Source organism: Streptomyces sp. NPDC048142, assembly GCF_043202835.1.
Classification (GTDB): Bacteria; Actinomycetota; Actinomycetes; order Streptomycetales; family Streptomycetaceae; genus Streptomyces.
In genome coordinates, this window is sequence record NZ_JBIDBC010000024.1 from 1 (window position 1) to 57,448 (window position 57,448).

Consider the following 57,448-nt stretch of genomic DNA (forward strand, 5'->3'; position numbering starts at 1 on the left):
CCGGCGCTCTGCCCGTCTTGTCCTTTGGAAGTGCCCCCTTTTGCCGGGCCTTCTCCGCCTCGGCGGCGGCCTTCTCCAGGGCGGTCAGGACCTCGTCTTCCAGGTGCATCCCGGCACCGTCGTGGTGGGCCCGGACGGCGGTGGAGTCCACGCTGACCAGCGACAGGTCCACCTCGCACCGCTTCGCGGCCTCGGCGATCAGTCCCTCCAGCAGGGCCTCGAAGACGCCCGCGTCCCGCCACTGGCGGAAACGGTTGTGGACTGTCGGCCAGGGCCCGAACTCGGCCGGCATCTCCCGCCACTGCCCACCCGTTCCGAACCGCCAGATCACGCCCTCGAACTGCTGCCGCAGCCGCTCGGGATACGGGCCGTACTCACCGATCGGCAGGTACGGCCCGATGAACTCCCACTCCGCATCCGTCAGTTGCACCCGTGTCATACAAGACGGTCTACCGGATCCACCCTCGACACGAGGGCGAATCCCGCAAGTTGATCACGACTGAATACACGCCCTAGGAGCAGGTGGCCAGGATGATGGAGATGACGGTGCAGTTCGCGCTTGCGGTGTCGTTGGCGGTGTTGGGGTCGGTGGGTGCGGAGGTGGTGCGGGTGGTGGTGGCCTGGATGTGGCCCAGGGAGAGCAGATGCAGCGGGATGCGGAAGGTCTTGCTGGGGGCGGCGCCGTTGGCGATCGTGTCGTAGGTGCAGGTGACGGTGGTGGCGGTGGCGGTGCAGCCCGGTGACAGGTTGGTCGCGGTTGCGCCGGGCGGCAGGGTGGTGGTGAGGGTTGCTGAGGTGACCGTTCCGGGGCCGGTGTTGTGGGCGGTGAGGGTGTAGGTGAGGTAGGGGACCAGGATGCCCAGGTGCGGCTGCGCGGTCAGGTCGACGTCGATGTCGGCGGGCGGGGCCAGGTAGGTGTACTGGCCGCCGGGTGAGGTGGCGCTGGTGCCGCCCGGGGTGGTGACGGTGACATCGACAGCGCCCGCGGTATGGGCGGGGACTGTCGCGGTGACGGTGAAGTCGTCGACGACGCTGACATCGGTGGCGGGGGTGGTGCCGAAGGAGACGGTGCTGGTGCCGGACAGGTGGGTGCCGGTGATGGTGACGGTGCTTCCGCCGGCGGGGGTTCCGGTGGCGGGGCTGATGGCGGTCACGGCCGGTGGCGCCTGGGCGGTGTCCAGGTTGTAGGTCGCGGCGCTGAGGGTGCCGGTGACGGTGACGGTGTTGGTCGCCGGGTCGATCACCGAGACGGACGGGGGGTAGAAGTTCGAGACGTATACGGCGTTGCCCGACGGGTCGGCCAGGACCTCCACCGGGTTGTCGCCGACGGGGATGGTGGTGCTGACGGTGTTGGTGGCGGTGTCGATCACCACGAGGGCGTCTTCTGTGGGCAGGGTGGTGTACGCCTTCGTGCCGTCCGGGGAGATGGACATGCCCCGCGGGCGGGAGCCGGTGTTGATCGTGGCGGTGACCGTGTTGGTGGCCGTCGAGATGACCTGAACGGTGTTGTTGTTGTACGCGGTGACGTACACGGCTGTGCCGTCGGGGGTGACCGCGAGGTTGCCAGGTCCGCTGTTGGGCAGCCCGATGACCGTGGTCACAACCTGGGTTGCGGTGTCGATGGCGGTGACCGAGTTGGTGCCGTAGCCGACCACGTAGGCTCGTTTGCCGTCAGGGGTGAAGGCGATGGCGTCCGCCCCGCTCACGCTGATGTCCGCGATGACGGTATTGGTCGCGGCAGAGATCACCGCGATCGCATAGGAGGACCCCGACGGGGCGAGGTGAGCGACGTAGATCTGCGCTCCGTCCGGGGACACCGCTACCGCCCACGGGAGGTAGATGCCGGCGATGGTGTCGGTGACCGTGCCCGTCTCGGTGGAGACCACCGAGACCGTGCCCTCGAGCCGGTGCGTGGCATACACCGTGGAGCCGTCGGGACTCACCGCCAGATCCCAGGGACGAACGCCGAGCGGGATCGTCGCGGTGCTCGCACCGGTGGCCGGGTCCACCACCTGAACCGCCTTGTTTCCAGGGGCGTACAGAGGCCGCACCGAGCCGGTCTCCGCAGAAGCGGCCGTGGCCGTCGTAGCCGTACCGAGCCCGGTCGCGGTCAGCAGACCGGCACACAACACCAACCCGGTCCGGCGCAGGAAGCGGCGGGTGACCCCTCTGCCGGGAAGAGAACGTAACAAGACAAACCCCCCTGGCACCGGTACGCCCGGCCCGGCGGTCGGCAGACCGCGCCACGTCAGCCCGGCCTGGCGATCCGCGAACGGCCCTGACAGCGCGATCCGATCCCGGTACCGGGTCGAACATTACCCAAAGCGAAACTCGATGTACACAGCGCAGTTGCCATCCGCGCCCACCTCCGTCGGCGACCCCTCGGAGATGGGGCGGCCCATCCCGGGCTGATCGCAGGTGCGGCCTCCTTCGTGCCGCCCCGGCCCCTCCCTGCCGGAAATGGGGATGCTGTCGAGACCGCATGGAAGCCGGATCCGTGAAAGCGCAAGGTTGTCACGCAGGGTGATTACGCTAGAGCGTTAGGCGACGCACTTTGATTGGTCTCATCAGATCCAGTGATCACAACCGGCTTCGGTCCGTCCCCCGGGAGTTGCCGTAGGCGACTCTGTTCCGTGCTTGCTACGACGAGCGAGCACCCGCGGTTCGGGGCGGCATTTGCGCAGCGGCCCTCCCTGAGCGGCACAGCAGGCCCGCGAGGACACGGCCGAACTGCGCCAGTACCTCGATGTCAGCAGCGAGTGTCAGCACCTTCCGAGGGTGCAGCGAATCCGAGGTTCAGGGAGCCGTGGGTTGGTGGCGGCTGGCGACATCGGCGGCGTAGGCGTTGTCCTGCCCGCCGATGCGCTTCCAGGAGTCGGCGGTGTTGTGGTGGATGCCGAGCAGTCGGCTGACCATGACGGCGGGCAGTTCGGAAGCCAACTCGACGAGGGCAGTGTTGCGGGCCATGCGTGGCCGGACGCCGAGCGGATGGAGGCGACGGACGAGCTGGCTGCGGCTGAGGTGCTGGGCCGGGAATCGGCCTGGGAGCAGCCAGCGCTCGCCCGCGGAGTCCGTGGTCATCGCCTGGGCGTGGAGCGTTCGGATGTGGTCGTCCAGGGGTGGGGGCATTTGGGCTGGGACCTGCCCGAGTCGGAGCAGTACCGCGCTTGGGGTGACCTCCACGTGTTCGGTGGTGAGGGCGACGATCCGGGACAGGTTCTGGGCGAAGAGGAGGGCGAGGAGCCCCGCCGCCTTGTCGGGCACCGGGATCCCAGCGTCGTGGAGGAGGCGGTTGACCAGTTGCCAACGGGTGTCCTGAGCGATGAGCTGGCCGGTGAAGGCGGGGGTGGGGAGTTCGACGGCCAGTTGGCGGGTGTGGCCGTTGCGGTTGGTCCAGGCGAGGAAGCCGTGTACCCGCGGGCCGCGGGCGGGGTAGTCGTCCAGCCACGTGTCCAGAAGATCCTGGGTGCATGCGCTGAGGGCGATGTTCTGGGTGTGGAGTCAGGTGAGCAGCCGGACGACCTGGGTGACGTAGGCGCGGACGCCATGCGCTTGGGCTTGGCTGACCGGGCGGCGTCGAGAGAAGCGACGAAGGCGGCGCAGCAGGTGCCAGGTGATGTACGCCTGGAGTACTTTGCGGCTCCGCGGGTCACGGACCTGCGTGGTCCGTGCCGCGAGCCAGCGTTCGAGCGTGGCGAGTTGCTCATCGCGCGCGGGCAGGGCGCCGCCGGCCACCAGGTGCATGCGGAGGTTGTCGACCACCTTGTCCGGCCGCAGGCCGTCCAAGGTGTCATGGGTGATCGGCCCGCTTCCGGCTGCCAGCGTGCGCAGCACGCTGAGTCGGGCGGGGCGGCGGTTTAGCCAGTACAGGACGTTGGTGCCGGGCTGCCTCAGCAGGGCGTTGAAGACCGGTTCGATGCCGGGGCGCATGCGTCCTCCGGCGCTGAGGATGTCTCGAAGCCGTGCGCGGGCAGCGCAGTCGGGGCAGAGGCCGTAATAGTGCAGGTGGGTGGCTGTGCCGCACTCGCTGCACGGCCGCTTGCGGGCCGGGTGGTGGCGCCAGCAGGTGGGGCACAGTTCGTCGCCGTTCGGCGTGATGCCGTGGATGCGCAGCGTCCGGCCGCACTGGGCGCAGGGGCGTGGTGTGGCGCCGCAGGAGGAGCACAGCGGTTCTCCGTCGACCGTGCGGTAGCTGACCTGGTTGTCGCGCTGGCAGCCGGCACAGATGGCACGGGGGCGCCGCTTCCGTGTGCACGGAACGCAGATGGGGGCGTCGGTGGAGATGTGCAGGCACGGGCGCTGTTCCCCACACTCGCTGCAGGTCGCGGTGGGGTATTGGTGGCAGCGCTGGCACAGCGGGCGGCCGTCTTTGCGAGCCCGGATGTAGCGGCGCTCGCCGCACTGACCGCAGACCTGGTGGACGACTGGGTTGTGGTGCCGGCAGGCGTGGCACAAGGGCAGGCCGTCATGGGTCCGACCCATCACCGGCCGGTCGCGTCCGCACCGGGCGCAAGGCTCGGAGCGTGCGGCGGAGCGGCACTCGGTGCAGCAGCGGAGCCCGTCACGTGTACGCGGCAGCGGCACGTCCCGGCCGCAGTAGGGGCATGGCGGGGCCACGACGTTCACCGCTCCTCGCTCCTGGAGCGCCGCGATGAGGTGCAGGACTTTGACCGAGCCGTGGACACCTTGGCCGGTCAGCAGGCCGGGCCGCTCCTCCAGAGCCCACAGCAGCTTGCGCTGCCGGGCCGTGACCGGCTCAACCGCTCGAACGGCCTCGGCAACCGTCTCAACGGGCAGATTCGGGCAGGTCCGCTGGATGATCCGGCACAGCCCTTCCATCGGGTCGGCGCCGTCGTCTGGAGGGTGAGCACGGCATCGGGGCTGCCCGTCGCGGTCCCGGGTCATGAACTCGTGGCGGCCGCAGACGGCGCAGGGATTCGCCTTGTGCCGGCGTCGTCCCTCACAGGTGTTGCAGATGCGGGACGTGCTGTCGGGAAGGACGCCGACAAGGCGTCGCGCTTGGCCGCAGCTCCCGCAGCGTGGCTGCTGTACGTGAACGGCGCCCTGTTCGCGCAGTGCCCGGATGAGCCGTTCGACGATGGTGGGCGACTCCGACCGCCCCTGCGTCAGCCACGTCAGGTCCCGCTGGAGGAGCTCGGCGAGCTTCCGCCGCTGAGTGCCGCGGGGAAAGGTGCCCTTCACCACGGACCGGATCAGCTCGGGAGGCATAGCCGGTTCGACGACGGCGACCGCCTCGGCGATCGCGCCTTCGGGGTCGATTGCGTAGCGGGGAAGGGCGGAGGCGTCCACGCGCTACTCCCCCGCGGGTGTGATACGGGCCCGCTTGGGCCGGTAATCGCCGACACCGGCTGCGGGGCCGGCAGCCGTGCCGTCGCCTCCTGCTGCTGCCGTCTTCCTGCCCGCCGCCCGTGCGGCCACTGGTTCGATCAGGTCCTCCATGCGGCACTGGAGGATGTCGAGGAGCGCCATCAGCGTGGTCAGGCTGAGCCGTTCCGGACGCTCGACGACCAGCCGGTAGACCTGGCTGGCCGACAGGTCAATGCCGCGCTCAGCCAGCAGGGGCCGCAGATCGGTGGTGGAGAACATGCCGCGGGTGGCCATGACCTCCCGCAGATGCCACCGGTAGTCCAGTTTCGTCGTCACGTCGTCTCCCTACTGTCCCTGGTGCAGGGCCTTGTCCAAGACCTTGCGCATCATCGTGTTCATGAAGTCCCCGCTCACCCCGGTGTAGAGCGCGGTCGTCGAGGCGTAGCGGTGGCCGACCTGCCGCTGGACGAACGCCGGGTCGGCGCCGTCCTCGATCTGGTGGGTGACATGGCTGTGCCGCAGACAGTGCGGCACGAGATCGGAGTCCAAACCCAGAGCCTCGCGGTACTCCGCGAAGCGCTCCTCGATCTCGCGGCTCTGGAGCCGGCCGCCGCGCTCGGTGGGCCACAAGGCGGCCCCGGCCGATGCACGGTAGCGGGGGCGGATGTTGGTGACGTAGTCATCGACCGCTTCCACGGCCCAGGGCATCACGCTCAGAACGGTCCGACGGCGAGGAGGGGAACCCTTGGACCGCTTGCCGTACCGGACGTGCAGCGTTCCGAACCGGCCCAGGTCCGCGGCCTTCGGATTGCGGTACCAGTCGTTGAGGTCCAGCTTCGACGCCTCCGTGCACCGCAGCCCCCAGCCGTAGAGGACTTTGAACACGGTGGCGTCCCGGTATGCGGCCAGGGCACCTTTGCGGCCGAGTCTGATGGCGCGCTCGACCTGGTCGTCGGCGTAGTCGAGGAGAAGCTGGATCTCCTCCCGGGTCATCGGCCGTCGGCCCGCCCTCCCCTCGTAGTCAACGAGGTGTGCGGCGGTGTTCCACTCGTGGCAGATCTGCACCGGGTGCGTACCGAAGCGCCGCTCGCATTCCTGGGGCCACTGATAGTGCGGCGAGGTGATGTAGTCGCAGAACAGGCGAACGGCCGTCTGGTAGCCGCGGATCGTCGACTCCGCGCGGTGCAGTTCCGCGATCAGGTACGTCGTCCACTCGTCCATCGCGGCGGCCGACCAGTTCCACGGGTAGGCCCCGGCGAAATCGTTGAACTGCCGCACCACGCGCAGACGGTCGCCGATCGTCTTCGCCTGCAGACGCCGGCCTCCACGCTGCTGCCGCGTCCAGCCTTCCAACATCGCCTCGAAAACGGCGTCTTCGGGATGTAGAAGCGTCACGCCGTTCAGCAGCACCAGCCGGGCAGAGCCTTCACTCAAGTCCGTCGTCGTCACGCAGCCCTCTTTCTCAGGGTGCGCGAATCATGCATCAGATGACTGATCCACGGCAAGAGCGCAGGTCAAAAGCCTGCCTCGCCCACCCTCAGGAGGCACAGTGATGCCGCAGATCCCCAGCTCAGACAGCCCAACCTCACGCATCAAATGCAATTCCCCGGAGTCCGAGGACTTCGCACCGTCGATGCTCGACGGCGTCGGGCGGCTGCATCTCTCCGGCTATCTCCTGTTCGCCGCGACGAGCCGGGCCACCGCCCTCCTCGCCCTGCGTTCTGCCGTGGAGCGGGGCGTTCCGGTGAGCGTGGATCCGGCGTCGGCCGGGTTCCTCGGCGAGCTGGGGCCGAAGCGGTTCCTGGAGTTCGCGGAGGGGGCGGAGCTGCTGCTGCCGAACGCGGACGAGGCCCGGCTCCTCACCGGGCGGCCCGGAGCGGAGTCGGCGGCGGCCGAGTTGAGCCGGTGGTTCCCGCGCGTCGTCGTCACCCTGGGTGCGCGGGGAGCCGTGGTGGCCGCCGCGGGCGAGGTCATCGGCCGCGTCCCCGCCCCGCCGGTGCGCGATCCGGTCGACTCGACGGGGGCGGGCGACGCGTTCACCGGCGGGTTCCTCGCGGCCCTGCTGGCCGGGGCGGACGGCATGGCCGCGGCGACCGAGGGCTGCCGGGCGGGAGCGACGGCCGTGGCCACGGTGGGCGGCCGGCCACCGCCTGCCCGGTGACGGCCGGGGTCGCACCGCCCGTCCGGTGTGACGGCCGGTGTCGCCCCCGTACGTCCGAAGACGATGGTGTCGCACCGCCGGCCCGGCGACGGCCGGGGCCACACCCGTACGGCGCCGCCCCGCCGCGCGTCCGGTGTGACGGCCGGTATCGCACCACCCGTACGCCCGAAGACGACGGTCTCACCCCGCCGCCCCCGTGACAGCGGCACCGCCCCGCCCGCCCCGTGACGGCCGGGGCCGCCGCACCCGTCCAGTGACAGCGGTGCCGCGCCGCGCGTGGTTCACCCGCTCCCGGGCAGCCCCGACCAGGCGGGGTGCGACGGGTCGTCCGCCCGGACCGCCACGTCCGCCCGTTCCGTGGGCGATACCTCGTTCTCGTACCGGACGAAAGCGGGCAGGGTCCAGCGTTCCGACTCCCGCGTACGCCGTCGCAACGCCCCCGGGGACAGCCGCAGATGGACGCTCAGCGCGAACGGGAACCAGTGCCCCAGCAGGAACGGGCCGTGCACGACGACGACCCCGCCCTCGGGCAGCGCGTGGTACGGGGTGCGGGTCGCCCGGTCGGTCGCCGGGTCCCACAGATCGGGCAGCACCCGGCCGGAGCCGCCCGCCTCCAGCGGCCCGAACACCTCGCGCCACAGCGCCCCGGTGTCGTACCAGCTGTCGATGTACGCGTCCGGGTCCCGCTTACCGTGCTCGAAGCGCAGACTCGCCGGGCGCAGGAACCCCTCGGTGGAGACGACGAGGACCGAGCGGCCGAGCAGCCTCAGCTCCTCGGCGAGGCGCTCGGCCCTCTCGCCGGTGCGGGCGGCCGGGGCGCCGTCGATGCCGAACGCGAGCCAGGGCCCGCCGTCGGCGGCGGACAGTCCGTCGCCGTACCGGGCCAGCTCGCCGGCCAGCCGTTCCCAGGTGATCGCTTCGAGTCGCACGGCTCCATCATCGCCCGGCCGGCAGAAGGACGCTTCCGTGAGGGGGAGTCAGGCGCCCCGCAGTTCCGCGGCGAGCGGGCCTTCGCCGGACACCTCGACGCGGCCGTCCTTCACCGCCTCCGCCAGGGTCGCCCCGCCCTGCGCGAGCTCCAGGCACACCCCGGCGTCGAGGACGATCCGGGCATCGGGACGGTCGGCCGGACCGTACCCGTACACCGGGCCGTACTCCTCTGCGCCCGGCAGCACGGCCCCCGCTCCCCCACCGACATGGAGGTGGAACTCACCCTCGTCGAGCCGGACTTCGAGGACACCCTCCTGGGTGAGCCCGGCGAGGGCGCCGAGCAGCGGCAGCGCGAACCAGTGGGCCCGCACCGCGTCGGTGGGGCGGCGCTCGGCGAGGGCGGGCGCTCCCCACTCGGCGAGGGCGGCGAGGACGGGCAGCAGGGCTTGGCCGCGCGCGGTCAGCTCGTAGACCGACGCGGCCGACGGGGGCGGCAGCTTACGGCGCAGGGCGAGTCCGGTCTGTTCCATGTCCTTGAGCCGGGAGGCCAGCACATCCGTGCTGACGCCGGGCAGATCGGCGTGCAGGTCCGTGTAGCGGCGGGGCCCGCCCAGCAGTTCACGGACGATCAGCAGCGTCCACCGGTCGCCGACGGAGTCGAGGGCGCGGGCGGTGGCGCAGAACTGGTCGTAGCTCCGGCGACGGACGGGACGTGCTGCTGGCTGCTGCTGACGTGGCATGCGACGCAGTCTAGACATGTTGTTGGACTTTCCAAGCTGAAGCTTGGTAAAACCAAGTATCGCAATTCGGCTCGGGAGGCAGCGCATGGAGTTCCGGCAGTCCAGCAAGCTCAACGAGGTCTGCTACGAGATCCGGGGCCCGGTCATCGAGCACGCCAACGCCCTGGAGGAGGCGGGCCACAGCGTGCTCCGGCTCAACACGGGCAACCCCGCGCTCTTCGGCTTCGAGGCCCCCGAGGAGATCGTCCAGGACATGATCCGGATGCTGCCGCAGGCGCACGGCTACACCGATTCGCGCGGCATCCTCTCGGCCCGGCGGGCGGTGGTCCAGCGCTACCAGGCCATGGGGCTGACCGAGGTCGGCGTGGACGACGTGTTCCTCGGCAACGGGGTCTCCGAGCTGATCTCCATGGCCGTGCAGGCGCTGCTGGAGGACGGCGACGAGGTGCTGATCCCGGCCCCGGACTTCCCGCTGTGGACGGCGGTGACCACGCTCGCGGGCGGCAAGGCCGTGCACTACGTCTGCGACGAGGAGTCCGACTGGAATCCGGATCTCGCCGACATGGCCGCGAAGATCACCGACCGGACCAGGGCCGTCGTGATCATCAACCCGAACAACCCCACCGGCGCGGTCTATCCGCGCGAGATCCTCGAAGGCATGCTCGATCTGGCGCGCCGGCACGGGCTGATGGTGTTCGCCGACGAGATCTACGACCAGATCCTGTACGACGGGGCCGAGCACCACAGCGCGGCGGTCCTCGCCCCTGACCTGGTCTGTCTCACCTTCAGCGGACTGTCGAAGACGTACCGGGTGGCCGGCTTCCGTTCGGGCTGGATGGTGGTGTCAGGTCCGCGCCAGCACGCCCGCAACTACCTGGAGGGCCTCACCATGCTGGCCTCCATGCGGCTGTGCCCCAACGCCCCGGCTCAGTACGCCATTCAGGCCGCGCTCGGCGGGCGGCAGTCCATCCGGGAGCTGGTCGCGCCGGGCGGGAGGCTGCACGAGCAGCGCGACCGGGCCTGGGAGCGGCTGAACGAGATCCCCGGCGTCTCGTGCGTGAAGCCGAAGGGCGCGCTGTACGCCTTCCCGCGCATCGATCCGAAGGTGCACAGAATCGTCGACGACGAGAAGTTCGTGCTGGACCTGCTGCTGCGGGAGAAGATCCAGGTGGTGCAGGGCACCGGCTTCAGCTGGCCGCGCCCGGACCACTTCCGCATCCTGACCCTCCCGTACGCCGACGACCTCGACGCGGCGATCAGCCGCATCGGCCGCTTCCTGAACGGATACCGCCAGTGACCTGTGCCCGCTGTCCCGTCCCCGTCCATACCCAGTTCGCCACGCCGGAGCTGGTGGGGGCGATCGTGGAGGGCGGTCTCGACCCGGCCGAGGACCCGGGCTGGGCGGAGTCGGGGGCGGGCTCGCCCGCCGAGTACGCGCGCTGGGCAGGTCATCTGTGCGGGATGACCTGCCTGCGCATGGCGCTCGGCGCCGACGCCCCGTCGCTGTTCGCGCTGCGTGACGGGGCGCTGAAGTACGGGGCCTACACGCAGGACGATGCGGACGGGACGATCCGGGGGCTGGTCTACGCCCCCTTCGCCGAGTACGTCGGTGAGGTGTACGGGCGCGAGGCCACGGTCCACCGGCACCTCGACGTGGAAGGGATTCCCCCACTGCTGGACGCGGGCCGTACCGTGCTGGCCTCCGTCCACTACGGGATCCGGTATCCGGAGCGGCCGGCTCCGGGGCGGGGCGGGCATCTGGTGCTGGTGACCGCGCGGACGGCGGACGGGTCCGGCGTCCACTTCCACAACCCGTCGGGGACGGACGCCGGTACGCGGGCGGCTGTGCTGCCGCTGACGGAGTTCGAGCGGTTCTTCGCGGGGCGGGGCGTCTCGCTGGTATGACGCGCCCGTGCGCAGGGGACCGGGAACGGGAGCGGGCCCGGAGGCGTAGCCGGCCTCCGGGCCCTGAGAGTGCCGCCCATCTGGCACGCCGGCACGTTTAAGGGTCCGGGTCAGTCATGATGTCGTCGCGTCCTGCCTTTGGACCACCGCAGATCGGAGCTCTGCGGGCCGGACTTGAACCGGCATTTCGACGTGCGTGGGCCCGAGCCCGTTCGATCCGGCGATCGGCGGCGAATGCTGAGTCTGGAGCAAGAGTCTGAGATTGACGGCGGCTGCCTCTGCCTGCTTGGGCTACTCCGGCCCGTGCCGGAGGGAGGAGTCGAACCTCCGCTGGTACCGCGCCTTCACGACAAGCTTCAGTTTCAGCTTGCGCTCCTCGCGCACCCCGGCCGCCGGAGACGGCGGCCGGGGAATCCATGGTCGGTCACCCGAAGAGGTAACCGAATACCGCATCACCCACCCGCTGGTCCGTGACGTCCACGCCGTTGGCCTCCTCGCGGGCGAACTTCACGGCCTGCTGGAGCTTCTCGATCCGGCCCAGCAGTTCGTTGACGCGCCGCGCGGCCAGTGCCCCGGAGAACTTGACGGTCGTCCAGTAACCGATCGGGATGTCCTCGTAGTACACCTCGACCTGCGCCGGGTGCTTGTCGGTGGCCTCCGCCTTGACGTGGTTGCGGGGCACCTTCTTCGTACGGAGCGTGCGGACCGGCTCGGTCTTCCAGGAGTCGGTCGACGGGTCCTGCACCCAGGCCTCGGCGGCGTCCAGCACGGGCAGCTTGCGGACGAAGGTGTTGAGGTCGGTGAGCTGCTTCTCCAGGAAGAGCAGATACGACACCGGCACCTCGCTCACCAGCACCCGGCCGTCGACCGACACATCGGCCCTGGCCGAGCAGTTCGCCCAGTCCTTCGTGGCGGTCACGTCGAAGAGCCGGGTCAGCGTGGCCGCGGTGTCCCGCAGCACGTCCTCGGCCTTGACCTGGACCAGCGTCGACTCGGGCGGAAGCTGCTCGCCCTCCTCGTCCTTGGGCTGGTAGGTCCGGGAGATGCCGGCCAGCAGACCGGTCTTCTGGAGGCCGTGATGTGCCGCCGTCAGGTCCTGGTGTGCCTTGGACTTGACGCCCTTCTCCACTGCGATGATCTGATTGAGTTTCGCCACGTCGAGGACGCCAACAGGGACAACTCACCGGTGGCCAAGGGTTTTACCGCGCGTAGGGGCCGACGCTGGTAGGGCCGGACGCATGCGGGGCCTTACGCACATGGGGCCTTGCCCCTCGTAGGCCTTCACCTCTCGTAGGGCCTTACCGCACGTATCGGGCTTCGTCTCCGGGTGCGTCCGGGGTGAAGTCGCCGGCCAGCAGCGCTTCGAGGACGGAGACCGGGTCGGGGCCGGGGGCGGCGCGCGGCCACCAGTCGTCGGCGCCGGGGTCGGATTCGTAGCCGTACCAGCGGTGGTCGCGGCCGAAGCGGAGCTGGAGCGAACCGGCCGGGTGGGTGAGGTGGTTGCGCCAGGGTGTGAAGCGCGGGAAGCCTGCGGCGGCGAGCGCGGGCCTGGCCCGGTCGAAGGGGCCGGCCGGCGGGTCCCAGGGCGTCTCCAGGACCGCGAGGCCCTCGGCATCGCCCTGACGCCAGGCGGCGACGGCGCGGGCGAGGTCGGTGGTGGTGCGGCCGGTGGCGTACGCCAGCTCCCGGTAGAGCGCGCGGGTGGTGGCGGTGAGCCCGGCGGTCGGCCGCGAGGCGGCGAGGCGGACGGCGTCCTGCCACGGGGTGAGCCCGGCCAGCGGGTCGCGGCCCGTGGTCAGCAGGGCATGGGCGCGGGCGGCGGCGTCGGCGGCGAGGTGGTCCAGGCCCAGCGGGTCGCGGGCGCCGGGCAGATCCGGGTACGACGGTGGCCGGCCGGGGTGCGACGGGACGGGGAGGGGCGCCGGGAGCGGCGGCAGGAAGCGTCGGGCGAAGGCCTCCTGAGCCCCGACCGACGGGGCGGCGGGAGCGGCGGGGCGCTCGCGGGCGGAGTGTTCGGCGTTGCGCCGGCCCAGCTCGTCCAGCAGCTCGCGCTCGCCCCGGCCCCGCATCAGCAGCAGGACGAACGGGTCGCTGTCGAGCAGCAGGGCCGTCTGGAAGCAGAGGGCGGCCACGTGTTTGCAGGGCCGCCCGTGGTCGGGGCAGGTGCAGCTGGGGTCGAGGTCGTCGGCGGCGGGCAGCAGCCGGACACCGGCCTCCTCGGCGGTGTGGGCCAGGGAGTGCGGCATCTCCTTGGCCAGCAGCGCGGACAGGTGGCCGGGGTGGGCGGCGACCGCGTCGAGCAGGGTGTCCCAGCCGGGGTCGGTGAAGGTCCGCAGCCGCAGTTCGGCGCGGTAGGGGCGGGCCCGGGTGCCCTGGACATAGGCGACGACGCGGCCGGGGGTGACGGTGATCGCCGCGACCTGGCCGTCGTCGGCGTACGTACGGCCGCGGGCGAGCCGGGCCTCGTCCATCGACAGCGACTCCAGCGCGTCCACCCAGGCCCGGCCCCACCAGCTGTCCGCGAAGGGCGCGCCCTCGGCGGAGGTGCGGGCGGGCACCGCCTCGAAGCTGCGCCGCAGATCGTCCGGTCCTGGCCGGACGCGGGGGGCCGGTCTCCGGGCGGCCGGGCCGGTGGCCGGGCGCGGGCTCATGCGGGCCTCCGCAGCGATACGAGGTCGGCGAGGTCACGGTCGCTGAGCTCGGTCAGGGCGCTCTCCCCGGTGCCGAGCACCGCGTCCGCCAGGGCCCGCTTGGACTCCAGCAGCTCACCGATCCGGTCCTCCACCGTGCCCTCCGCGATGATCCGGTGGACCTGCACGGGCTGGGTCTGGCCGATCCGGTACGCCCGGTCGGTGGCCTGTTCCTCCACGGCCGGGTTCCACCAGCGGTCGAAGTGGACGACATGGGCGGCGCGGGTCAGATTCAGCCCGGTGCCGGCCGCCTTGAGGGAGAGCAGGAAGACGGGGACCTCGGCGGACTGGAAGCGGTCCACCATCCGCTCCCGCTCGGGCACCGGCGTACCGCCGTGCAGGAGCTGGGAGGGGATCGCGCGGGAGGCGAGGTGTGCGGAGAGGAGCTTCGCCATCGACACGTACTGGGTGAAGATCAGGACCGAGCCGTCCTCGGACAGGATGGTGTCGAGCAGTTCGTCGAGGAGGGCGAGCTTGCCGGAGCGGCCCGTGAGCCGGGTGGGCTCCTCCTTCAGATACTGGGCGGGGTGGTTGCAGATCTGCTTGAGCGAGGTCAGCAGCTTCATGACCAGTCCCCGGCGGGCGATGCCTTCCGCCGCCTCGATCTGCGCCATCGTCTCGCGGACGGCCGCCTCGTAGAGCGTGGCCTGCTCACGGGTGAGGGAGACGGGGTGGTCGGTCTCCGTCTTGGGCGGCAGCTCGGGGGCGATGCCGGGGTCGGACTTCTTGCGCCGCAGGAGGAAGGGCCGGACCAGCCGGGACAGCCGCTCCACCGCTTCCTCGTTGCCCAGGCCCGCGGCGGTGCCGGTGTTCTCCACGATCCGGGCGTGCCGGGCCCGGAACGCCTTGAGCGGGCCGAGCAGTCCGGGTGTGGTCCAGTCGAGCAGCGCCCAGAGTTCGGAGAGGTTGTTCTCGACGGGGGTGCCGGTGAGGGCGACCCGGGCCGGGGCGGGGATGGTGCGCAGCGCCCGGGCCGTGGACGAATGCGGATTCTTGACGTGCTGCGCCTCGTCGGCGACGACCAGGCCCCAGCTCTGCCCGGCGAGCTGCGCGGCGTTGGAGCGCATCGTGCCGTAGGTGGTCAGGACGAAGCCGCCGTCCGGATCGCTCAGGGTGCGGTCGGTGCCGTGGAAGCGGCGCACGGGAACGCCGGGGGCGAAGCGGCTGATCTCGCGGTGCCAGTTGCCGAGGAGGGAGGCGGGGCAGACCACCAGGGTGGGCGAGGGGTGCGCGCGGTGCAGGTGGAGGGCGATGAGGGTGATCGTCTTCCCGAGGCCCATGTCGTCGGCGAGGCAGCCGCCGAGCCCGAGCGAGGTCATCCGGTCCAGCCAGGCCAGGCCGCGCAGTTGGTAGTCGCGCAGGGTCGCGTCCAGGCCGGGCGGCGGCGCGATCGTCGTGTCCTGGCTGAGGATGCGGGTCCGGAGCGCGGCCAGCGCACCGGCGGGGACGGCGTCCACCCGCTCGCCGTCCACCTCCGCGCTGCCGGTGAGGGCGACGGCCAGCGCGTCCACCGGATCCAGGAGCCCCAGCTCCCGCTTGCGCGCCTTGCGTACGAGGGCGGGGTCGACGACCACCCACTGGTCGCGCAGCCGCACCACCGGGCGGTGGGCCTCGGCCAGGGCGTCCATCTCGGCCTCGGTCAGCCGCTCGTCCCCCAGGGACAACTGCCAGTCGAAGGTGAAGAGGTGCTCGGCGTCGAAGAAGGACGTGCCGTCGGTGGCCGATCCGGGCGCGGGCCGCACGACGGCGGCCGCGGTGAGCGAACGGGCCAGCTCGCGCGGCCAGTGCACGCCGACCCCGGCGGCGGCCAGCCGGGATCCGGCGTCGCTCAGCAGCTCGTACAGCTCGTCCTCGGTGATCGCGAGCACATCGGGGACGGGCTGCCCCAGGAGTCGTTCCAACGGGGCCCAGACGCGGGCGGCGCGGCGCAGTGCCAGCACCGCGTCGACCCGGGAGCGCGGCCCGAACGGCTCGGCCGCCCCGCCGTTCCACAGGGCCGCCGCGTCCACCATGCGGGTCGGGTCGGCGAGGCTGTGGACCTGCACGACGGCCGCGGCGGCATGGCGGGCCGCCGGGTCGTCCGGGTGCTCCGGCCGGGCGGATCCGTCGGCGGCCTCCGCCTCCTCGCGGGCGGCGGTGACCGCGTAGGTGTCGGCGGTGTCGAACAGCTCGTACGCGGAGAGGTCCAGGCGCAGCGAGACCCGCACGCCCGCGTCCAGGCCCGAGGCCACCTCGACGGCCCAGGCGGCGGCATGGGGCAGATGCTGGGCCTCGCGGGCGGCGAACGGGGCGCCCATCGCGAACGCGGCGGCGGGCGTGCGCGGCAGCGTGTCGGCGACGGCGTCCAGGAACGACCCGATCAACGCCTCGGGTTCGGGGAGCCGGGGCGGCTCGGAAGCGGGGACCGGCACCGCGTGCCCCTCGGGCGGCAGGGCGGCGGCGACCGACCGCAGATGCGCGACGTCCCCGGCGTCCCTCGGTCCCGCCCGCCAGGCGTCGTGACCGTCCGCCGTGAGGCCGGGGAGGAGCCTGCCGCGTGCGACGAGCTGAAGGGCGTGCAGCGTGGCCGCACCCCAGCAGCGGGTCGCGGGGTGGGCGGAGGCGTGATGACGTGCCCGGACGAGCACGGGCAGCGCGTCGGCCACGGACAGCAGCGCCGCGGGCGTCTCGGTGGCGCGGACGCTCCCCGGGCCCGCCGCCGGGTCCGGCCGGAGCACCGTGAGCCGGGCGCCGGTGTACGGGACGGAGTCGGGGCGCCCGGTGGCGTCCGCGTACGCGAAGGACGTCCCGCCCCGCTCCCGCACACTCTCGTCGTGCCACGGGTCGCCGTCCGCGTGCGGGTCCCAGAAGGCGATGCGGCCGTCCCTGGGCACCGGGCCGGGCAGGAAGACGGCCGCGCAGCGCAGCAGGCGGCCGATGTCAGCGCTTTGGGGTGCGCCCCCGGTGTCCCGCGCCTCACCCTCACGGGCCCGTGCCGTCATGTCCGCCACCCCCTCCCACCTGATCCACGGTCTTCGCCGGCACGGAACGTGCTGACTCCGCGAGTCTAGGCGGGAGGTCTGACACTGCGGACTCCTGCCGCATCATCCCAGCTCAGCGTCACAGGGACCGGTCGGGCACACGTTCGACTCCGTGAACGGACCCGGCACGCTCAGTGATGGGCGAACGGCTTCTTCGAGGAGGACGGTGCGGTGTGAGTGTCAGGAGCGCTCGGTGCGGCGGGTGCGTCCGGAGTGCTCGGGACGGCGGGTACGTCCGGTGCGTCCGGAGTGCTCGCGGCGGCGGGTGCGTCCGGTGGGGCCGGAGTGCTCGGGACGGCCGGTTCTTCGGAGATCCGCGTTTCGGGGACCTGCCCCTCCACCTCCGTAGCCGGAAGCGGTGCTCCGTCCCCCGAGGACAGCGAGGACTGCCCGGCGGCTCCGCTCTCCGACGGCTGCTGTCCCGCCCCGTCCTGCCCCGCCGCCGGCTGCTGCTGCGCGCGCTCCAGGAACCGGAGCAGCTCCACCGGGAACGGCAGTACCAGCGTGGAGTTCTTCTCCGCCGCGACGGCGACCACGGTCTGCAACAGCCTCAGCTGGAGCGCGGCGGGCTCGGCGGACATCTCCCCGGCCGCCTGTGCCAGCTTCTTCGACGCCTGGAGCTCCGCGTCGGCGTTGATCACCCTGGCGCGCCGCTCCCGGTCGGCCTCGGCCTGGCGGGCCATGGACCGCTTCATGGTCTCCGGCAGCGAGACGTCCTTGATCTCCACGCGGTCGATCTGCACGCCCCAGCTGACGGCCGGGCTGTCGATCATGACCTCCAGCCCCTGGTTCAGCTTCTCGCGGTTGGACAGCAGGTCGTCCAGGTCGCTCTTGCCGATGATCGACCGGAGCGAGGTCTGGGCCATCTGCGAGACGGCGAACCGGTAGTCCTCCACCGCGATGACGGCGCTCGCCGGGTCGACGACCTTGAAGTAGATGACGGCGTCCACACGGACGGTGACGTTGTCCCGGGTGATGCCGTCCTGGGCGGGCACCGGCATGGTGACGATCTGCAGACTGACCTTGCGCAGCCGGTCGATGCCCGGCACGACCATCGTGAAGCCCGGCCGCCGCACTTCTTTCTGCAGCCTGCCGAGCCGCAGCACGACACCCCGCTCGTACTGCCGGATCACCCGCGCCGCCGACGCCACGTACAACGCTCCGGTACAGAGCACCGCCACCAACGCGACCACTAGTTCCTGAGCCATCACGGCCCCCTGGGAGGAAGGGGAGCGGACAGACAAACGACCGCCAAACACCTTTTACGACTCTATGCCCCATTTGGGCGCATGGCGAACTTCCATCGACCCGCGGCTCGCCCGGTCGGCCGCGCACGGGGTGCCGGGGAGACCCCGGGCGGGCAAGGTGGCCAGCGCCAGCACGTCGTCCCGACGTACCGATTCGCCGGACGAGCACCGGACGAGCAGACGAGGACCCGCCCATGTCCGTGACCGCCACCGTTCACCGCCGACGCCGACTCGGGATCGCCGCCGGAGTCACGCTCCTCGCCCTCGCCGCCTCGGGCTGCTCCGGGCTCGGCCGCACCGCGGTGGGCCCGGTGACGTACACGACGGAGCACGAAGCGGTGCTGCAGGTGAACAGCCCGTTGGTACGCGGCTGCCACCGGATCGCCCCGGCGGGAGCCCACGAGGTGGAGAACCTGACTCTGGTCGACGTCATCCTGTACCGCACACGTGACTGCACGGGCGACCGGACGACGTACGTGCCGACCAGGTTCAGCGATGTGACGGCGCCGGGCAGCGGGCCGTGGCACAGCTACAGCTTCGTGCACTGAGGTCAGAGCGCGGGGCGGGCCGGCAGCCAGGTGCCGTCGTCGGTGAGGGTGCGGTCCACCGCCAGTCCGGCCACCGCCAGACACCCGGCAAGGTCCTCGTCGGACAGCTCCCGCGACCGGAAGGTCTGTGTCCACCGCGCGTCGTCGACGTGATACTCCGCGCGCACGGAGCGCACGCCATCGCCCACCGGATCCGCCGAGACGATCCGGATCAGGCCGCCGGATGGGTCGGTACGCTCCCACGGCGGCTCCGAACGGTGCGCCACACCCTCGCGCTGTACGAGAACGATCCCGTCGTCCCGCACATGGGCGCGGCAGACGCGCAGCACCCCGTCGCGTACCCGGTGCTCGCCCGCGTGAACCAGGAACGAGCCGAGCAGCACCACGTCGAACCGCTCGTCGCCCAGGTCCAGCGACTCGATGGGGCTCCGCACCGTGCGCGCCCCGACGATTGCCTCCAGCATCTCCGGCGACTCGTCCACCGCGGTCACCCGGAAGCCGCGCCGCACCAGCGGGTGCGTCACCCGGCCCGCCCCGCAGCCCAGTTCGAGGATGCTCGCCCCGGCGGGGACACGCCCGCTATCACGTCCGGCTCCTCGCCGACGGACAGCCGGCGATACAGCTCCACCGCGCGCCCGTCCGGCGTGATGACCCCGGGACCGGTCCCCTCATACCCCTCACGTACCAGTGACTCCCCCATGAAGGACGAACGAGCCGCCGCCGCGCACAGTTCCCCGCCCGTCACGAACAGTCAGCACCAAAGGCCGCAGCGTAGTGACTTCCCTCCGGGCGGCCGCTCCCTGTTCCGTCCGCCGCCGGGCGGGTCCATGCTGGTGAGTGAGGTGATCGCCATGCGTACCGGCAGTGAACCCGCGACCGCCCGCAGTCCGCTGCGGATGCGGCTCTGGCTGAGCCTGTGGGGGATCTTCTGGACCCTCTTCGGCCTGGTGGCGTTCTCCCTGACCGGGCGGCCGGGCTGGGCGGCGGCCTGCGCGGTGGTGCTGCTGCTCGCGGTGCTGGACCTCGGCATGATCACGTACCGCATGCGCCAGGGCTCGCACTACCAGCCGGGCCGTGACGTCCCGCCGTACGAGCCGGACCACGGCGACGGCCGTCCGCGCCGGCCGGGGCCCGGCACGGAGGGCGGCTGGAAGAACGGAGGGCGGGCGGGCCCCTCTTCCGGGCAGCCCTAAAGGCCCGGAAGCACCCTCCCAAGCCCGCTCGCGCCCTCCCCAAGCCCACGCGTCGGCGCCCAGGCCCACGCGTCGGCGCCCAGGCCCACGCGTCGGCGCCCAGGCCCACGCGTCGGCGCTCAGGCCCGCTCGTCGAACTTCGCGGCCCGGAGGTACTCCGGCTTCGGATCGAGCGCCGCCGCCAGACGGAAGTGCCGGGTCGCCTGCTCCGGGCGGCCTGCCCGCTCGAAGGTGCGGGCCAGGGCGAAGTGGGCGAACGCGTTGTCCGGCTCACGCTCCAGCACCAGCTCGAATTCCAGCTCGGCGGGCCGCAGTTGAGCGGCGGCGAAGAAAGCGCGGGCCCGGAGCAGCCGGGCGGCGGTGTTCTCCGGGTGGGCGGCGATCACCGAGTCGAGGAGCTTGACGGCACCCCGGGGGTCCCGGGCGTCGAGCAGGTGCTCGGCCGCACGGAAGTCGATGACGTGGGTCTGCGGATTCCTCTCGGACACGGTCGCATCCTTCCCTTCCCTCGCGCGTTTCCAACGTCCGCCGCGGCTCCGGTATTCCGGCCGGGGCGTCCGCGTGCGCGGGCTCAGCGAGCGGCGGCGGCCCTGCGGACCAACTCGTCCCAGACCGCACGGACCTGCGGTTCCAGCGCCTCCAGCGGCCCGTCGTTGTCCACGATCAGGTCGGCGACGGCCCGGCGCTGCTCGCGGGTCGCCTGGGCGGCCATCCTGGCACGGGCGTCGGACTCGGTCATCCCTCGCAGCGTCACGAGCCGGTGCAGCTGGGTCTCGACGGAGGCGTCGACGACCACGACCAGGTCGTACAGGGGGGCGAGCCCGTTCTCGGCGAGGAGGGGGACATCGTGGACGACGACGGCGTCCTCGGGAGCCGCCCGCTCCAGTTCGGCGGCGCGGGCGCCGACCAGGGGGTGGACGATCGCGTTGAGCGCGGCCCGCCGTTCGGCGTCGGCGAAGACGAGCGCGCCGAGCGCCGGACGGTCCAGGGTGCCTTCGGCGGTCAGGACGTCCGGCCCGAACTCCTCGACGACGGCCGCGAGTCCGGGCGTACCGGGCTCGACGACCTCGCGGGAGATCCGGTCGGAGTCGATCAGGACGGCGCCGCGCTCGACGAGCAGCCGCGACACTTCACTCTTGCCGGCGCCGATGCCGCCGGTCAGGCCCACTTTCAGCATGGGCCGCAGCCTACGGGCCGGGCGGGGGCGCTCAGCCCTCACCCTCCCGCTCGGCGAGGAAGCGCTCGAACTCGCGGCCGATCTCGTCGGCGGACGGCAGGTCGACCGGCTCGGCGACGAGGTTGCCGCGTGTCTCGGAGCCGGCGACGGCGTCGTACTGGTGCTCAAGGCCCTCGACGAGGGAGACGAGTTCCTCGTCGCCCTGGCCGATCTGCCGGTCGATCTCGGTCTGGGTGCGGTGCGCCTCGGTGCGCAGGGAGTGCGCGAGAGCGGGCAGCACCAGACCGGTCGCCGCGGTGATCGCCTCCAGCGCGGTGAGCGCCGCGTCCGGGTAGGAGGACCGGGCGACATAGTGCGGGACGTGGGTGGCGACCCCGAGGACGTCGTGGCCGGACTCCATCAGCCGGTATTCGACCAGGGCCTCGGCCGAGCCGGGCACCTGGGCCTCGTCGAAGGGGCTGCGGTGGCCCGGCATCAGGTCGATGCGGTTGCCGTGCGGGGTGATGCCGACGGGGCGGGTGTGCGGGACGCCCATCGGGATGCCGTGGAAGTTCACCGCGAGCCGGACACCGAGGCGCTCGACGATCTGCTCGACGGCGGCGGCGAACCGCTCCCACTCGACGTCCGGCTCCGGGCCCGACAGCAGCAGGAAGGGCGCTCCGGTGGCGTCCTGGACCACCCGGACCTCCAGGGTCGGGGCCTCGAAGGACGCCCAGCGGTCACGCCGGAAGGTGAGCAGGGGGCGCCGTGCGCGGTAGTCGACGAGCCGGTCGTGGTCGAAGCGCGCGACGACCTGGTGGGGCAGCGTTTCGAGCAGGCCGTCGACGATCTGCTCGCCGGTCTCGCCCGCGTCGATGTAGCCGTCGAAGTGGTAGAGCATGACCAGGCCCGCCGACTCCTGCGCCAGCGCCATGTCGACGACGGCCAGCCCCTTCGGCTCCCATTCGTACAAACTCTGCGGATCAAGCACGGTTACCGCTCCTCCTCGTATTCCTAGGGAAGAACACGACCGGCGGCAGGAGCATTCCCCGCAGCCGGACCTTTCCCCGGCGAGGACGGGTCACGGCGCGTCAGTTGCCGTGCCACGCGAGCGTTTCGCCGCATCCGGCATCGCCCGCCGATCCTGGTCCAGACCTTGACGCCCTCCGTCGCCGTCCCTACCGTCACTGGGCAACACGTTCAGACACGCGCCTTGTATTCATGTACGGAAACGCACGGAAGCGCACTGGGCCTCGGCGTCCGGACCTCCACGTCCGGGGCTCTACGTCCCCTGCGTCCCCTGCGTCCTCTGCGTCTGAACCCCTGCGACGGGAAGGCACCCCCATGCGCACCCGCTCCCCCCTCACCGTCCTGCTCACCGCCGCCCTGGTCGCCGGCGGTCTCACCCTGGCCGGCGCCGGACCCGCGAACGCCGCGGTCATCGACGTGAGCACCGCGGCCCAGCTCAAATCGGCGCTCACCACCGTCTCCCCCGGCGACACGATCCGGCTCGCCGACGGCACGTACACCGGGAACTTCAAGGCCACCCGGCCCGGCACCGCCGGGGCGCGGATCACCCTCGTCGGCTCCAGCAGGGCAGTCCTGACCGCGGGCGGCGGCTACGGGCTGCACCTGAACGGCGCCTCGTACTGGACCGTCCAGGGGGTCACGGTCGAGGGCGGCCAGAAAGGCATCATGACCGACGCGGCGAACGGTGTCGTCATCGACTCGGTGACCGTGCACGACCTGGACATGGAAGGCGTCCACTTCCGTAGTTCCAGCAGGAACGGCGTCCTGAAGAACTCCCGCATCTTCGACACCGGGCAGAACGGGCGGGGCATGGGCGAGGGCGTGTACGTCGGTTCGGCGGGCGGCCTCTCCGACCGCAGCGACAACGCACAGATCCTGAACAACACCATCGGCCCCGGTGTCGGCGGCGAGAGCATCGACATCAAGGAGGGCACGACCGGCGCGAGGATCATCGGCAACACCTTCGACGGCCGCGGGCTGACCGGCGCCAACTACGACGACTCCTGGGTCGACGTGAAGGGCAACAACGTCCTGGTCGAGGGCAACAAGGGGTCCCGCACCACCAACAACGGCTACGAGACCCACACCCAGCGGAGCGGCTGGGGCTGCGGCACCGTCTTCCGTGACAACGCCTCGAACCTCTCCGGGGCCACCGGCGACAAGCAGCTCGCCATCAACGTCACCAACAACAGCTCCAGTTGCCGCACCACCGTGTACGCGAGCAACACCGTCACCGGCGGCAAGGGGCTGACCAACATCGCCGTCACCCCCTAGACACGCAGCCCCGCAGACCCACGGACCAACTGAAACGCAGGCCCGCAGACACGAGTGAGGCCCGCCCCCCGAAGGGAACGGGCCTCACTTACCGCTCTACAGCTGACGCAGCCGATGAGCCGCCGGGGTCAGAGCGTCAGCTCTGGCCGCCCGCGAGCTTCTCGCGCAGCGCGGCAAGGGCCTCGTCCGACGCCAGGGCGCCGGAGTTGTCCGCCGACTCCGAGGAGTACGAACCGCCGCCGCCACCGCCACCGCTGCCGCCGGAGGCGGCCGGAGCAGCGCCGGCCGGGGCAGCAGCACCCTCGGCCGCAGCAGCCTCGTCGGCCTCGCGGGACTTGATGACCTGGGCCTGGTGCTGCTCGAAGCGCTGCTGCGCCTCGGCGTACTGGGTCTCCCAGACCTCGCGCTGCGCCTCGAAGCCCTCGAGCCAGTCGTTGGTCTCGGGGTCGAAGCCCTCGGGGTAGATGTAGTTGCCCTGGTCGTCGTACGACGCGGCCATGCCGTACAGCGTCGGGTCGAACTCGACCGAGGCCGGGTCGCCACCGAAGGACTCGTTGGCCTGCTTCAGCGAGAGGCTGATGCGACGGCGCTCGAGGTCGATGTCGATGACCTTGACGAAGATCTCGTCGTTGACCTGGACGACCTGCTCCGGGATCTCCACGTGGCGCTCGGCCAGCTCGGAGATGTGGACCAGACCCTCGATGCCCTCGTCGACGCGCACGAACGCACCGAAGGGAACGAGCTTGGTGACCTTACCCGGGACGACCTGACCGATCTGGTGCGTCCGGGCGAACTGCTGCCACGGGTCTTCCTGCGTCGCCTTGAGCGACAGGGAGACGCGCTCGCGGTCCATGTCGACGTCGAGGACCTCGACGGTGACTTCCTGGCCGACCTCGACAACCTCGGAGGGGTGGTCGATGTGCTTCCAGGACAGCTCGGAGACGTGCACGAGACCGTCGACGCCACCCAGGTCCACGAAGGCACCGAAGTTGACGATCGAGGAGACGACGCCGGAGCGGACCTGACCCTTCTGCAGGGTCGTGAGGAACGTCTGGCGAACCTCGGACTGGGTCTGCTCGAGCCAGGCGCGGCGGGACAGGACCACGTTGTTGCGGTTCTTGTCCAGCTCGATGATCTTGGCCTCGAGCTCCTTGCCCACGTAGGGCTGGAGGTCGCGGACGCGACGCATCTCGACGAGCGACGCCGGCAGGAAGCCACGGAGGCCGATGTCGAGGATGAGACCACCCTTGACGACCTCGATGACGGTACCGGTGACGATGCCGTCCTCTTCCTTGATCTTCTCGATGGTGCCCCAAGCACGCTCGTACTGAGCGCGCTTCTTCGAGAGAATCAGGCGGCCTTCCTTGTCCTCCTTCTGGAGAACCAGGGCCTCGATCTCGTCGCCGACCTTGACGACCTCGTTCGGGTCGACGTCGTGCTTGATCGAGAGCTCGCGGCTCGGGATGACACCTTCGGTCTTGTAACCGATGTCGAGGAGAACTTCGTCCCGGTCAACCTTGACGATGACGCCGTCAACGATGTCGCCGTCGTTGAAGTACTTGATCGTCTCGTCGATCGCCGCGAGGAACGCGTCCGCGTCGCCGATGTCGTTGACCGCAACCTGCGGAGTGGTGGCGGTGGTCTCGGTGCTGCTCGTCATGTGGGAAAGGGCTCCGGTACGGACAGAGAGTCGTAGGTACTGCTACGCCGAAAGCCCGTATCGCCTCTGCAGAAGCCGGACAGCCTGGAAAGCGCACAATCCGTTTCCGGAGAGACGCCTCGACAACCGAGGGGACATGCAACAGACGCGAGCGCGGCCTGCTAGGTCTGAGGCGCGCAGGCTCGCAGCGCAACTTGTAGCATACGGGGGCAGCCGGACAGGGTCAATGCGCGAAGGCGCACACCCGGGGCACATCGCCCCGATTCCGGCACAACTCGTGTTCTCCGAGGCCGCATCGGCCCGAGAACACTACGGCACGGCGCCGCGGACACGCGTCCGTACCCCCGGGTGCGCCCCTGGTACGTACCGGGCGCGGCGGGTGAAGGCAAACTACAACGACGGGCACGATGAGCCAAGAGATCCACGGGACCTACTCCGCAGAACGCGCAGAACCCGCAGAACCCGAGGCCACCCGCCGCGTGGCGGACGAGGCGGAGAGCAGCCGGGCCAGCCGCGGCTGGTGGGACCGCAACGCCGACGAGTACCAGACGGATCACGGCGGCTTCCTGGGGGACGACCGCTTCGTCTGGGGTCCGGAAGGGCTGGACGAGGCGGAGGCCGCCCTGCTGGGGCCCGCCTCCTCCCTCAAGGGCCTCGACGTCCTGGAGATCGGCGCCGGGGCGGCCCAGTGCTCGCGCTGGCTGGCCGGCCAGGGCGCCCGCCCGGTGGCGCTCGACCTCTCCCACCGCCAGCTCCAGCACGCCCTGCGGATCGGCGGGGGCGTCCCGCTGGTCGAGGCGGACGCGGGCCGGCTTCCGTTCCGGGACGGGTCCTTCGACCTGGCCTGCTCCGCTTACGGGGCGGTCCCGTTCGTCGCCGACCCCGTACAGGTCTTCCGCGAGGTCCGGCGGGTGCTGCGGCCCGGCGGGCGCTGGGTGTTCTCCGTGACCCACCCGATCCGCTGGGCGTTCCCGGACGAACCCGGGCCGGAGGGGCTGTCCGTCGCCGCCTCCTACTTCGACCGCGTCCCCTATGTGGAGCAGGACGAGAACGGCGACGCCGTCTACGTGGAACACCACCGCACCCTGGGCGACCGGGTCCGGGACGTGGTGGCGGGCGGTTTCCGGCTGGTCGACCTGGTCGAACCGGAATGGCCCGCCTGGAACAACCAGGAGTGGGGCGGCTGGTCCCCGCTGCGCGGCAACCTGATCCCCGGCACGGCGATCTTCGTCTGCGAGCGCGGCTGAGCCGTCTGCGAGCGGGACCGAGCCGCAGCTGACGGGCCGGGGCACGCGGAACCCCGAAGCCACTCCCGTACGACACTGGGGGCGTGATCCGTACCGAAGCCCTGGACCGACTGCCCGTCCACACCGCCGTGCCCGCCCTGCGGCGCGCGCTCGACGACCGGGGCGTCGCCGTCCTGTGCGCCCCGCCCGGCACCGGCAAGACGACGCTCGTCCCGCTGGTGCTGGCCGGGCTGGCCGGCCGGGGCCCGGTGCGCCGGGTCGTGGTCGCCGAGCCGCGCCGGATCGCCGCGCGGGCGGCGGCACGGCGGATGGCCTGGCTGCTGGGCGAGCAGCCGGGCGGCCGGATCGGTTTCACGGTGCGCGGCGAGCGCGTGGTGGGGCGGGAGACGGTGGTGGAGGTCGTGACCACCGGGGTGCTGCTCCAGCGGCTCCAGCGGGACCAGGAGCTGGCCGGGGTCGACGTGGTGATCATCGACGAGTGCCACGAGCGGCATCTGGACGCCGACACGGTCGCCGCGTTCCTCCTGGACGTACGGGAGGCGATCCGGCCCGATCTGCGGCTGGTGGCGGCGTCCGCGACGACGGACGCGGAGGGCTGGGCGCGGCTGCTGGGCGATGCCCCGGTGATCGAGGCCGAGGGCGTCTCGCACCCGGTGGAGGTGGTCTGGGCGCCGCCCGCCCGTCCGGTGAAGCCGCCGCACGGGATGCGGGTCGACCCGGCGCTGCTGACGCATGTGGCGGCGACCGTGCGGCGTGCCCTCGCGGAGCGCGCGGGGGACGTGCTCTGCTTCCTGCCCGGCGTCGGGGAGATCTCGCGGGTGGCCGGGCAGCTCGCCGGGGTGGACGCGGAGGTGCTCCAGGTGCACGGGCGTGCTCCGGCCGCCGTGCAGGACGCGGTACTGGCCGGTTCCTCCGGCGGGCGGCGGGTGGTGCTGGCGACCTCGGTGGCGGAGTCGTCCCTGACGGTGCCGGGCGTGCGGGTCGTCGTCGACTCGGGTCTCGCGCGTGAACCCCGTACCGACCATGCCCGGGGCCTGAGCGCCCTGAGCACCGTACGGGCCTCCCGCGCGGCCGGGCGGCAGCGCGCCGGGCGGGCGGGGCGGGAGGCTCCGGGGGCGGTGTACCGGTGCTGGGACCAGGCCGAGGACGGGCGGCTCGCGCGCTTCCCCTCGCCGGAGATCAAGGTCGCCGACCTCGCCGCCTTCGCGCTCCAGGCGGCGTGCTGGGGCGATCCGGGCGCGTCCTCGCTCGCGCTGCTGGACCCGCCGCCCGCCGGGGCGATGGGCGCGGCCCGGGAGGTGCTGGACGCGATCGGCGCGGTGGACGGTGAGGGCCGGGTCACCGAACGCGGCGTACGGATGTCCCGGCTCGGGCTGCACCCCCGGCTGGCGCGGGCCCTGCTGGACGGCGCGGAGGAGGTCGGGGCGCGGCGGGCCGCCGAGGTGGTGGCCCTGCTGAGCGAGGAGCCGCCGAGGGAGTACGGGGACGATCTCGCGGCGGCGCTGCGGACCGCCCGCCGGGGCCAGGACGGGTACGCGGCGCGCTGGAAGCAGGAGGTGCGCCGGCTGTCGTCGTCGCTGGGGAGCGGCTCGCCGGGCGGGCAGGACGGCGGCCGCTCCGACGACGCCGTCGTCGGCCTCGTCGCCGCCCTGGCGTTTCCGGAGCGGGTGGCGCGGGCCCGGGGCGACGGGGCCTTCCTGATGGCGTCGGGTACGGGCGCGGAGCTGCGGGACGGATCACGGCTGCGCAGCGCGCCCTGGCTGGCCGTGGCGGTCGCGGACCGGCCCTCCCACGCGGCCTCGGCGCGGGTGCGGCTGGCGGCGGTGACCGACGAGTCGACCGCGCTGCTGGCCGCCGGGCATCTGCGGGTGCGGGGCGAGGAGGTCCGCTGGGTGGACGGTGAGGTGGTGGCCAGGGCCGTGGACCGGCTGGGGGCGGTGGAGCTGGCGGTGCGGCCGCTGAAGCGGCCCGGCCCGGAGCTGGTGCGCGGGGCTCTGGTGGAGGGCCTGCGGCGGGAGGGGCTCGGGCTGCTGCGGTGGACCCGGGACAGTGAGCAGCTGCGGCTGCGGCTGGCGTTCCTGCACCGGGTGCTGGGGTCGCCGTGGCCGGACGTCTCGGACGGGGCGCTGCTCGCGGAGACCGGGGCGTGGCTGGAGCCGGAGCTGTCGCGGGCGCGGCGCCGTTCCGATCTGGGCCGGATCGACGCGGGCCAGGCGTTGCGGCGGCTGCTGCCCTGGGCGACCGGGGAGGGCGCCCGGCTGGACGAGCTGGCGCCGGAGCGGATCGAGGTGCCGAGCGGTTCGCGGATCCGGGTGGAGTACGGCGGGGAGCAGCCCGTGCTGGCGGTGAAGCTCCAGGAGCTGTTCGGGCTGCGGGAGACGCCCCGGGTGGCCGGGGTGCCGGTCCTGGTCCACCTGCTCTCCCCCGCCGGGCGGCCCGCGGCGGTCACGGCGGACCTGGCGTCGTTCTGGCAGGAGGGCTACAAGGCGGTGCGGGCGGAGCTGCGCGGCCGCTACCCGAAGCATCCGTGGCCGGAGGACCCCGCGACCGTACAGGCGACACGGTTCACCTCGGCCCGGCTCAAGCGCTCGTAGGGACCTGTGGAGTTCGCGACCGCGCCTCAAGACACAGCGCGAGTGCGAACAGTCCGGTGCCGATGCCGAGGAAGCCCCAGGGCAGGTACGAGGTGAGGAGGAGGACCAGGACGCGCTGGGACCTGACCAGCTCGACGGTGTCCACGATGTAGTCCTCGCGCATCTTCACATGGCCGGAGAACGCGGTGACGGTGTCCTTGGACATGCCCATCTTCTTGGCGTCGCGCAGCTCCTCCTCGTGGATCTCCTCGCCGTTGACGGGGGCTCCGGTGACCGGATCGACCCAGAACATGCGCTTCGTGGTGTACCAGCGGGTCATGCCGGTCTGCGCGATCTGCTCGGCGGTGATGCCCTCGATGGGCATCTTCTTGGGCATCGGGACCTTGGTCCACGGGATGGTCTGCTCGAAGTAGTAGACCTCCAGGCCGCGGAAGGTGCGGGTGCCCCGGTAGTGGATGGGGGCGGTGGTGCGGCTCTGGGCGTCGAAGTACGCGTAGTCGCGCTTCTCTGTGAGGAAGGGCCACTTGAACTCGATGCCCTCGCGCCGGACCGGGTCGCCGTCGACCATCTCTCCGGTGGCGTTGACGGGGGCCTGGGTGTGGGCGTCGAAGATGTAGCGCTCGGGGATCTCGGAGACCGTCTTGCCGTCGGGGCCCTGGATGTAGGAGAGCGCGTCCCAGACGACGACGTCGCGTCCGGCACTGCGTTCGATCTTCTCGGACTCCTCCACGTTGCCCTTGAGCGTCTGGACGATGGTGACCTTCTCGACCTTCTTCGCCTTGAGGGTGGTGTAGTCGAGGAGGGTCGCGGGGGACGCCTCCAGGACGACCTCCTGGTACTGGCCCGGCGGGACCTTGGCCAGGCGCGGGAAGGCGTACCAGCGCATCAGCGGCGACAGGGCCGCGAAGAACACGGCGAAGGCCAGGAGTACGAGAGCGGCTCGGCGGCGCATGGTGGTGACCTCTCCCTCTGCGGCGGCTATCTCTTCGGGCCCGGGACGGTGGTCAGCAGGGGCTCGGGCGAGGTCTCCCCGGCCGGGGAGCCGACCGCGGAGATGGTGAACACGAGCGCGAGGGCGGCGGCCAGTCCGATGGCGGCTGCGACGAGGGCACGCATGCTCGGCCTCCCGGGGCGGTGATCCGATGGCAGTGATCCGATGACGGCGAACTGATGGCGGTGACCTGATGGATCGTCAGGGCTGGGGCACCGTAGCAATCGGGGCGCGAGATGAGAACACGGCGGACAGCCCCTCCGCCGGGTGGCGAAGGGGCTGCGCGGTGAGCTGTGCGGTGGCCGTGCGGTACTGCGGGGTCAGGCTTCGGGGGTTTCCGTCTTCTCCGGGGCCGTCTCCTCGGGAGCCGTCCCTCCGGGAGCTGTCTCCTCCGGGGTCGTCTCCTCGGGGGTTGTTTCCTCCGGGGGTGTTTCCTCCGGGGTCGTCTCCTCCGGGGCCTCAATGGTGAGCTCGATGACGACCGAGGCGCCGCCCTCGGTGGTGAGGCGCAGCAGATATGTGCCCTCGGTGTCGTCCGCGAAGATCTCCGGGAGCCGGAGCACGCCCTCGGCGTCCGTCAGGGTGGTGAGGGTGCGGACCGGCTTGCCGTCCGCGTCCTTGAAGTACGGGCCCCTGTCGTTGTCGGCGAACTCCGGGGAGTCCTTGACCATCGTGGCGGTGACGGCCACTCCGGCCGCGGCGGCGTCCTTGTACGTGGCCTTGACGGTGACGGCGTCCGCGAACTTCCCGCCGGGGGCGGCGACGAGCGCCTTCTCCTCGGTCCGGACGATCGCGTCGGCCTGGCGGGCGGTGACGGTCGCCGCGTAGGTCAGGGTGCGCGGTCTGCCGGTGCCCGCGACGGCGGTCACGGTGAACTCCCCGGCCTTCTCGCCGGCCCGGAGTTCCGGCGCGGTGGCGGTGCCGTCGGCCCCGGTCGTCACCGTGACGGTCTTCTTGCCGCCGGTGAAGAGCGTGCCGGTGTTCCCGGTGACGGTGAACGTGACGGGCACCTTGGCCAGCGGGGCGCCCAGCGCGTTGCGGGCACGGACGGAGACCTGCTCGTCGAACGCCCGGCCCGCGGTGGCCCGCAACGGGCCGGTGCCCGCGTTCTCCAGGGAGCCGAAGGTGTCGGACGGCGGCGTCGGCTTGGGGGTGGGCGGCTTCGGCGTGGGCGGCTTCGGCGTCGGGCTGGTGGAGCCGTCGCCGGGCTTCGACGGGCCCGGACTCGGCTTTCCGCCCGGCTTGGACGGGGAGGGCTTCGGGCTCGGGGTCCTGCTCGGGCCGGGAGTGGTACCCGGGTTCGGGCTCGGGGAGGGGGTGCTCGGGGTGGCGGGCAGCGTTCCGGCGCCGTCGGGGATCTCGTGCGTACCGCGCTGGTAGTACGAGAACCAGGAGCGGACCGTACGCAGATACTCCGTCGAGCGGTTGTAGCTCAGCACGGCCTGGTCGAGGTCGGCGGTAAGCGCCAGATCGCGGTCGTTGGCGCAGAGGTAGCGGCCGGCGGCGAGCGCCGCGTCGTAGATGTTGTTGGGGTCCTTACGGCCGTCGCCGTTCGCGTCCTGGCCCCAGGCGGCCCAGGTCGACGGGATGAACTGCATCGGGCCGACCGCGCGGTCGTGGACCGCGTCGCCGTCGTACGCCCCGCCGTCGGTGTCCTTGATCAGCGCGAAGCCCTGGCCGTTGAGGGCCGGGCCGAGGATCCGGGGGGTGGCGGTGCCGTTGGCGTCGACGCGCCCGCCGCGGGCCTGGCCGGACTCGACCTTGCCGATCGCCGCGAGGAGCTGCCAGGGCAGCCGGCAGCTGGGGTCGGTGGTCGCGACGGTCCGCTCGGCCTGCTTGTACGCGGCCAGGATCGACGCCGGAATACCGGCTTCCGCGCTCCCGCTCATCGGCAGCTTGCTGGATGAACCGGGCTTGTCGGGCGTGACCAGGGGAGGAAGGTCGGTGTAGTAGGGCGAGTTGCCGGTCGCCTCGCCGTCGTCCCCGGCGCTCGCGGTGTCCTCACCGGCCGCCTTGGGGTCACCGCCGCCGACGGATCCTTCGGCCAGGGTCACCCCGGGAGCCTGCGAGGCCGTGAGCGCCGCCACGGCGGCCGCAGCCACCGCGGTGGTCGTGGCCCCCTTGCGCAGACGTCGGCGAATATGCGCTGCCATACGTTTCGGTCCCTCCCCCTCGAAGGCTGCTCGCGCTCCCCAGCGCGCGGACTCCAGCGACCCTACGGCACCTCGTGTCGCCCGGGCACCGAGGTCCGACCGCTTCTTACTGTTTTCTCACCTTCCCGGCCGCCCGTTGTCCGGTCGGTCACGGAAGGGTGCCCTGAGGGTCCCGCATACTTGCCGCCATGCCGTTCACGCTCAGTCATGCCGCCGCCGTGCTCCCGGCGATCCGCCGGAACGGGACCGCCCGGTGGCCGCTGTTCCCCTCGGCGCTCGTCGCCGGTTCGTTCGCGCCCGACATCACCTACTTCGCGGACACGGTGATCCCCGGGGCGATGGAGTTCGGGTCGTTCACACACACCTTCCTCGGGGTCGTCACGGTGAACGTGGTCATCACCGCGGTGCTGGTCGCGGTGTGGGCGCTGCTGCGGGAGCCGCTGGCAGCACTGTTGCCGGTACGTGTACGGGGCCGCGTCCACGCCTTCGTCCGGGGGCAGCGGTGGACCCGCGCCTCCTTCGGGCCGTCCGCCTGGCTGTGGTTCGCCGTCTCCGGCGCTCTGGGGGCGGCGACCCATGTGGTGTGGGACGCGTTCACCCATCACAGCCGGTGGGGGACGGAGCTGGTGCCGGTGCTCAACCGCAGCGTCGGCGGCTTCCCGGTGTTCCAGCTGGTCCAGTACGGCAGTTCGGCCGTGGCCCTCGTGGTCATCGGCTGGTTCGCCGCCACCGGGCTGCGGCGCACCGCGGCGGTCCCCGCGCCCCGGGAGGTGCCGGTGCTCGGCCGCCGGGAACGGTGGGGCGCGCTCGTCCTGCTGGTCCTGTGTGTGCTGATCGGCGTCGTCCACCGGTGTGCCCGCTGGTACGCCCACTTCGGCCGGGTGGAGAGCCCGCTCGACATCATCCCCACGGCCTGCTTCGGCGCGGGCGCCGGGCTGGCGGCCGGACTGCTGCTGTACGGGGTGTGGATGCGCCTGCCGCGGAGACGGCGGACGGCGAAGGGCCCGGGGCCGGCCGTGTCCGTAGCGGAGTCGTCCCGTACGGGAGTGTCCGCCGGCCGGAAGTAGCGGCGCGGGAGGGGCCCGCGACCGTGACGCGGTCGCGGGCCCCTGCCCTGTCGGGCTTCCCTGCGGCTCAGTGCGCGGCCGACTCCCAGTCCTTGCCGACGCCGACCGAGACATCGAGCGGGGCACGCAGCTCGACCGCGTGGGCCATCTCGTGGCGCAGGATCTCCTCCACCCGCTTCCGCTCGCCCTTCGCGATCTCCAGGACGATTTCGTCGTGGACCTGGAGCAGCATCCGCGAGGTCAGCTCCGCCTCGGTCAGCGCCCGGTCCACCCGCAGCATCGCCACCTTCACGATGTCCGCGGCCGTGCCCTGGATCGGGGCGTTGAGCGCCATCCGCTCGGCGGCCTCGCGGCGCTGGCGGTTGTCGCTGTTCAGGTCGGGGAGATAGCGGCGGCGGCCGAGGATCGTCTCCGTGTACCCGGTGGCCCTGGCCTCCTCGACGACCCGGTGGAGATAGTCCCGTACCCCGCCGAACCGCTCGAAGTAGGTGTCCATCAGCACCCGGGCCTCGGCGGGGTCGATGTTCAGCTGCTGGGAGAGGCCGAACGCGGACAGCCCGTAGGCCAGGCCGTAGGACATGGCCTTGATCTTGCGGCGCATCTCCGCGTCGACCGCGTCCTTCGCGACGCCGAAGACCTGCGAGGCGACCGTGGTGTGCAGGTCCTCGCCGGAGGCGAACGCCTCGATCAGACCGGCGTCCTCGGAGAGGTGCGCCATCACCCGCAGCTCGATCTGGCTGTAGTCCGCCGTCATGAGCGTCTCGAAACCCTCACCGACGACGAAGCCCCGGCGGATCGCCCGCCCCTCGTCCGTGCGGACGGGGATGTTCTGCAGGTTGGGGTCGGTGGAGGAGAGCCGGCCGGTCGCCGCCACCGTCTGGTTGAACGTGGTGTGGATCCGGCCGTCGGCCGCGACCGTCTTGATCAGGCCCTCGACGGTGACCCGCAGCTTGGCCTGCTCACGGTGGCGCAGCATCAGCACCGGCAGCTCGTGCTCGGTCTGCGCGGCCAGCCAGGCCAGCGCGTCCGCGTCCGTGGTGTATCCCGTCTTGGTCTTCTTCGTCTTCGGCAGGCCCAGCTCCCCGAAGAGGATCTCCTGGAGCTGCTTGGGCGATCCGAGGTTGAACTCGCGGCCCACCGCCGCGTGCGCCTCCTTCACCGCCTGCTGCACGGTCCCGGCGAACTGCTGCTCCATGGACTCCAGATGGGCCCGGTCCGCAGCGATCCCGTGCCGCTCCAGGCGGGCCAGCAGGATCGAGGTCGGCAGCTCCATGTCGTGGAGCAGCTCCGCCGCGCCGACCTCCTTCAGCCGGGTGGTGAACGCGTCGCCCAGGTCCAGCACGGCGCGGGCCTGCGCCATCAGGGCGTCCGCCTCGGCCCGGTCGTCCGCGCCGAAGGCCAGCTGCCCGTCGGATGCGGCGGCCGGGGCCAGCTCCCGGCCCAGATACTCCACGGCGAGCGCGTCCAGGGCGAAGGAACGACGGCCCGGCTTCACCAGATACGCGGCGAGCGCGGTGTCCATCGTGACGCCTTCGAGCTGCCAGCCGTGCTCGGGCAGGACCCGCATCACGTTCTTCGCGTTGTGCAGGACCTTCGGCCGCTCCGGGGCCGAAACCCAGGCGGCGAACGCCCGCTCGTCGGCCTCCTCCAGCTGCGTCGGGTCCAGCCAGGCGGCGGCCCCGTCGGCGGCGGCGAGCGCGACCTCGGTGACCGCGCCGACCCCCAGCGACCAGGTGTCCACCGTCATGACACCGAGCGGCTGCGCGCCGTGCTCCTCCAGCCAGGGGGCGACCTCGCCGGAGCCGAGCACGACCCCGTCCAGCTCGATCCCGGCCGCCGGTGCGGGCGGCTCGGCCTCCGCCGCGCCCGGGTCGACGGCGAGGAGGCGCTCGCGCAGGCTCGGGTTGCGGATCTCCAGTATGTCCAGGACACCGGTGACCGCCGTGCGGTCGTACGCGGCGCGCTCCAGGTCGGCCGGGTTCTTCGGCAGCTCCACGTCACGGACCATCTCGGTCAGCACACGGTTCATCTTCACCGCGTCCAGGTGGTCGCGGAAATTCTGCCCGGCCTTGCCCTTGACCTCATCCGCCCGCTCGACCAGCTCGGCGAACGAACCGAACTGGTTGATCCACTTCGCGGCCGTCTTCTCGCCGACCCCGGGGATGCCGGGAAGATTGTCGGACGGGTCGCCGCGCAGGGCGGCGAAGTCCGGATACTGCCGCGGGGAGAGCCCGTACTTCTCGACGACCTTCTCCGGGGTGAACCGGGTCAGCTCGGAGACCCCCTTGGTGGGGTAGAGCACAGTCACGTTCTCCGTGATCAGCTGGAAGGAGTCCCGGTCGCCGGTGACGATCAGGACCTCGAACCCGGCCGCCTCGGCCTGGGTCGCCAGCGTCGCGATGACGTCGTCCGCCTCGAACCCGTCCACCGCGAACCGGTCCGCGCGCATCGCGTCGAGCAGCTCGCCGATCAGCTCGACCTGCCCCTTGAACTCGTCGGGCGTCTTGGAGCGGTTCGCCTTGTACTCCGGGAACTCCTGCGCGCGCCAGGTCTTGCGGGACACGTCGAACGCCACCGCGAAGTGCGTGGGCGCCTCGTCACGCAGGGTGTTCGCCAGCATCGACATGAAGCCGTACACGGCATTCGTCGGCTGCCCCACCGCCGTCGTGAAATTCTCCGCGGGCAGGGCGAAGAACGCCCGGTACGCCAGGGAGTGCCCGTCCATGAGGAGCAGGCGCGGTCGGTTGTCTGCCGTCTTCTTCGATGCCGTCTCAGCCACGCCCCCGATCCTGCCACGGCCCACTGACAATCCGGACCGGCACGACCTCCGGGGACCGTGACAGGATCGACGGTGAGGACGTAGACACGTGGAAGAAGCGCTCGAAGGGGAGCAGCATCATGGCCACCAAGCCGCCGACCGGTGACCCGGTCCAGGACGCCCCGCAGGTCGAGGCCGCCCCGCACGCCGCCGCCGGGCTGCCCGCCGTCGTCCACTCCCTGCGCATCGCCCAGCAGCAGATGGGGGTGCGCCGCACCGCGCGGACCCTCCTCAAGGTCAACCAGAAGGACGGCTTCGACTGCCCCGGCTGCGCCTGGCCCGAGGGCGACAAGCGGCACACCGCCGAATTCTGCGAGAACGGCGCCAAGGCCGTCGCGGAGGAAGCGACGCTGCGCCGCGTCACCCCCGGCTTCTTCGCCGGCCACCCGCTGGCCGACCTCGCCGGGCGCAGCGGGTACTGGCTGGGCCAGCAGGGCAGGATCACCCACCCGATGTACCTCCCCGAGGGCTCCGACCGGTACGAGCCGGTGACCTGGGAGCGGGCGTTCGCGATCATCGCCGAGGAGCTGACCGCCCTCGACTCCCCCGACGAGGCCCTCTTCTACACCTCGGGCCGCACCAGCAACGAGGCCGCGTTCCTGCTCCAGCTCCTCGCCCGCGAGTTCGGCACCAACAACCTGCCGGACTGCTCCAACATGTGCCACGAGTCGTCCGGCTCGGCACTCACCGAGACCATCGGGATCGGCAAGGGCAGCGTCTCGCTGGAGGACCTCCACCAGGCCGACCTGATCATCGTCGCCGGCCAGAACCCCGGCACGAACCACCCCCGGATGCTGTCCGCCCTGGAGAAGGCCAAGACCTCCGGCGCGAAGATCATCTCGGTGAACCCGCTGCCCGAGGCCGGCATGGAGCGGTTCAAGAACCCCCAGACCCCGCAGGGCATGCTCAAGGGCACCCCGCTCAACGACCTCTTCCTGCAGATCCGCATCGGCGGCGACCAAGCCCTCTTCCGCCTCCTCAACAAGCTGATCCTCGCCACCGAGGGCGCCGTCGACACCGCGTTCGTCGCCGAACACACCCACGGCTACGAGGAGTTCACCCGGGCCGCCGAAGCAGCCGACTGGGACGGCACCCTCACCGCCACCGGCCTCACCCGCACCGAGATTGAGCAGGCCCTCGCGATGGTCCTCTCCTCCCGGCGCACCATCGTCTGCTGGGCGATGGGCCTCACCCAGCACAAGCACTCCGTGCCCACCATCCGCGAAGTCGTCAACTTCCTGCTCCTGCGCGGAAACATCGGCCGCCCCGGCGCCGGAGTCTGCCCGGTGCGCGGCCACTCCAACGTCCAGGGCGACCGCACCATGGGCATCTTCGAACGGCCCGCACCGGCCTTCCTCGACGCCCTCGACAAGGAATTCGGCATCACCTCGCCGCGCCACCACGGCCTGGACGTGGTGCGCTCCATCCAGGCCCTGCGCGACGGCCACGCCAAGGTCTTCTTCGCCATGGGCGGCAACTTCGTCGCCGCCACCCCCGACACCGCCGTCACCGAGGCCGCGATGCGCCGCGCCCGTCTCACCGTCCACGTCTCGACCAAGCTCAACCGCTCCCACACCGTCACCGGGACCCGCGCCCTGATCCTGCCCACCCTGGGCCGCACCGACAAGGACGTCCAGGCCGGCGGCAAACAGTTCGTCACCGTCGAGGACTCCATGGGCATGGTCCACGCCTCGCGCGGCAACCTCACCCCCGCGAGCCCCCACCTGCTCTCCGAACCGGCCATCGTCGCCCGCCTCGCCCGCGCGGTCCTCGGCGCCGGCTCCCGTACCGACTGGGAGGCCTTCGAGCGGGACTACGCCACGATCCGCGACCGCATCTCCCGCGTGTTCCCCGGCTTCGAGGACTTCAACACCCGCATCGCCCGCCCCGGCGGCTTCACCCTCCCCCACGCCCCCCGCGACGAACGCCGCTTCCCCACCGCCACCGGCCGCGCCAACTTCACCGCCGCCCCCGTCGAGTACCCCGAACTCCCCGACGGCAGGCTCCTGTTGCAGACACTGCGCTCCCACGACCAGTACAACACCACCATCTACGGCCTCGACGACCGCTACCGGGGCATCAAGGGCGGCCGCCGCATCGTCATGGTCAACCCCGAGGACGCCGCCGCCCTCGGCCTCGCCGACGGCACGTACGCCGACCTCGTCAGCGAGTGGAAGGACGGCGTGGAGCGCCGCGCGGACGGCTTCCGCGTCGTCCACTACCCCACCGCCCGGGGCTGCGCCGCCGCCTACTACCCGGAGACCAACGTCCTGGTCCCCCTGGACTCCACGGCCGACACCAGCAACACCCCGGCCAGCAAATCAGTCGTCGTCCGCTTCGAGAACACCCGGAGCGACTGAAAACCGGGTCTTCAAAGTTGAGCGGTGTGGAGGTGTCCGCGGGCTCGGCGGGTGGTGACGCAGCGTGTGCGTAGGCGTTGGTCCTCTGCGTTGCGGAAGCCGAAGGCGTTGCGGGCGACGAGCTTGATCACGCGGTTGATGCCCTCGCTCTTGGCGTTGCTGTGGCCGGTGTCGAGGAACGCGGCGGTCTCCGCCCACCACCGATCTACGGTCACGGCCAGCCGAACAACCTCGGGGATGTCCGAGTCCGCGCACCAGGTTAGGAACTTCCATCGGGCATGGCCGACTTGGTGCCGGCCGGCGCCGGTGCCGGCCAGGGCGAGGAGATTGCGCAGGCTCTCCTTCGCGATCCACGCGGTCAGCAGCGTCTGCCCGATCTGCCCCTCGTCCAGCAGCGGGTTCCACATCTTCGCGAACTGCTCATCGGTGAGGCCCTCGCGGTTGCGCAGGAGACGTCGTCTGGCCTTCCACTCCGGGTCACTGGCGCGTCCGCGCCGTCCGCGGGTCTCGGCGGTGGTGCGGCGCCGGAGTGTGGAGAGCATTCTGTTGGCGAGCTGGACGACGTGGAAGTGGTCGACCACGACGATGGCGTCAGGCAGGCCGGTGCGGATCGCGGCGCGGTAAGTGGACGACATGTCGATGGTGACGTGGGTGATGTTCTTGCGCCGGGTCAGCGGTGTGGTGGACAGCCAGGCCAGGACGTCGGCCACGGTGCGGCCCTCGACCTGGCCGAGCAGCCCGCCGGTGCCGAGGGCGTCGACGAACCCGGTGTGCCACCGATCCCGGGTCAGGCGCCACTTGCCGGACTCGGGGTCCTGCTCCCACTTCGTTTTGCTCCGCCGGGTCTCGTCGACGCCCAGCACCTTGACCTCGGGCAGCGGAGCATCGACGACCTCGCGCGCCGATGTACGGAAGGCGCCCATCACCGTCGGCCAGGACAGATGCATGTCGCGGGCGGCCTGGATGACCGTGGAGCCGGCATCGCGCACCCGGCGCCCGGCCGCCTGGCGCAGCCGGGCGGTGATCCGCGCCCCGGCCGGTATCTGGGCGACGCTCTCGGTAAACGACTTCCTCGGGCACTTCGGCTCGCGGCACCACCAGCGGCGCTTGTGCCACAACAGCACCAGCCCGCGCTCCCCGTAGGGACGATCCCGAGGGCGGGTCCGGGCTGTGCCCTTCACTTTCCAGGCGAAGGCCCCGCACTCCGGGCAGGCGCGAGCCGCTTCCTCCGCCGTGGCCAGATGCACCCGGCGGGTGCCGTCCTCAAGCCGCTCGACCCGTATGGCGGACACCCCGTCGAGGCCGAGCAGCAACGTCGCTTCGTTGGGCAAGCCCGTGGCTCCTGCTTGATCTCTGCGTAGAGAACAGAAATGATCACGCGTTCGACAGTGAGGCAGCAACGGCCGGATCTGTCGTTGCGGTGGATGGGCTCTGGCTTCCGGGCCGCTGGCGCTGCGCAGGGCAGTGCGCTGAGGCGTGTTGGCGTGGGCCCGGATCGGGTGATCTGGTCATGCGGCCGCGTCGACCAGGGCTTGGAGCAGGCGCTGGGGGTCTTCGGCGATGCGGTTGCAGACGTAGAGCCACCATTGCGTGCCGAAGACGATGTACTCCCGGGTGGGGTGGCCGCGCTCGGCCATGGCCTGGAGGCGGTCGGGCCCGAGGCCGAGGAGGGTCTCGAACTCCCAAGGGTCGGAATCGTGCCCCTTCCCTCCGAGGTGCTGGTCAACGCGGTTGATCAGATCCCAGTCGTGGGTGGCGAAGGAGCACAGATGGCCCGAGTCGGCCAACCGTTGCGCGTACGCAAGATAGGCGGTGGTCAGGGCCGGGGCCTCGCGCCGGTGGGCGATGGCCTCAGGTTCGAGGAAGGCGCCCTTGACCAGGCGGATGCGGCCGGGACGGGAAAGCAGCTCCGGCAGGTCGTCCGCGGTGCGATACAGGCGTGCCTGGACGGTGATGCCCACGTGATCGAACCGCTCGCACAGCTTGCGGTGCAGGGCAAGAACCTCGTCGGTACGGTCGGAGCCTTCAGCCGAGATCACCATCTCCCGCCCAGTGTCGGCGGTGGCCTGTGCGATGCGGGAGGCGTTGGCAAGGGCAAGCTCCGCATCGACGGCCAGGCCGATGTGGGACAAGTCCAGGGAGATCGAGCACCCGGGTGGCAGTAGCCGGGCCGCGGACAGGAACGTGTCGGTCTCTTCCGTGGCTCGCCGCGGGTCGCGGCAGCTCTCGCCCATGTACTCGACGTTCACGCGGTGGCCGACGGACAGGACCTGCTGCGCCCGGTCCAGGGCGTCGGGCAGGGTTTCACCGGCCACGTACCGCTGCGCAACTTTGCGGGCCAGAGGGCCCAGGACCGGGTCACCTGGGACACGCCACTTCAGCTCCTCGTCGAGCGCGAGCCCCCGCAGGACTTGGGCAGCCTGTGACGAGAGGGCAGTGTTGATGGCGGGGATCTGCGTGGTCATGCGCTGTGCCTCGCTGTTCGCGGGAGGGATGAACGCCTGCGAGCCTTCCAGACCGGTGCTCCCACCTGAGAGCGGCAGAAACGACAGGTAAGCTGAAATTCCTGCCACCGCCATAAGAGGGGATCAGGAACCGATGCTCCACGACGTCGCCGTCCTGGCCCTCCAGGGTGCCCACGCATTCGAGCTGGGCGTGTTCTGCGAGGTCTTCGGGATCGACCGCAGCGACGACGCGCTGCCCGCGTACGACTTCGCCCTTGTCTCGGCCACCGGCGACAGCGTGCCGACCCGCCACGGCTTCGAGGTACGGGCCCGGCACGGCCTGGAGAGGCTGGCCCCGGCGGACCTCATCTGCGTCCCGGCCTACGACCTCAATGTGCGCCAGCCGGACCACCTGACCGAGGAACTGCGGGCTGCTGTGGAGCGTGGCGCTCGGGTCCTGAGCATCTGCACCGGGGCCTTCCTCCTGGGCGAGGCCGGGCTGCTCGACGAGCGACGCTGTACCACGCACTGGCGCTACACCGACGAACTCGCCCGCCGCCACCCGCGTGCCCGGGTCGAGTCGGACGTGCTCTACGTCGACGAGGACCCGGTCATCACCGGCGCCGGCACCGCCGCCGGCGTCGATACCTGCCTCCACCTCATCCGCAAGGAGCACGGCAGCACCGTCGCCAACGCAATCGCCCGCCGCATGGTCACACCCCCACACCGTGACGGCGGCCAGCACCAGTACCGCCAACGCCCCCTCCCCCGGGAGGGGACCGGGTCCCTCGCCCCTGTCCTGGCCTGGGTGGAAGCCAACCTCGACCAGGACCTGACCGTCGACGCAATGACCCACCGCGCCCACCTCTCCCCACGGACCTTCGCCCGACGCTTCCGGCAGGAAACCGGGACCACACCACTGCAATGGCTGACCGGACAGCGAGTCCTGCTCGCGCAGCACCACCTGGAGACCACAGACGACCCAGTAACCGCGATCGCCCACCGCACAGGCTTCGGCACCGCCGACAACCTCCGCCACCACTTCGCCCGACACCTCGGCACGACGCCCCAGGCATACCGGCGGGCGTTCAGAGCCCTGCCCACCAGCCGACGATCCGCGCCCCTCACAGCTTCACAAGGGCCATGCAGTACTGACTGATCGCTGTCCGGGTCTTGAGAACAGAACCAGGTCGGCAAGCCCGTCACTCACCGCGACTGCACGTCAGTGGCCCAAACGCTGCACACCGCTCAAGATCGAAGACCCTGAAAACCGCCACCCTCTAAGCGTCCGCTCAGCTGTCTGATAAGAACAGTGCGGACAGCGACGAACCAGCGCAGACGAACGGAGCCGGACCCATGGGCGAGCACACCGCACCCCTCTTCCCGCAGGAAGTCATCGACGAATACGCGGCACTCGGCGTCGACCTGCCCGCCCTCTTCTCCGCCGGCCACCTCGGCGAGCGCATGGGCGTCACCATCGTCGAGGCCTCCGCCGACCGCGTCGTCGGCACCCTGCCCGTAGAAGGCAACACCCAGCCCTACGGACTCCTGCACGGAGGCGCCTCCGCCGTCCTCGCCGAGACCCTCGGCTCCATCGGCTCCATGCTCCACGGCGGAGCCACCAGACTCGCGGTCGGCGTCGACCTCAACTGCACCCACCACCGAGGCGTCCGCAACGGCCTCGTCACCGGCGTCGCCACCCCCGTACACCGGGGCCGCACCACCGCCACGTACGAGATCGTCATCACCGACGAACAGGACAAGCGGGTCTGCACCGCACGCCTCACCTGCCTCCTGCGCGACGCCCCCCGACCGGACGCCGGCTGACCCGCCACCCACCAACCCCCTCACCCCATACGGCACAACCCCACCTGCCCGGCCGGAATCGCACCACGCGCATTCCGGCCGGGCAGCGCCATATCCCCACCAAAGAAAGGACGTTGCCCACCACACTCGGTCAACACCCTTGACTCCACAGCCCGTTCCATGAGCCACTCAGCAGCCACATCGGCCCCAAGCGCCCCGAGGACCCGGACCACCGATGTAACACTGCGTAACATGCGGGCAATGCGGAATCCAGCCGCGCACCCCGGCCGGAACCACCCGGGACACCCCACCACGCCCTCCCCCCGCCACCGGCCCGCGTCAGCACCAAGATCACCTCAAGCCCCTTAGCAGAGCTGCGCGTTCTCACCATGTGGTCCCTTCACAGTCCAGGCGAAACCCCCACATGTCCTCACAGGAACCTCAAGCCTTGCTCAAGGGCATAACAAGAGAGTCACATCCACCGCCGACCAGTCCCGATGGCCCCCGGCTGCGCTTAGAGTCACCGCCAGTCACCGCGCCGCCGGGCGCGTCTGCTGCACGGCCCTGTACCAATCCAGTACGGCCCGGCGATCGACACGGCACCTCAAGCAGAGGAGGCCGCGCCAGGGAAAGGACTTTTCGTGCGACACCGTTCTTCGCTCATACTCACCGCAGTGCTCACCACCGGAGCACTCACCCTCACCGCCTGCGGTTCGCGCGACGACAGCAAGAGCAGCAGCGACGGCGGCAGCGGCAACCAGACCGTCGTCATCGGCCTCGACGCCCCGCTCACCGGCGACCTCTCCGCCCTCGGCCTCGGCATCAAGAACTCCGCCGAACTCGCCGTCAACACCGCCAACAAGGACAAGACCGTCCCCGGCGTCACCTTCAAGCTCCAGGCCCTCGACGACCAGGCCCAGCCCTCCGTCGGCCAGCAGAACGCCGTCAAGCTCATCGGCACCAAAGAGGTCCTCGGCATCGTCGGCCCGCTGAACTCCGGCGTCGCCCAGTCGATGCAGAAGCCCCTCAACGACGCCAAGATGACCCAGGTCTCCCCGGCCAACACCGGCACCGAACTGACCCAGGGCAACAACTGGAAGACCGGCGACAAGAAGCGCCCCTACGCCTCCTACTTCCGCACCTCCACCACGGACCAGATCCAGGGCGCCTTCGCCGCGAAGTACCTCTTCGAGACCGCGAAGATCAAGGACGTCTACCTCATCGACGACCAGAAGCCCTACGGCGCCGGACTCGCCGCCTCCTTCAAGGCCAAGTACACCGAACTCGGCGGCAAGATCGTCGGCACCGACCACGTGAACCCCGAGGACCGCGACTTCAACTCCGTCGCCACCAAGGTCAAGAGCTCCGGCGCCAAGGCCGTCTACTACGGCGGCGAATACCCCGCAGGCGCCCCCCTGAGCCAGCAGATCAAGGACAGCATCAAGATCCCCTTCATGGGCGGCGACGGCATGTACAGCGCCGACTTCATCAAGCTCAACAAGAAGGCCGAAGGCGACATCGCCACCTCCGTCGGCAAGCCCGTCGAAGAACTCGAATCCGCCAAGAAGTTCATCGCCGACTACAAGACGGCCGGCTACAAGGACGCCTACGAGGCCTACGGCGGCGGCACCTACGACGCCACCTGGTCCATCATCGAAGCCGTCAAGATCGTCGCCGCCGAGAACGACGGCAAGATCCCCGCGGACGACGCCCGCGCCAAGGTCCTCGCCGCCATGGACAAGGTCAAGTTCGACGGCGTCACCGGCCCCGTCTCCTTCGACGAATTCGGCGACACCACCAACACCCTGATGACCGCCTACCAGGTCACCGGCGGCAAGTGGGTCTCCAAGACCAGCGGCACGGTCGACTAACCACCCACCGGGCCACGGCCCGCCACCACACAAAGCAACCAGACCGCGCGGGAGCGCTACGAGCCCTCCCGCGCGGTGCCATATCCGAACACTCCACGGAGGCCCTGCGGTGAACGAACTGCCGCAACAGCTGGCCAACGGACTCATCCTCGGCGCGATGTACGGTCTCATCGCGATCGGCTACACGATGGTCTACGGAATCATCCAGCTCATCAACTTCGCGCACGGCGAGATCTTCATGATCGGGGGCTTCGGAGCCCTCACGGTCTACATCTGGCTTCCGTCCGGATTCTCCCTCATAGCCGCGATACCCCTCATGATCGTCGGCGGCGTCATCTCCGCCGTCGCCATCAGCATGGCCGCCGAACGCTTCGCCTACCGACCCCTGCGCGGCGGCCCACGCCTGGCACCACTCATCACCGCCATCGGGCTCTCCCTCGCCCTCCAGCAAGCGGTATGGATGTGGTACCCCGACGCCACCAAGGACCGCTCCTTCCCCCAGTTCGAAGGCGAAGCCCTCGACATCCTCGGCGCCACCATCCAGCGCGGCGACATCTTCGTCCTCATCTCCGCACCCCTGTGCATGCTCGCCCTCGGCTTCTTCGTCTCCAAGACCCGAGCCGGCCGCGGCATGCAAGCCACCTCCCAGGACCCCGACACCGCCAAGCTCATGGGCATCAACACCGACCGCATCATCGTCATGGCCTTCGCCATCGGTGCCGCGTTCGCCGCCGTCGCCGCCGTCGCCTACGGGCTCAAGAACGGCCAGATCGGCTTCCGCATGGGCTTCATCATGGGCCTCAAGGCCTTCACCGCAGCCGTCCTCGGCGGCATCGGCAACATCTACGGCGCCATGCTCGGCGGCATCGTCCTCGGCGTCGCCGAAGCACTCGCCACCGGCTACATGAGCGAAGTCCCCGGCATGGAACTCTTCGGCGGCGGCGCCTGGAAGGACGTATGGGCCTTCGCCCTCCTCATCATCGTCCTCCTCGTACGCCCCCAGGGCCTGCTCGGCGAACGCGTCGCGGATCGGGCGTGATGACCATGACCACCAGCACCACACCCGCCAACAGCGCCCTCATCGCGCTGCCCGCAGCCCGCCACATCACCACCGCCGGCGCTGCCATCGCCCTCATCGGCACCTTCCTCGCCTGGACCTGGACCGCCGAATTCCCCGGCAACCTCACCGTCACCGGCTACCCCGGCGGCCTCCAGGTCCTCACCCTCACCGCCGCCGCCCTCACCCTCCTGTTCACCCTCTCGGGCTACGGGATCAAGGGGCTTCACCGGCTCACCCCCGGCGGCGCCAACAGCCCCGTCCGGCTCGCCGCCCTCGGCGTCCTCGGCACCACCGGCTTCGCCATCGGCGCCATCGCCGTCAAACTCGGCGGCGTCGTCAACCTGGAACCCGGAGCCTGGATCAGCCTCGCCGGCGCGATCATCGCCACCGTCGCCTCCCTCGGCCTCCCCAACGACCAGGAACTCGACGACACCACCCGCCCCACCCCGCTCAACCGCTTCGTCAACAGCCTCCGTGCCCCCGCGCCCACACGCGCCAAGGAACTCCCCAACTGGGCCGAGATCCTCATCATCGCCGGAGCCTTCGGCGTCGCCCTCCACGTCTTCACGTACGGCATCGACACCGAATACGCCGAACTCTTCATCGGCTACATCATCACCGTCGCCTTCGGCTTCACGGCACTCACCCGCGCCGGGCTCATCGCCCGCATCACCCGGCTCACCACCAAGCACCGCAACGTCACCCTCGCCGCCGCACTCATCGCGGCCTTCTGCTTCCCCTTCACCCAGCAGAACGAGCAGTACGCCCTCATCGGCGCGAACATCCTCATCTTCGCGACCGTCGCCCTCGGCCTCAACGTCGTCGTCGGCCTCGCCGGCCTCCTCGACCTCGGCTACGTCGCCTTCCTCGGCGTCGGCGCCTACGCCGCCGCCCTGGTATCCGGCTCCCCCCTCTCCCCCGTCGGCGTCCAATTCCCCTTCTGGGCCGCCGTCCTCACCGGCGCCGCCGCCTCACTCGTCTTCGGCGTCGTCATCGGCGCCCCCACCCTCCGACTGCGCGGCGACTACCTCGCCATCGTCACCCTCGGATTCGGAGAGATCTTCCGCCTCACCGTCAACGCCCTCAACGGCGTCAGCGGCCCCGACCTCACCAACGGCTCCCAGGGCATCCCCAGCATCCCCGACCTCAACCTCTTCGGCTTCGACTTCGGCACCAGCCACAACATCGCCGGATTCACCCTCGGCAGGTCGGCCAACTACTACCTGCTGATGCTCGTCTTCACCGCCGTCGTCGTCCTGGTCTTCCGACGCTCCGGAGAATCCCGCATCGGCCGCGCCTGGGTCGCCATCCGCGAGGACGAAACCGCAGCCACCGCCATGGGCATCAACGCCTTCCGGCTCAAACTGCTCGCCTTCGCCCTCGGCGCCACCCTCGCCGGACTCGCCGGCACCGTCCAGGCCCACGTCTCCTACACCGTGACGCCCGAGCAGTACCAGTTCGCCGGCTCCGTACCCCCCAACTCCGCCTTCCTCCTCGCCGCCGTCATCCTCGGCGGCATGGGAACCCTCAGCGGACCCCTCGTCGGCGCCGCACTGCTCTACCTCATCCCGGCCAAACTGCAGTTCATGCAGGACTACCAGCTCTTCCTCTTCGGCATCGCACTCATCCTCCTGATGCGCTTCCGCCCCGAAGGGCTCGTCGCCGACCGCAGGAAGCAGCTCGAATTCCACGAGGCCGACCAACAGGACGTCCCACCGGACACCCCACTCACCGAACAGGCCGCCGGCACCACGAAGGCGGGGGCGTGATCACATGACCACCGAAACGACCACCCCGGCCACCCCGGCCACCACCGTCCTCGACGCCAGCGGCGTCACCATGCGCTTCGGCGGACTCACCGCCGTCAAGGGCGTCGACCTCACCGTCAACAGCGGCGAGATCGTCGGCCTCATCGGCCCCAACGGCGCAGGCAAGACCACCTTCTTCAACTGCCTCACCGGCCTCTACATCCCCACCGAAGGCAAAGTCAGCTACCAGGGCACCGTCCTGCCGCCCAAGCCCCACCTCGTCACCAAGGCCGGCATCGCCCGCACGTTCCAGAACATCCGGCTCTTCGCCAACATGACCGTCCTGGAGAACGTCCTCGTCGGACGCCACACCCGGACCAAGGAGGGCCTGTGGTCAGCCCTCCTACGCCTCCCCGGCTACCACAAAGCAGAAGACGCCAGCCGTGAACGCGCCATGGAACTACTGGAGTTCATCGGCCTCCAGAACAAGGCCGACCACCTCGCACGCAACCTCCCCTACGGCGACCAGCGCAAGCTGGAGATCGCCCGCGCACTGGCCAGCGACCCCGGACTCCTCCTCCTGGACGAGCCCACCGCAGGCATGAACCCCCAGGAAACCCGCGTCACCGAAGAACTCATCTTCGCCATCCGGGACCAGGGCATCGCCGTCCTCGTCATCGAGCACGACATGCGGTTCATCTTCAACCTCTGCGACCGCGTCGCCTGCCTCGTCCAAGGCGAAAAACTCGTCGAAGGCACCCCCAGCGACGTCCAGGGCGACGAACGCGTCATCGCCGCCTACCTCGGCACCCCCTTCGAAGGCGCCCCCGGCGCCGAAGAAGCCGCCGAGGTCGAAGCAGCCGAAGCGGAAACCACGGCGGCCCACACCAGGACCACCACCGGCACCGACGCGACAGCGAAAGACACCACGCCCGACACCCCCAGCACCGATGAGGAGGGCACCCGATGACCGCACTGCTAGAGGTCGAAGACCTCCGGGTCGCCTACGGCAAGATCGAAGCCGTCAAGGGAATCTCCTTCACCGTCGACGCCGGCCAGGTCGTCACCCTCATCGGCACCAACGGCGCGGGCAAGACCACCACCCTGCGCACCCTCTCCGGACTGCTCAAGCCGCTCAGCGGCCGCATCCTCTTCGAGGGCAGGCCACTGGCCAACATCCCCGCCCACAAAATCGTCTCCCTGGGCATCGCCCACTCCCCCGAGGGACGCCACATCTTCCCCCGGCTGACGATCACCGAGAACCTCCTCCTCGGCGCCTACCTCCGCAACGACAAGGCAGGCATCGAAAAGGACATCCAGCGCGCCTACGACCTCTTCCCCATCCTCGGGGAACGCCGCAAACAGGCCGCGGGCACCCTCTCGGGCGGCGAACAGCAGATGCTCGCCATGGGACGCGCCATGATGTCCCAGCCCAAACTGCTCATGCTCGACGAACCCTCCATGGGACTCTCCCCGATCATGATGCAGAAGATCATGGAGACCATCGTCGAACTCAAGGCGGCGGGCACCACGATCCTGCTCGTCGAGCAGAACGCCCAGGCCGCCCTGTCCCTCGCGGACCGGGGTCACGTCATGGAGGTCGGCAAGATCGTCCTCTCCGGCGCGGGCTCGGACCTGCTCCACGACGAGTCGGTCCGCAAGGCCTACCTCGGCGAGGACTGACGCCCCTGCCGTACGAGAGAGGCCCGCACCCCGGTTCTTCCACCCGGGGTGCGGGCCTCTCTCCTGGTACGTACGTGGCTACTCGGCCGACTTCTTCTTCTCCTCGGCGTCCTCGATCAACGCCTCCGCCAGCTGCTGCATCGACATCCGGCGGTCCATCGACGTCTTCTGGATCCACCGGAACGCGGCCGGCTCGGAGAGCCCGTAATCCGTCTGCAGAATGCTCTTCGCCCGGTCCACCAGCTTCCGGGTCTCCAGCCGCTGCGACAGGTCCGCGATCTCGCTCTCCAGCGCCTTCAGCTCCGCGAACCGGGAGACGGCCATCTCGATGGCCGGCACCACATCGCTCTTGCTGAACGGCTTCACCAGATACGCCATCGCCCCCGCGTCCCGGGCCCGCTCGACGAGGTCGCGCTGCGAGAACGCGGTGAGCATCAGGACCGGGGCGATGGACTCCTCGGCGATCTTCTCGGCGGCGGAGATGCCGTCGAGGACCGGCATCTTCACGTCCAGGATGACCAGGTCCGGCCTGTGCTCCCGGGCCAGCTCGACGGCCTGCTGCCCGTCGCCCGCCTCACCGACGACGGAGTAGCCCTCCTCCTCCAGCATCTCCTTGAGGTCGAGGCGGATGAGGGCCTCGTCCTCGGCGATGACGACGCGGGTCGTCAGCGGCGGGACGTGCGACTTGTCGTCGTCGACGGCGTCTACGGGCTGGGGCGACTCGGGGGTGGTCACGGGGCTCCTCGGTATGGGGCAGATACTGCTGCCACGAGCCTACCTAGCTCCTGTAAGGTAGTGACGCGCAGGGCAGCAATGACCCTTCCTTTCTAAGGCCCCAGTACTCCAACTTGGTTAGAGAGGCCGCTCTCAAACAGCGGACAGTGTGGGTTCGAATCCCACCTGGGGCACTTTTCCTTGGATTCCAAGGCGCAAGGTGATTCGACGAACTTCACTTGATCTGAGTATGCGTGTGCCATTCCACGCCGGATCGGGTGCCTGCGCGACAAAACTCGGCAGCATGTACGACATGGGGACCCGCGAGCGAGCTCTGGCTCTGGTCGCGCAGGGTCGCAGCCTCAATTCCGTGAGCAAGCAGACCGGCATATCGCGCGCCGCGATTCGTTCCTGGCAGACGCGCCTCAAACCGCTGGACATGAATCGGGGCAAACCCTGCCCGAGGTGCGCCGAAGTACCCACGGCGATCGAGGAGCCTTCCTCGTACGCCTACTTACTGGGGCTCTACCTCGGGGACGGCTGTATCAGCGCGGCCAAACGAGGCGTGTACTCCCTCCGCATCGCGTGCGCCGACGCGTGGCCCGGACTCATCGACGCCTGCGCCGAGGCCGTACTGATCGCGCGACCGCACAACAAAGTCTGCCGGGTGGCGAGTGCGGGCTGCCAGTACGTCACTTCCTTCAGCAAGCATTGGCCCTGCCTCTTCCCTCAGCACGGCCCCGGCAAGAAACATGAGCGCCGGATCGCCCTCGAAGCGTGGCAGCAAGAGATCGTGGACGCCCATCCCTGGGAATTCATCCGCGGCCTCATCCACTCCGACGGCTGCCGGATCATCAACTGGGCCACCCGCCTGGTCCGCGGCGAACGCAAGCGCTACGAGTACCCCCGGTACTTCTTCACCAACAAGTCCGACGACATCCGCAAGCTCTTCGGCGACACCCTCACTGCCGTAGGCGTCGAGTGGACCACCCTTGCGCGAGGCAGCAAGCCGCTCAACATCTCCGTAGCCCGACGGGCATCCGTCGCCCTCATGGATGCGCACGTCGGGCCGAAATACTGAGCTGACCCTGAGCCGCCCTACTTCGGGCTGTCGTCCTCGCCGATGCGGTGGACGCGGACCAGGTTCGTGGAGCCCGCGACGCCGGGCGGGGAGCCGGCGGTGATGACCACGACGTCGCCCTTCGCGCAGCGGCCGATGCGCAGGAGTTCCTCGTCGACCTGGGCGACCATCGCGTCCGTGGAGTCGACGTGCGGGCCGAGGAAGGTCTCGACGCCCCAGGTGAGGTTGAGCTGGGCGCGGGTGGCTTCGTCGGGGGTGAAGGCGAGGAGCGGGATGGGTGAGCGGTAGCGGGAGAGGCGTTTGACGGTGTCGCCGCTCTGGGTGAAGGCGACGAGGAATTTGGCGCCGAGGAAGTCGCCCATTTCGGCGGCGGCTCTGGCGACGGCGCCGCCCTGGGTGCGGGGTTTGTTGCGTTCGGTGAGGGGCGGGAGGCCCTTGGCGAGGAGGTCTTCCTCGGCGGCTTCGACGATGCGGGACATGGTGCGGACGGTTTCGGTGGGGTATTTGCCGACGCTGGTCTCGCCGGAGAGCATGACGGCGTCGGTGCCGTCGATGATGGCGTTGGCGACGTCGGAGGCTTCGGCGCGGGTGGGGCGGGAGTTGTCGATCATCGAGTCGAGCATCTGGGTGGCGACGATGACGGGTTTGGCGTTGCGTCGGGCGAGTTTGATGGCGCGTTTCTGGACGATCGGGACCTGTTCCAGGGGCATTTCGACGCCGAGGTCGCCGCGGGCGACCATGATGCCGTCGAAGGCGGCGACGATGTCGTCGATGTTGTCGACGGCCTGGGGTTTTTCGACCTTGGCGATGACGGGGAGGCGGCGGTTCTCCTCGTCCATGATGCGGTGGACGTCGTGGATGTCGTGTCCGGTGCGGACGAAGGAGAGGGCGATGATGTCGGCGCCGGTGCGCAGGGCCCAGCGGAGGTCGTCGATGTCTTTTTCGGAGAGGGCGGGGACGGAGACGGCGACGCCGGGGAGGTTGAGTCCTTTGTTGTCGGAGACCATGCCGCCTTCGATGACGGTGGTGTGGACGCGGGGGCCGTCGACGTCGGTGACTTCGAGGGTGACGCGGCCGTCGTCGACGAGGATGCGTTCGCCGGTGGTGACGTCGGTGGCGAGTCCGTCGTAGGTGGTGGAGCAGATGTCGCCGGTGCCTTGGTCTTCGAGGGGTTCGACGGTGATGGTGAAGGTGTCGCCGCGTTCGAGGAGTACGGGGCCTTCGCGGAAGCGTCCGAGGCGGATCTTCGGGCCTTGAAGGTCGGCGAGGATGCCGACGTTGCGGCCGGTTTCCTTGGATGCTTTGCGTACGTGGTGGTAGCGCTCTTCGTGTTCGGCGTAGGTGCCGTGGCTGAGGTTGAAGCGGGCGATGTCCATTCCTGCTTCGATGAGGGCTTTGATCTGGCCGTATGTGTCGGTTGCGGGTCCCAGGGTGCAGACGATTTTCGCTCGGCGCATGTTTCGAGACTAAACCTTACCTACGGGTAGGTATTTGGCTCCGTGTGACGCCTCAACAACCTTCTGATGAAGGGCTGTTGACAAGTGTTGAATTGTGCAGCGGGTCGCTCTGATGAGCGTTTATCCGAGGTTCGGTGGGACGAGTGTGAAGGAGGCCTCGACCTGGGCGTCGACACTCTGGCGTACGGGTTCGAGGTCGAGGGGTGTGGCGTCGGGGGCGGCTTCCGTGGCTCCTCCGAAGGACCTGGTCCGGGCGGAGAAGGCGGCGGGGGTCATGTGGGGGCCGACGTGGGTGCCGGTGTCGCTGAGTTCGAGGAGGGCGCCGAGGCGGGTGTTGAGGGCTTCGGCGTATTCGCGGGCGCGTTGGAGGGCTTCCTGGACGGCTTGGCGGCGGGCGGCGGCGTGGTGGGGGGATGTGGGGCGCAGGGCCCACCAGGGGCCGTCGATGCGGGTGAGGTCCTGGTCGGCGAGGCGGGCGACGATTTCGCCGAGTGCGGTGAAGTCGCTGATGGTGGCGGTGAGTTGGATGCTGCCGTGGTAGGCGCGGATTCGTTCGGCGCGGCCGTGGCGGGTGAGTTCGGGGCGGATGGCGAGGGTGCCGGTTTCCAGTTTTTCGATGGTGTCGCCGTAGGTCTTGATGAGGTTGAGGGTGGTGGTGTTGCGGTGGGTGAGGTCGTCGAGGGTGGTGCGGCGGTCGGTGCCGCGGGCGGTGAGGGTGATGGTGATGTGGGCGATTTCGGGGTCGGCTTCGAGGTGGGCTTCGCCGCGGACGGTGACGTGGGGGGTGGTGGGGGTGCCGTAGGGGTGGTGGGGTGCGGGTGCGGGGCCGGGTGTGGGGGTTTCGGTCATGTGTTCACTGTGGCACGGGGGGTGGTGTGGCGTGGTGTCTGTTGCGTGGTCATCAGATCGAAACCTGGGTGGGGTGTTGTGTGGGGTGGCTGCTGGGCCAGAATCTACGCGCGTTGCCCTACTGAACGAGGAGTAGGAGATGCCGTTGAACCGTAGGACGTTTCTGGGCCGTTCGGCTGCCGCCGGTGCGGGTGTGGCGGTCGCGGGCGGGGCGGTCGTGGGCTCGGCCGGTGCGGCGGAGGCGAAGGGGCACGGCCATGGTGACGGGCACGGTCATGGGCACGGGCGTCCGGCGAAGCGGTATGCGTTCACGGTGATGGGCACGACCGATCTGCACGGGAACGTTTTCAACTGGGACTACTTCACGGACAAGGAGTACGACGACTCCGCTCACAACGATGTCGGTCTGGCGAAGATCTCGACGTTGGTGGACCGGGTGCGCCGGGAGAAGGGCCGCCGGAACACGCTGTTGATCGACGCGGGTGACACGATCCAGGGCACTCAGTTGTCGTACTACTACGCGAAGGTGGATCCGATCACGGCTCGCCGTGGTCCGGTGCATCCGATGGCGCGGGCGATGAACGCGATCGGTTATGACGCGGCGGCGCTGGGGAATCACGAGTTCAATTACGGCATTCCGGTGCTGCGGAAGTTCGAGGAGCAGTGTGATTTTCCGCTGCTGGGGGCGAATGCGCTGGACGCGAGGACGTTGCGGCCGGCGTTCGCTCCGTATGTCATCAAGCGGATGCGGACGCCGTGCGGGCGTGATGTGCGGGTGGCGGTGCTGGGGCTGACGAATCCCGGTATCGCGATCTGGGACAAGGCGAATGTGGGCGGGAAGATGGTGTTCCCGGGGCTGGAGGAGCAGGCGGCGAAGTGGGTGCCGAAGCTGCGGTCGATGGGTGCGGACGTGGTGATCGTTTCCGCGCATTCGGGTTCTTCGGGGACGTCGTCGTGGGGGGATCAGCTGCCGTACGTGGAGAACGCGGCGGCGCTGGTGGCGGAGCAGGTGCCGGGGATCGACGCGATTCTGGTGGGGCACGCGCATGTGGAGATCGCCGAGCACTTCGTGACGAACAAGGAGACGGGGAAGCGGGTCGTGCTCTCGGAGCCGGCGAAGTGGGGGCAGCGGCTGACGCTGTTCGATTTCGACCTGGTGTGGGAGAGGGGCCGCTGGACGGTCGAGAAGGCCGGTTCGCGGGTGCTGAACTCCAACACGGTGCCGGAGGACCGGAAGGTGACGTCGCTGCTGCGGTCGGAGCACCGCAAGGTGGTGGAGTACGTCAATCAGGTCATCGGGACGTCGGTGGTGGCGATGTCGACGGCGGCCGCGCCGTGGAAGGACGAGCCGATCATCGACCTGATCAACCAGGTGCAGACGGAGACGGTGAAGGCGGCGCTGGCGGGCGGTGAGTACGGGTCGTTGCCGGTGCTGTCGCAGGCCTCGTGTTTCTCGCGTGCGGCGGGAATTCCGGCCGGTGATGTGACGATCAGGGACGCGGCGGGGCTGTATCCGTTCGAGAACACGCTGGAGGCGCGGCTGCTCACGGGTGCGCAGTTGAAGGACTATCTGGAGTATTCGGCGCGGTATTACGTGCGGACGCCGGCGGGTGGTCCGGTGGACACGGCGAAGCTGACGAACGCGGACGGGATTCCGGACTACAACTACGACGCGGTGTCGGGAGTGAGCTACGACATCGATATCGCGCGGCCGGTGGGTTCGCGGATCGTGGGGCTGTCCTTCGAGGGGAAGGCGATCGATCCGGCGGCGCGGTTCGTGTTCGCGGTGAACAACTACCGGGCGAGCGGTGGGGGGAACTTCCCGCATGTGCCGGGTGCGCGGCAGTTGTGGGCGGATTCGGACGAGATCCGGAACACGATCATCGGGTGGGTGCGGGAGAAGGGGTCGGTGGATCCGGCGGTGTTCGCTTCGGTGGGTTGGCGGCTGACGCGTGACGGTGCGCCGGTGTTCCCGTAACCGTTTGCGCTCTGTGGGGTGTGCTGTCTGTTCGGCCCGGGTCTCCCGTCGGTGGGGGCCCGGGCCGTTTGTTGTGCGGGGTCAGATGTACTGGCTGAGGGGGACGAGGGCGGGGGCCTGGGCGGGGACTCTCGGCGGCTGGGGGGTGAGGCCGAAGGTGGTGAAGGCGGTGCGTTCGGGGAGGGGGTAGGGGTTGGCGCCGGTGAGGTTGTTGAGGATGGTGGCGCTGCGCCAGGCGGCGAGTCCGAGGTCGGGGGCGCCGACTCCGTGGGTGTGGCGTTCGGCGTTCTGTACGTAGACGTGTCCGGTGACGGCGTGGTCGAGGATCAGGCGGTAGTGGTCGTCGATGCGGGGGCGGTGGGAGGCGTCGCGGTGGAGGTAGGGGTCGAGGCCGCCGAGGATGGCGTCGAGGGGGCGTTCGCGGTAGCCGGTGGCGAGGATGACGGCGTCGGTGGTGAGGCGGGAGCGGGTGCCTTGCTGGGTGTGTTCGAGGTGGAGTTCGACGCGGGTGTTGGCGACGCGGCCTGCGGTGCGGACGTGGACGCCGGGGGTGAGGGTGGCGTCGGGCCAGCCGCCGTGGAGGGTGCGGCGGTAGAGCTCGTCGTGGATGGCGGCGATGGTGTCGGCGTCGATGCCTTTGTGGAGTTGCCATTGGCGGGGGACGAGTTCGTCGCGGGCGGATTCGGGGAGGGCGTGGAAGTAGCGGCTGTAGTCGGGGGTGAAGTGTTCGAGGCCGAGTTTGGAGTACTCCATGGGGGCGAAGGCCTGGGTGCGGGCGAGCCAGTGGATCTTCTCGGCGCCTTCGGGGCGGGCGCGCAGGAGGTCGAGGAAGATCTCGGCGCCGGACTGGCCGGATCCGATGACGGTGATGTGTTCGGCGGTGAGGAGCCGTTCGCGGTGGCGGAGGTAGTCGGCGGAGTGGAGTACGGGGACGGTTTCGGCTTCGGCTAGGGGTTTGAGGGGTTCGGGGACGAAGGGTTCGGTGCCGATGCCGAGGGCGATGTGGCGGGTGTGGGCGCGGCCGAGGGCTTCGGCTTCGCCGTCGCGGTCGAGTTGGGTGAAGTCGACTTCGAAGAGGGCGCGGTCGGTGTTCCAGCGGACGGCGTCGACCTGGTGGCCGAAGTGGAGGCCGGGGAGTTGTTCGCTGACCCAGCGGCAGTAGGCGTCGTATTCGGCTCGCTGGATGTGGAAGCGCTCGGCGAAGTAGAAGGGGAAGAGCCGGTCGCGGGTGCGGAGGTAGCTGAGGAAGCTCCAGGGGCTGGTGGGGTCGGCGAGGGTGACGAGGTCGGCGAGGAAGGGGACTTGGAGGCTGGCGCCGTCGAGGAGGAGGCCGGGGTGCCAGTGGAAGGCGGGGCGTTGTTCGTAGAAGGTCGCGGCGAGGGGGCGGGGGTCGTCGGTGCTCGCGGGGATGGTGTGGGCGAGGGCGGCGAGGGAGAGGTTGAAGGGGCCGATGCCGATGCCGACGAGGTCGTGTGGCTGGTCGGGGGCGGGGGCGGGCCGGTCGGTCATCGCGGGGTGTCGCCTTCCGTGGGGTGAGGGGTGGGGTGGGGTGCGCTGCCGGGGGTGGCGGGCGGGCGGGTGAGGGGGTCGGGGGTGGTGCCGGTGAGGGGAGCGGCGGTGGCGCCGGTGACGGGAGCGGCGGTGGCGCCGGTGACGGGAGCGGCGGTGGCGCCGGTGACGAGGTCCAGGAGTGCTTGGAGGTCCTGGGGGGTGGTGTGGGGGTTGAGGAGGGTTGCCTTGAGCCAGAGGTGGCCTTCGGCGTGGGCGCGGCCGAGGACGGCGTGGCCGCGTTGGAGGAGGGTGCGGCGGACGGTGGCGACGGTGTGGTCGTCGGTTCCGGTGGGGCGGAAGAGGACGGTGCTGATGGTGGGGCGGTCGTAGAGGTCGAGGGTGGGGGTCTTGGTGATGAGGTCGGCGAGGTGGTGGGCGGTGGCGAGGGTGCGGTCGAGGAGGTCGGCGAGCCCGGTGCGGCCGAGGGCCTGGAGGGTGACGGCGATCTTGAGGGCGTCGGGGCGGCGGGTGGTGCGCAGGGAGCGGCCGAGGAGGTCGGGGAGGCCGGCTTCGGTGTCGTCGTCGGCGTTGAGGTAGGGGGCGTGGTGGTGGAGGGGGGTGAGGTGGTGGCGTTCGGGGACGGCGAGGAGGCCGGCGGATGCGGGTTGCCAGCCGAGTTTGTGCAGGTCGAGGGTGACGCTGTGGGCGCGGTCGAGGCCGTGGAGGAGGGTGCGGTGGGTGGGGCTGAAGAGGAGGGGGCCGCCGTAGGCGGCGTCGATGTGGAGTTCGGCGCCGTGGGTGGCGCAGAGGTCGGCGATGGCGTCGAGGGGGTCGATTTCGCCGGTGTCGGTGGTTCCGGCGGTGGCGACGACGAGGAGGGGGCGGTGGAGTTCGGTGAGGGCTTCGTCGAGGGCGGCGAGGTCGAGGGTGCCGGTGGGGGCGGGTACGACGACGGGTTCGGGGAGGCCGAGGAGCCAGGCGGCGCGGGCGATGCTGTGGTGGGCGTTGGCGCCGCAGACGGTCTGTACGGGGCCGTGGCGTTCGCGGGCGAGGAGCAGGGCGAGTTGGTTGGCTTCGGTGCCGCCGGTGGTGATGACGGCGTCGGGTGAGGGGGCGTCGGGGTAGATCTCGGTGGCGAGTGCGCTGGTGAGGTC

45 protein-coding genes, 1 tRNA gene and 3 pseudogenes (1 of these 49 cut by a window edge) are annotated in these 57,448 nt (G+C 70.4%); 20 read left to right on the forward strand and 29 right to left on the reverse strand.

The window, feature by feature from the left end; genetic code table 11:
• From ACGF2Y_RS25975 to ACGF2Y_RS26000, 6 genes are all read right to left on the reverse strand, one after another.
• Window positions 1-439 (reverse strand): transposase (locus ACGF2Y_RS25975; RefSeq protein WP_392951965.1); only part of this gene is annotated, 439 nt, incomplete at its 3' end.
• A gap of 73 nt (window positions 440-512) precedes the next feature.
• Window positions 513-2,192 carry an IPT/TIG domain-containing protein gene (locus tag ACGF2Y_RS25980; RefSeq protein WP_392951967.1) on the reverse strand — a complete coding sequence of 560 codons (1,680 nt, stop codon included), beginning with the start codon at window positions 2,190-2,192 and terminating at the stop codon, window positions 513-515.
• Window positions 2,193-2,796: 604 nt separating this feature from the next.
• Window positions 2,797-3,264 carry a hypothetical protein gene (locus ACGF2Y_RS25985; protein WP_392951969.1) on the reverse strand — a complete coding sequence of 156 codons (468 nt, stop codon included), beginning with the start codon at window positions 3,262-3,264 and terminating at the stop codon, window positions 2,797-2,799.
• Window positions 3,265-3,501: 237 nt separating this feature from the next.
• A complete protein-coding gene (locus ACGF2Y_RS25990; RefSeq protein ID WP_392951970.1) occupies window positions 3,502-5,310 on the reverse strand; it encodes a hypothetical protein in 1,809 nt (602 codons plus the stop codon).
• A gap of 3 nt (window positions 5,311-5,313) precedes the next feature.
• Window positions 5,314-5,664, reverse strand: coding sequence for a helix-turn-helix transcriptional regulator (locus ACGF2Y_RS25995; protein ID WP_327372428.1), 351 nt, complete (start codon window positions 5,662-5,664; stop codon window positions 5,314-5,316).
• Between the two features lie 9 nt (window positions 5,665-5,673).
• Window positions 5,674-6,777 carry a tyrosine-type recombinase/integrase gene (locus ACGF2Y_RS26000; protein ID WP_392951974.1) on the reverse strand — a complete coding sequence of 368 codons (1,104 nt, stop codon included), beginning with the start codon at window positions 6,775-6,777 and terminating at the stop codon, window positions 5,674-5,676.
• Between the two features lie 166 nt (window positions 6,778-6,943).
• On the opposite strand from ACGF2Y_RS26000, the pseudogene ACGF2Y_RS26005 reads away from it, so the two are divergent.
• Window positions 6,944-7,489, forward strand: a pseudogene (locus ACGF2Y_RS26005) (carbohydrate kinase family protein); the annotation flags it as partial.
• 281 nt (window positions 7,490-7,770) lie between these two features.
• Here the strand turns inward: ACGF2Y_RS26005 and ACGF2Y_RS26010 are convergent.
• Both ACGF2Y_RS26010 and ACGF2Y_RS26015 read right to left on the reverse strand, forming a co-directional pair.
• Window positions 7,771-8,418, reverse strand: coding sequence for a uridine kinase (locus ACGF2Y_RS26010; protein WP_392951977.1), 648 nt, complete (start codon window positions 8,416-8,418; stop codon window positions 7,771-7,773).
• A gap of 48 nt (window positions 8,419-8,466) precedes the next feature.
• The gene (locus ACGF2Y_RS26015; RefSeq protein ID WP_392951979.1) at window positions 8,467-9,159 is read right to left on the reverse strand and encodes a winged helix-turn-helix transcriptional regulator; all 693 of its coding nucleotides are present in this window, start codon (window positions 9,157-9,159) and stop codon (window positions 8,467-8,469) included.
• 85 nt (window positions 9,160-9,244) lie between these two features.
• On the opposite strand from ACGF2Y_RS26015, the gene ACGF2Y_RS26020 reads away from it, so the two are divergent.
• Both ACGF2Y_RS26020 and ACGF2Y_RS26025 read left to right on the forward strand, forming a co-directional pair.
• Window positions 9,245-10,456, forward strand: a complete 1,212-nt coding sequence (locus tag ACGF2Y_RS26020) for a pyridoxal phosphate-dependent aminotransferase (protein WP_392951982.1) — start codon at window positions 9,245-9,247, stop codon at window positions 10,454-10,456.
• Window positions 10,453-11,064 (forward strand): peptidase, encoded by a 612-nt coding sequence (locus ACGF2Y_RS26025; RefSeq protein WP_392951984.1) that lies wholly within the window; start codon window positions 10,453-10,455, stop codon window positions 11,062-11,064. The genes ACGF2Y_RS26020 and ACGF2Y_RS26025 overlap by 4 nt, the downstream gene beginning before the upstream one ends.
• A 304-nt stretch (window positions 11,065-11,368) precedes the next feature.
• On the opposite strand, the pseudogene ACGF2Y_RS26030 reads toward ACGF2Y_RS26025, so the two are convergent.
• The 5 genes and pseudogenes from ACGF2Y_RS26030 to ACGF2Y_RS26050 form a co-directional block, all read right to left on the reverse strand.
• Window positions 11,369-11,454 (reverse strand): annotated as a pseudogene (locus tag ACGF2Y_RS26030).
• 34 nt (window positions 11,455-11,488) lie between these two features.
• Window positions 11,489-12,220 carry a hypothetical protein gene (locus ACGF2Y_RS26035; RefSeq protein WP_392951987.1) on the reverse strand — a complete coding sequence of 244 codons (732 nt, stop codon included), beginning with the start codon at window positions 12,218-12,220 and terminating at the stop codon, window positions 11,489-11,491.
• A 142-nt stretch (window positions 12,221-12,362) separates the two neighbouring features.
• Entirely contained in the window at window positions 12,363-13,715 is a 1,353-nt protein-coding gene (locus ACGF2Y_RS26040; RefSeq protein WP_392951989.1) for an SWIM zinc finger family protein, read from the reverse strand.
• Window positions 13,712-16,735, reverse strand: coding sequence for a DEAD/DEAH box helicase (locus tag ACGF2Y_RS26045; RefSeq protein ID WP_392951992.1), 3,024 nt, complete (start codon window positions 16,733-16,735; stop codon window positions 13,712-13,714). Before ACGF2Y_RS26045 ends, ACGF2Y_RS26040 begins: the two co-directional genes overlap by 4 nt.
• Window positions 16,736-16,905: 170 nt before the next feature.
• Window positions 16,906-17,982: a slipin family protein gene (locus ACGF2Y_RS26050; RefSeq protein ID WP_392951995.1), complete on the reverse strand. Its 1,077-nt coding sequence runs from the start codon at window positions 17,980-17,982 to the stop codon at window positions 16,906-16,908.
• A gap of 233 nt (window positions 17,983-18,215) precedes the next feature.
• Between ACGF2Y_RS26050 and ACGF2Y_RS26055 the strand changes: the two genes are divergently transcribed.
• The gene (locus tag ACGF2Y_RS26055; RefSeq protein WP_392951997.1) at window positions 18,216-18,569 is read left to right on the forward strand and encodes a hypothetical protein; all 354 of its coding nucleotides are present in this window, start codon (window positions 18,216-18,218) and stop codon (window positions 18,567-18,569) included.
• A 2-nt stretch (window positions 18,570-18,571) separates the two neighbouring features.
• On the opposite strand, the pseudogene ACGF2Y_RS26060 reads toward ACGF2Y_RS26055, so the two are convergent.
• Window positions 18,572-19,269 (reverse strand): annotated as a pseudogene (locus tag ACGF2Y_RS26060) (class I SAM-dependent methyltransferase).
• Between the two features lie 127 nt (window positions 19,270-19,396).
• Here ACGF2Y_RS26060 and ACGF2Y_RS26065 point away from each other — a divergent pair.
• Window positions 19,397-19,762, forward strand: coding sequence for a DUF6343 family protein (locus ACGF2Y_RS26065; protein WP_392952000.1), 366 nt, complete (start codon window positions 19,397-19,399; stop codon window positions 19,760-19,762).
• Between the two features lie 119 nt (window positions 19,763-19,881).
• Here the strand turns inward: ACGF2Y_RS26065 and ACGF2Y_RS26070 are convergent, their stop codons facing one another.
• From ACGF2Y_RS26070 to ACGF2Y_RS26080, 3 genes are all read right to left on the reverse strand, one after another.
• Complete coding sequence (locus tag ACGF2Y_RS26070) at window positions 19,882-20,250, reverse strand: tetratricopeptide repeat protein (RefSeq protein WP_392952003.1); 369 nt, start codon at window positions 20,248-20,250, stop codon at window positions 19,882-19,884.
• A gap of 83 nt (window positions 20,251-20,333) precedes the next feature.
• Window positions 20,334-20,939, reverse strand: a complete 606-nt coding sequence (gene coaE / locus ACGF2Y_RS26075) for a dephospho-CoA kinase (RefSeq protein WP_392952006.1) — start codon at window positions 20,937-20,939, stop codon at window positions 20,334-20,336.
• Window positions 20,940-20,970: 31 nt separating this feature from the next.
• Window positions 20,971-21,909 carry a PAC2 family protein gene (locus ACGF2Y_RS26080; protein WP_392952009.1) on the reverse strand — a complete coding sequence of 313 codons (939 nt, stop codon included), beginning with the start codon at window positions 21,907-21,909 and terminating at the stop codon, window positions 20,971-20,973.
• 353 nt (window positions 21,910-22,262) lie between these two features.
• Here ACGF2Y_RS26080 and ACGF2Y_RS26085 point away from each other — a divergent pair, with 353 nt between their 5' ends.
• Entirely contained in the window at window positions 22,263-23,222 is a 960-nt protein-coding gene (locus ACGF2Y_RS26085; RefSeq protein WP_392952012.1) for a right-handed parallel beta-helix repeat-containing protein, read from the forward strand.
• A gap of 136 nt (window positions 23,223-23,358) precedes the next feature.
• Here ACGF2Y_RS26085 and rpsA read toward each other — a convergent pair whose 3' ends face one another.
• Entirely contained in the window at window positions 23,359-24,882 is a 1,524-nt protein-coding gene (rpsA, locus tag ACGF2Y_RS26090; protein WP_219609492.1) for a 30S ribosomal protein S1, read from the reverse strand.
• Window positions 24,883-25,289: 407 nt separating this feature from the next.
• On the opposite strand from rpsA, the gene ACGF2Y_RS26095 reads away from it, so the two are divergent.
• Both ACGF2Y_RS26095 and hrpB read left to right on the forward strand, forming a co-directional pair.
• The gene (locus ACGF2Y_RS26095) at window positions 25,290-26,129 is read left to right on the forward strand and encodes a class I SAM-dependent methyltransferase (RefSeq protein WP_392952013.1); all 840 of its coding nucleotides are present in this window, start codon (window positions 25,290-25,292) and stop codon (window positions 26,127-26,129) included.
• 83 nt (window positions 26,130-26,212) lie between these two features.
• Window positions 26,213-28,723: an ATP-dependent helicase HrpB gene (gene hrpB, locus ACGF2Y_RS26100; protein WP_392952015.1), complete on the forward strand. Its 2,511-nt coding sequence runs from the start codon at window positions 26,213-26,215 to the stop codon at window positions 28,721-28,723.
• Here the strand turns inward: hrpB and ACGF2Y_RS26105 are convergent.
• From ACGF2Y_RS26105 to ACGF2Y_RS26115, 3 genes are all read right to left on the reverse strand, one after another.
• Window positions 28,710-29,675 carry a DUF3068 domain-containing protein gene (locus ACGF2Y_RS26105; protein WP_392952018.1) on the reverse strand — a complete coding sequence of 322 codons (966 nt, stop codon included), beginning with the start codon at window positions 29,673-29,675 and terminating at the stop codon, window positions 28,710-28,712. The genes hrpB and ACGF2Y_RS26105 overlap by 14 nt on opposite strands.
• A 26-nt stretch (window positions 29,676-29,701) precedes the next feature.
• On the reverse strand, window positions 29,702-29,839 hold the full coding sequence (locus tag ACGF2Y_RS26110) for an SPW_0924 family protein (protein WP_106973016.1): 138 nt from the start codon (window positions 29,837-29,839) through the stop codon (window positions 29,702-29,704).
• A 195-nt stretch (window positions 29,840-30,034) separates the two neighbouring features.
• A complete protein-coding gene (locus tag ACGF2Y_RS26115) occupies window positions 30,035-31,867 on the reverse strand; it encodes a lytic murein transglycosylase (protein ID WP_392952021.1) in 1,833 nt (610 codons plus the stop codon).
• Window positions 31,868-32,055: 188 nt separating this feature from the next.
• On the opposite strand from ACGF2Y_RS26115, the gene ACGF2Y_RS26120 reads away from it, so the two are divergent.
• On the forward strand, window positions 32,056-32,934 hold the full coding sequence (locus ACGF2Y_RS26120; protein WP_392952023.1) for a DUF4184 family protein: 879 nt from the start codon (window positions 32,056-32,058) through the stop codon (window positions 32,932-32,934).
• Between the two features lie 67 nt (window positions 32,935-33,001).
• Here ACGF2Y_RS26120 and polA read toward each other — a convergent pair whose 3' ends face one another.
• Window positions 33,002-35,713, reverse strand: a complete 2,712-nt coding sequence (gene polA / locus ACGF2Y_RS26125; RefSeq protein ID WP_392952025.1) for a DNA polymerase I — start codon at window positions 35,711-35,713, stop codon at window positions 33,002-33,004.
• Between the two features lie 119 nt (window positions 35,714-35,832).
• On the opposite strand from polA, the gene ACGF2Y_RS26130 reads away from it, so the two are divergent.
• Window positions 35,833-38,112 carry an FdhF/YdeP family oxidoreductase gene (locus ACGF2Y_RS26130; protein ID WP_392952028.1) on the forward strand — a complete coding sequence of 760 codons (2,280 nt, stop codon included), beginning with the start codon at window positions 35,833-35,835 and terminating at the stop codon, window positions 38,110-38,112.
• Between the two features lie 11 nt (window positions 38,113-38,123).
• Here ACGF2Y_RS26130 and ACGF2Y_RS26135 read toward each other — a convergent pair whose 3' ends face one another.
• Together ACGF2Y_RS26135 and ACGF2Y_RS26140 are read right to left on the reverse strand one after the other, a co-directional pair.
• The gene (locus ACGF2Y_RS26135; RefSeq protein WP_392952030.1) at window positions 38,124-39,443 is read right to left on the reverse strand and encodes an ISL3 family transposase; all 1,320 of its coding nucleotides are present in this window, start codon (window positions 39,441-39,443) and stop codon (window positions 38,124-38,126) included.
• A gap of 177 nt (window positions 39,444-39,620) precedes the next feature.
• Entirely contained in the window at window positions 39,621-40,691 is a 1,071-nt protein-coding gene (locus tag ACGF2Y_RS26140) for a proline dehydrogenase family protein (protein ID WP_392952033.1), read from the reverse strand.
• A gap of 19 nt (window positions 40,692-40,710) precedes the next feature.
• On the opposite strand from ACGF2Y_RS26140, the gene ACGF2Y_RS26145 reads away from it, so the two are divergent.
• The 7 genes from ACGF2Y_RS26145 (at window position 40,711) to ACGF2Y_RS26175 (ending at window position 48,724) form a co-directional block, all read left to right on the forward strand.
• Window positions 40,711-41,715, forward strand: a complete 1,005-nt coding sequence (locus ACGF2Y_RS26145; RefSeq protein ID WP_392952035.1) for a GlxA family transcriptional regulator — start codon at window positions 40,711-40,713, stop codon at window positions 41,713-41,715.
• 197 nt (window positions 41,716-41,912) lie between these two features.
• On the forward strand, window positions 41,913-42,383 hold the full coding sequence (locus ACGF2Y_RS26150; RefSeq protein ID WP_392952037.1) for a PaaI family thioesterase: 471 nt from the start codon (window positions 41,913-41,915) through the stop codon (window positions 42,381-42,383).
• Between the two features lie 620 nt (window positions 42,384-43,003).
• Entirely contained in the window at window positions 43,004-44,233 is a 1,230-nt protein-coding gene (locus ACGF2Y_RS26155; protein ID WP_392952040.1) for a branched-chain amino acid ABC transporter substrate-binding protein, read from the forward strand.
• 109 nt (window positions 44,234-44,342) lie between these two features.
• A complete protein-coding gene (locus ACGF2Y_RS26160; RefSeq protein ID WP_392952042.1) occupies window positions 44,343-45,272 on the forward strand; it encodes a branched-chain amino acid ABC transporter permease in 930 nt (309 codons plus the stop codon).
• A complete protein-coding gene (locus ACGF2Y_RS26165) occupies window positions 45,272-47,062 on the forward strand; it encodes a branched-chain amino acid ABC transporter permease (protein WP_392952045.1) in 1,791 nt (596 codons plus the stop codon). The genes ACGF2Y_RS26160 and ACGF2Y_RS26165 overlap by 1 nt, the downstream gene beginning before the upstream one ends.
• 4 nt (window positions 47,063-47,066) lie before the next feature.
• On the forward strand, window positions 47,067-48,011 hold the full coding sequence (locus ACGF2Y_RS26170; RefSeq protein ID WP_392952048.1) for an ABC transporter ATP-binding protein: 945 nt from the start codon (window positions 47,067-47,069) through the stop codon (window positions 48,009-48,011).
• A complete protein-coding gene (locus tag ACGF2Y_RS26175; RefSeq protein ID WP_392952051.1) occupies window positions 48,008-48,724 on the forward strand; it encodes an ABC transporter ATP-binding protein in 717 nt (238 codons plus the stop codon). The genes ACGF2Y_RS26170 and ACGF2Y_RS26175 overlap by 4 nt, the downstream gene beginning before the upstream one ends.
• A gap of 78 nt (window positions 48,725-48,802) precedes the next feature.
• Here the strand turns inward: ACGF2Y_RS26175 and ACGF2Y_RS26180 are convergent, their stop codons facing one another.
• On the reverse strand, window positions 48,803-49,459 hold the full coding sequence (locus ACGF2Y_RS26180) for an ANTAR domain-containing response regulator (RefSeq protein WP_007460230.1): 657 nt from the start codon (window positions 49,457-49,459) through the stop codon (window positions 48,803-48,805).
• A 97-nt stretch (window positions 49,460-49,556) separates the two neighbouring features.
• Between ACGF2Y_RS26180 and ACGF2Y_RS26185 the strand changes: the two genes are divergently transcribed.
• Both ACGF2Y_RS26185 and ACGF2Y_RS26190 read left to right on the forward strand, forming a co-directional pair.
• Window positions 49,557-49,632 (forward strand) — tRNA-Leu (locus tag ACGF2Y_RS26185).
• A 110-nt stretch (window positions 49,633-49,742) separates the two neighbouring features.
• Window positions 49,743-50,519, forward strand: coding sequence for a transcriptional regulator (locus ACGF2Y_RS26190; protein ID WP_392952055.1), 777 nt, complete (start codon window positions 49,743-49,745; stop codon window positions 50,517-50,519).
• Window positions 50,520-50,536: 17 nt separating this feature from the next.
• On the opposite strand, the gene pyk is transcribed toward ACGF2Y_RS26190, so the two are convergent.
• Entirely contained in the window at window positions 50,537-51,976 is a 1,440-nt protein-coding gene (gene pyk / locus ACGF2Y_RS26195; protein ID WP_392952058.1) for a pyruvate kinase, read from the reverse strand.
• Window positions 51,977-52,096: 120 nt separating this feature from the next.
• Window positions 52,097-52,825 (reverse strand): SIMPL domain-containing protein, encoded by a 729-nt coding sequence (locus ACGF2Y_RS26200; RefSeq protein ID WP_392952060.1) that lies wholly within the window; start codon window positions 52,823-52,825, stop codon window positions 52,097-52,099.
• A gap of 139 nt (window positions 52,826-52,964) precedes the next feature.
• Here ACGF2Y_RS26200 and ACGF2Y_RS26205 point away from each other — a divergent pair, with 139 nt between their 5' ends.
• Window positions 52,965-54,803: a bifunctional metallophosphatase/5'-nucleotidase gene (locus ACGF2Y_RS26205; RefSeq protein WP_392952063.1), complete on the forward strand. Its 1,839-nt coding sequence runs from the start codon at window positions 52,965-52,967 to the stop codon at window positions 54,801-54,803.
• Window positions 54,804-54,884: 81 nt separating this feature from the next.
• On the opposite strand, the gene ACGF2Y_RS26210 is transcribed toward ACGF2Y_RS26205, so the two are convergent.
• Both ACGF2Y_RS26210 and ACGF2Y_RS26215 read right to left on the reverse strand, forming a co-directional pair.
• Window positions 54,885-56,312, reverse strand: a complete 1,428-nt coding sequence (locus ACGF2Y_RS26210; protein ID WP_392952064.1) for a lysine N(6)-hydroxylase/L-ornithine N(5)-oxygenase family protein — start codon at window positions 56,310-56,312, stop codon at window positions 54,885-54,887.
• On the reverse strand, window positions 56,309-57,448 hold the 3' portion of the coding sequence (locus ACGF2Y_RS26215) for a pyridoxal phosphate-dependent decarboxylase family protein (RefSeq protein ID WP_392952067.1). Its footprint extends 384 nt past the window's final position; only the last 1,140 of its 1,524 coding nucleotides appear in the window; its start codon lies off the right edge, out of view — the gene reads right to left on this strand; the stop codon is at window positions 56,309-56,311. Before ACGF2Y_RS26215 ends, ACGF2Y_RS26210 begins: the two co-directional genes overlap by 4 nt.

What these genes read in the sequence shown, in the direction of transcription:
- rpsA (WP_219609492.1), bottom strand. Translation starts at nt 24,882, where the DNA reads ATGACGAGCAGCACCGAGACCACCGCCACCACTCCGCAGGTTGCGGTC.
- ACGF2Y_RS26085 (WP_392952012.1), top strand. Translation starts at nt 22,263, where the DNA reads ATGCGCACCCGCTCCCCCCTCACCGTCCTGCTCACCGCCGCCCTGGTC.
- ACGF2Y_RS26040 (WP_392951989.1), bottom strand. Translation starts at nt 13,715, where the DNA reads ATGAGCCCGCGCCCGGCCACCGGCCCGGCCGCCCGGAGACCGGCCCCC.
- ACGF2Y_RS26140 (WP_392952033.1), bottom strand. Translation starts at nt 40,691, where the DNA reads ATGGCGGTGGCAGGAATTTCAGCTTACCTGTCGTTTCTGCCGCTCTCA.
- coaE (WP_392952006.1), bottom strand. Translation starts at nt 20,939, where the DNA reads ATGCTGAAAGTGGGCCTGACCGGCGGCATCGGCGCCGGCAAGAGTGAA.
- ACGF2Y_RS26170 (WP_392952048.1), top strand. Translation starts at nt 47,067, where the DNA reads ATGACCACCGAAACGACCACCCCGGCCACCCCGGCCACCACCGTCCTC.
- ACGF2Y_RS26095 (WP_392952013.1), top strand. Translation starts at nt 25,290, where the DNA reads ATGAGCCAAGAGATCCACGGGACCTACTCCGCAGAACGCGCAGAACCC.
- ACGF2Y_RS26055 (WP_392951997.1), top strand. Translation starts at nt 18,216, where the DNA reads ATGTCCGTGACCGCCACCGTTCACCGCCGACGCCGACTCGGGATCGCC.
- ACGF2Y_RS26105 (WP_392952018.1), bottom strand. Translation starts at nt 29,675, where the DNA reads ATGCGCCGCCGAGCCGCTCTCGTACTCCTGGCCTTCGCCGTGTTCTTC.
- ACGF2Y_RS26210 (WP_392952064.1), bottom strand. Translation starts at nt 56,312, where the DNA reads ATGACCGACCGGCCCGCCCCCGCCCCCGACCAGCCACACGACCTCGTC.
- ACGF2Y_RS26110 (WP_106973016.1), bottom strand. Translation starts at nt 29,839, where the DNA reads ATGCGTGCCCTCGTCGCAGCCGCCATCGGACTGGCCGCCGCCCTCGCG.
- ACGF2Y_RS26190 (WP_392952055.1), top strand. Translation starts at nt 49,743, where the DNA reads ATGTACGACATGGGGACCCGCGAGCGAGCTCTGGCTCTGGTCGCGCAG.
- ACGF2Y_RS26045 (WP_392951992.1), bottom strand. Translation starts at nt 16,735, where the DNA reads ATGACGGCACGGGCCCGTGAGGGTGAGGCGCGGGACACCGGGGGCGCA.
- ACGF2Y_RS26200 (WP_392952060.1), bottom strand. Translation starts at nt 52,825, where the DNA reads ATGACCGAAACCCCCACACCCGGCCCCGCACCCGCACCCCACCACCCC.
- ACGF2Y_RS26130 (WP_392952028.1), top strand. Translation starts at nt 35,833, where the DNA reads ATGGCCACCAAGCCGCCGACCGGTGACCCGGTCCAGGACGCCCCGCAG.
- ACGF2Y_RS26120 (WP_392952023.1), top strand. Translation starts at nt 32,056, where the DNA reads ATGCCGTTCACGCTCAGTCATGCCGCCGCCGTGCTCCCGGCGATCCGC.
- ACGF2Y_RS26145 (WP_392952035.1), top strand. Translation starts at nt 40,711, where the DNA reads ATGCTCCACGACGTCGCCGTCCTGGCCCTCCAGGGTGCCCACGCATTC.
- ACGF2Y_RS26150 (WP_392952037.1), top strand. Translation starts at nt 41,913, where the DNA reads ATGGGCGAGCACACCGCACCCCTCTTCCCGCAGGAAGTCATCGACGAA.
- ACGF2Y_RS26020 (WP_392951982.1), top strand. Translation starts at nt 9,245, where the DNA reads ATGGAGTTCCGGCAGTCCAGCAAGCTCAACGAGGTCTGCTACGAGATC.
- ACGF2Y_RS26205 (WP_392952063.1), top strand. Translation starts at nt 52,965, where the DNA reads ATGCCGTTGAACCGTAGGACGTTTCTGGGCCGTTCGGCTGCCGCCGGT.
- ACGF2Y_RS26165 (WP_392952045.1), top strand. Translation starts at nt 45,272, where the DNA reads ATGACCATGACCACCAGCACCACACCCGCCAACAGCGCCCTCATCGCG.
- ACGF2Y_RS26175 (WP_392952051.1), top strand. Translation starts at nt 48,008, where the DNA reads ATGACCGCACTGCTAGAGGTCGAAGACCTCCGGGTCGCCTACGGCAAG.
- ACGF2Y_RS26015 (WP_392951979.1), bottom strand. Translation starts at nt 9,159, where the DNA reads ATGCCACGTCAGCAGCAGCCAGCAGCACGTCCCGTCCGTCGCCGGAGC.
- pyk (WP_392952058.1), bottom strand. Translation starts at nt 51,976, where the DNA reads ATGCGCCGAGCGAAAATCGTCTGCACCCTGGGACCCGCAACCGACACA.
- ACGF2Y_RS26115 (WP_392952021.1), bottom strand. Translation starts at nt 31,867, where the DNA reads ATGGCAGCGCATATTCGCCGACGTCTGCGCAAGGGGGCCACGACCACC.
- ACGF2Y_RS26065 (WP_392952000.1), top strand. Translation starts at nt 19,397, where the DNA reads ATGCTGGTGAGTGAGGTGATCGCCATGCGTACCGGCAGTGAACCCGCG.
- ACGF2Y_RS26050 (WP_392951995.1), bottom strand. Translation starts at nt 17,982, where the DNA reads ATGGCTCAGGAACTAGTGGTCGCGTTGGTGGCGGTGCTCTGTACCGGA.